Consider the following 57,671-nt stretch of genomic DNA (forward strand, 5'->3'; position numbering starts at 1 on the left):
GGCGTCGCTCGGCGCTGGGCCCGCCCTTCGGCGGGTGGTGGGGGGGGGGGGGCGGGGGCGGGCGCGGGGGGGGGGGGGGGCGGCGGCCGGGGGGCCGGCCCCCCCCCCCCCCCCCCCCCCCCCCCCCTCCACGAAGTCCCGCAGGATCAGCTCTCGACGCTCTCCGGCTCGCGCTTCTCCGCCCTCTCGTGCACCGGGTGGTTGCTCTTCGGCTGACCCATGCCCATCATCCGCATGATCCAGCCGACCACGCCACCGAGGACCACGATCACCAAACCGCCCCAGAAGCCCGCCGGCTCGGCCAGCACCATGAAGGCGCCGGAGACGGTGAAACCGATGAAGGCGATGATGACACCGGTCCAGGCGGCCGGGGTGTGACCGTGGCTGCTGCCCGCCATGACTTGCTCCTCGTTGCTGTGTACGTGTCTGAGCCGGACGCTCTGGGTCCCATTGTTCCGCACGCGCACGTGCCGGGTGCCCGGGGGTCGCCCCTCGCGCGTCGAGGGCCGATGGGACGGAGGGCCGAAGGACCGGCACCTGACAAAGGGGCGTCGGCCGCACCCCCCAGGGGCGCGGGGAACTGCGCGAGCAGCCCCCACCCACCCGCACCCGGCACATCACCGAAACCCCATCCCCATAGCCGCCTTGACCGCGCGACCGCCGGAGGCCTACGCGCCGGTCGGGTCCTCGCCGCGGTCGAGGGCCTTCCAGATGTCCTCGGGACGGTCGGGGTCGACGGCGGGCGCCTGGCGGCGGGGACGGGGGGCGCCGGTGCGCTCGTAGCGGCCGGACATCGCGGGCCACAGGCGGCCGTAGCGCAGGGCGAGCAGTCCGGCCAGGAGGAGCAGGACGCCGCCGGCGGCCGCGACGTACGGCCAGGCGGTGTGGGAGAGCGTGTCGACGGTGGCCGAGGTGTCGCCGGAGGCCCTCGCGGCCTGCTCGTCGAGCGCGGAGCTGTCGTTGACGCCGAGAAGGGCCGCCGCGACGGTGCCGGCGCCGGACAGCGCGAGCACGGCGGCGACCAGCAAGCGGCCGGCCCGGCGGACGGCGAAGACGGCGACGAGCGCGGCGAGGCCGACTATGGCCAGGGATGCGGGCACGCCCGTGACGTCGCTCCCTTTGGCGGTCAGCGGGAAGCTGCCGCCGGCCACCGTCGCGGTGCCCTCCGACCACTGCTGCCGGGTGGCGAGCAACGCCACGGCCGCGCCGAGCGCCCCGCTGAGCAGGGCCACGGCAAGACTCCGGCGGCCGGCCCGGGCGGGTCCTGCGGCTTCGGAACGGGGGTCAGGTACGGCAGTCACGTACCCCACTATCGCCCCAACCCCGGGCGAACCGTCACCCGGGGCTGCGTGACACCCGTCCTATTTTCCGAGCCGGTTGGCCGTGTGGACCGCGCGCAGGACCGCCGCCGCCTTGTTGCGGCACTCCTGGTCCTCGGCGACCGGGTCGGAGTCGGCGACGATGCCGGCGCCCGCCTGGACGTACGCCGTGCCGCCCCGCAGCAGGGCCGTACGGATGGCGATGGCGGTGTCGGAGTCGCCGGCGAAGTCCAGGTAGCCCACGCAGCCGCCGTACAGGCCGCGTCGGGAGGGTTCCAGTTCGTCGATGATCTGCATGGCACGGGGCTTGGGGGCACCGGAGAGGGTGCCCGCCGGGAAGCAGGCCGTCAGGACGTCGAAGGCCGAACGGCCCGCGGCGATCTTGCCGGTGACGGTCGAGACGATGTGCATGACGTGCGAGTAGCGCTCGACGGACATGAAGTCGACGACCTCGACCGAGCCCGGCTCGCAGACGCGTCCGAGGTCGTTGCGGCCCAGGTCGACCAGCATGAGGTGCTCGGCGCGCTCCTTGGGGTCGGCGAGCAGCTCGTCGGCGAGGGCCTGGTCCTCCTGCGGGGTGGCCCCGCGGTGCCGGGTGCCGGCGATGGGGTGGACCATGGCCTGCCCGTCCTCGACCTTGACCAGGGCCTCGGGGGAGGAGCCGACGACGTCGAAGCCGTCGAAACGGAACAGGTACATGTACGGGGAGGGGTTGGTGGCCCGCAGCACCCGGTACACGTCCAACGCGCTTGCCGTGCACGGCGTTTCGAAGCGCTGCGAGGGCACGACCTGGAAGGCCTCGCCGGCGCGGATGCGCTCCTTGATGTCCTCGACGGCCTCCTGGAAGTCGGGGCCGCCCCACAGGGCGGTGTACTCGGGGAGTTCGGAGGGGGGCAGGACGGCCGGGGGCTGGGCGACCGGCCGCGACAGGTCCGCCTCCATGGCGTCCAGGCGGGCCACCGCGTCCGCGTAGGCCTCGTCGACGCCCGTGTCGAGGTCGTTGTGGTTGATCGCGTTGGCGATCAGCAGGACGGAGCCCTGCCAGTGGTCCATCACGGCGAGGTCGCTGGTGAGGAGCATGGTCAGCTCGGGCAGCTTCAGGTCGTCGCGCTCGCCGGGGCCGATCTTCTCCAGGCGGCGCACGATGTCGTAGCCGAGGTAGCCGACCATGCCGCCGGTGAAGGGCGGCATGCCCTCCTGGTGGGGGGTGTGCAGGGCCTCGATGGTGGCGCGCAGGGCGGCGAGGGGGTCGCCGTCGACGGGGACGCCGACGGGCGGTGTGCCCAGCCAGTGGGCCTGCCCGTCGCGCGCGGTGAGGGTGGCCGCGGACCGGACGCCGACGAAGGAGTACCGGGACCACGAGCGGCCGTTCTCGGCGGACTCCAGCAGGAAGGTGCCGGGGCGCTCGGCGGCGAGCTTGCGGTAGAGCCCGACCGGCGTGTCGCCGTCGGCGAGGAGCTTGCGGGTGACCGGGATGACACGGCGGTCCGTGGCCAGCTTGCGGAACGTCTCGAGGTCCATGGCGGCTGACCTTACTGATCCAGGGCGGCCACGCCGGAATCGGCGCCGCCCTCGACGGCCTTGAGGACATCCTCGTCGAAGCAGGTGCGCGCGCCGGTGTGGCAGGCGGCGCCGACCTGGTCGACCTTGACGAGCACGGTGTCCGCGTCGCAGTCCAGGGCGACGGACTTGACCCATTGGAAGTGGCCGGAGGTGTCGCCCTTGACCCAGTACTCCCGGCGGCTGCGCGACCAGTAGGTGCAGCGGCCGGTGGTGAGCGTGCGGTGCAGCGCCTCGTCGTCCATCCAGCCGAGCATCAGCACCTCCCCGGTGTCGTACTGCTGGGCGATGGCGGGCAGGAGCCCGTCGGCGCTGCGCTTGAGACGCGCGGCGATCTCGGGGTCGAGTTGGCTGGGCCGGCGGGGCGTGCTGCTGCTCATGGATGCCATTGTGCCGCCCGCCACTGACAGTCACCGTGGGGTGTCCACTGTGCGGACCGCGGGCACAGCCGTAGGCTGACTGTCATGTCGACTTTCGCCAAGCGTGAACGACTTCTCCTCGCCGACCTGTTGGAGGCCGCGGGCCCGGAGGCCCCGACCCTGTGCGAGGGCTGGCTCACCCGTGACCTGGCCGCGCACGTGGTGGTGCGCGAGCGCCGCCCCGACGCCGCCGGCGGCATACTGATCAAGCAGCTCGGGCCCCGCCTGGAGAAGGTGATGGACGAGTTCGCGGCGAAGCCGTACGAGGAGCTGATCCAGCTGATCCGGACCGGCCCGCCACGGTTCTCGCCCTTCTCCCTCAAGCAGATCGACGAGGCTTCGAACACCATCGAGTTCTACGTCCACACCGAGGACGTCCGCCGCGCCCAGCCGGACTGGTCGCCGCGCGAGCTCGACCCGGTCTTCCAGGACGCCCTGTGGTCGCGCCTGGAGCGCACCGCCCGTCTGATGGGCCGCACCGTTCCGACGGGCCTGGTGCTGCGCCGCCCGGACGGCCAGACGGCGGTCGCCCACCGGGGCACGCCGGTCGTCACGGTGACCGGCGAGCCGTCGGAGCTGCTGCTGTTCCTCTACGGCCGCCAGAACGAGGCCAAGGTCGACCTGGACGGCGACAAGGAGGCCATCGACAAGCTGCACGGGTCGAAGCAGCTCGGCATCTGAGCAGGGGCGGACGGGGCCTCAGCGGGGCAGTTCCGCGCGCCGCAGGTCCCGAACGGACAGGGCGACAACCCCGCCGAGCCCGCAGACCACGGCGCTGACGACGAAGACCGGACCGGTCCCCCAGGCGCCGATGGCCGCGGCGGACAGCGGCATGCTCAGCGGGGCGAAGCCGAGGCTCACCAGGCCGGAGACGGCGGTGACCCGGCCCAGATAGGCGGGGGCGGCCTGGGTCTGCAGCAGGGCGCCGCACATGGCGCCGCTGAGTCCGGCGAGCAGCCCGATCAGCAGGGCCACCCCGACGGCCGCGAGGACGCCCGGGACGAAGGCGAGGGCGCCGATCGCGACCGAGCCCGCGAGGATGGTGTACGCCGCGACCTGCCCGGCGTGCGGCAGGCGCCCGCGCACGGTCAGCAGCAGGGAGGCGGCGCCCGCGCCGGTGCCGAACCCGGCGAGCACCCAGCCCATGCCGGAGGCGCCCCAGCCGCGCTCGTCGGCGAGCAGGGTCAGGCCGACGTTGAGCGGGCCGACGAAGCCGAGGTCGCCGAGGGCGATGGCCAGCATCAGCGGGGCGAGCACGCGGTGCCGGCATATGTAGCGCAGTCCGGCCACCAGGTCGCGCCAGGCGGTGTCACCGCGGGCGGCCGCCTGGTCGTCCGGGGGCAGTTCCCGCAGCCGTACGGAGACCAGCAGCGGCACCGACACCGCGATCAGCAGGCCCGCCAGCCCGAAGGCCGCCGCCGCGCCGCCGACCGCCACCGCGAGACCGCCGAGCGGGGCGCCGACGACGCTCGCGACGCGGATCCCGAGGCCCCGCATACCCTGCACGCGCGCGAGTTGGTCGCGGCTCGTCACGCGCGCGGGGAGGGCACCCACGGCCGGCATGAACACGGCGTCGACGGTGCCGAAGACCAGGGCGAGCAGGGCCAGCGGCCACAGTCCGGGGTTGGTGAGGAACAGCAGCGCCGCCACCGCGAGCGCGGCCGCGCAGCGCACCGCGTCACTGCCGATGACGACCCTGCGCGGCCCGAACCGGTCGGCGATCACTCCCCCGCCCAGCATCAGCAGGGCCCGCGGCACGGCACTCACCGCCATGACCACACCGGCCTGCGAGGGTGTTCCGGCCTGTACGGCCGCCCAGGACAGGGCGATGTAGTAGACGCTGTCGCCGATCATCGAGGCGGTGTAGGCGGCGAGCCAGCGCAGCACGTTGGCGTCGCGGTGGGCGGGGGGCGCGGGGGCGAGCCGCTCGGGTATGCCGGGCGCGGTGGTGGTCACGGGGGTGGCCTCTCTCAGACGCGGAACGGGAACCCGTACACGTGCAGCGCGACGTTCTCGCGTCCTTCGGTGTCGCCGGCGGCCTCGGCGGCCCGGCCCTTCTCGTCGTACTTCTTGGCGAGGGCGAGCAACTCCTCGCCGAGCTCGGCGAGTTCGGCGGGCGTCAGCCGCAGCAGGGACTCGTTGTCGGGAGCGGCGGAGTTCCATTCGGGGCCCCAGGTGGGGCGTTCGTCGAGGTATCGCCGGTACATGTCGGTGCGCTGCTCGTGGAAGAGGCGGGTGGCCGACAGATGGGCGGCCGCCTTCTCGGGGGCGTCCCGGAAGTCCTTGTCGCGGATCATGAGACCTTCCGAGGCGGGCTGCCACCATCGCTCCCGGCCGTCCCCGCTCTGCGGCTCGGCCTCCTCGATCAGCCCGCGCTCAGCGAGCTTGCGCAGGTGGTAGCTGACCAGCGAGACGGCCTCGTCGACCTGGTCGGCGAGCTGGGAAGCGGTCGCCGTGCGGGCCACGTAGAGCGCTCGGTACAGCTTCATGCGCAGCGGATGAGCCAGCGCCTTGAGCGTGTCCATGTCCGTGATGGGGCGGTTCCCCTTGGCCGTCATGCAGGTCACCGTAAACACGAAAGGAAAGTTGCGCAATTAATATTGCGCAACTTTCCTTTCGCGAGCGTCGGGGATCAGCGCGGAGCCGTCAAGGGACCAGCGCGGAGCCGTCAGGGGCCCGACCGCCTTCACCGCGACCCTGATCGGACGCCGACCGCCGTAGCCGAGCGGGACTTCCCGGATGCGCACGACAGTCGTGCGGGCGGGATCCGCGCCTGCCGCGACGGCTCGGGCGGCCGCGGTCTCCCGTCGCCCCGCACGATCCCGACGCCCTGGCCCGGCAGCTGCTCACGGCGCTGGACGGCGTCATCGTCCACTCCTCGCTCGGAGTGAACCGGGGCATCGTGGACGTCCGCCGGACCGTCGCCCGCTTCGCCGAGAGCGCACTCGGCCTCGAACGGGACGCCCTGGCCTCGGCGTTCGACGACTGACCACGCGACCTAGCGGACCGGGTGCCCCGCCCCCCGCAGCGTCTCCTTCACCTCGCCGATCCGCAGATCCCCGAAGTGGAAGACGGACGCGGCGAGTACGGCGTCCGCGCCCGCGGCGATGGCCGGCGGGAAGTCGGCGAGCCGCCCCGCTCCCCCGCTGGCGATGAGCGGCACGGTCACGTGCTTGCGGACAGCCTCGATCATCTCGATGTCGTAGCCGTCCTTCGTGCCGTCCGCGTCCATCGAGTTGAGCAGGATTTCGCCCGCGCCCAACTCGGCGGCCTGGTGCGCCCATTCGACGGCGTCGATGCCGGTGCCCTTGCGGCCGCCGTGGGTCGTCACCTCGAAGGACCCGCTCTCGGTCCGGCGCGCGTCGACCGACAGCACCAGCACCTGCCGGCCGAAGCGCTCGGCGATCTCGCGGATGAGGTCGGGACGGGCGATGGCCGCCGTGTTGACGCCCACCTTGTCGGCGCCCGCGCGCAGCAGCTTGTCCACGTCCTCGGCCGCACGGACGCCGCCGCCGACCGTCAGCGGGATGAAGACCTGCTCGGCGGTGCGGCGCACCACGTCGTACGTCGTCTCGCGGTTGCCCGACGAGGCGGTGATGTCCAGGAACGTCAGCTCGTCGGCGCCCTCGGCGTCGTACACCTTGGCCATCTCGACGGGGTCGCCCGCGTCGCGCAGGTTCTGGAAGTTGACGCCCTTGACGACCCGGCCGTTGTCCACGTCCAGGCAGGGGATGACTCGGACCGCCAGGGTCATGACGTGTCTGCTCCTCGGTACGCCTCCACCTCGACCTCGACGACCAGGCTGGGGTCCACGAAGCCGGAGACGATGATCATGGATGCTGCGGGCCGGACATCGTCGAACAGCTCCTTGTGAGCGCGTCCGACGTCGTCCACGTCCCGGGCATGGGTGATGTACATGCGCGTCCGCACGACGTCCTCGCGGCCGAGACCCAGCTGCCCGAGCGCCGCGAACGCGACGTTGAAGGCGTTGACCGTCTGCTCGTGGGGGTCGCCCCCGGCGATCTGGCCGTCCACTATCGACGTGCAGCCGGAGACGAGCACCAGGCCGTTCGGCAGTTCCACCGCCCGGGAGTACCCGAAGGTCTCCTCCCATGGCGCGCCGGTCGTGACGCGTCGCAGATCGCTCACCGGTCTACCGCCTCCAGAGCCTCTTCGAGAGTGAACGCCTTCGCGTACAGGGCCTTCCCGACGATGGCGCCCTCGACACCGAGGGGGACCAGTTCGGCGATGGCCCGCAGGTCGTCCAGCGACGACACGCCACCGGAGGCCACGACCGGCCGGTCGGTCGCCGCGCAGACGTTCTTCAACAGCTCCAGGTTCGGGCCCTGCAGCGTGCCGTCCTTGGCGATGTCCGTCACCACGTACCGCGCGCAGCCCTCCTTGTCGAGGCGCTCCAGGGTCTCGTAGAGGTCGCCCCCGTCGCTGGTCCAGCCGCGCCCGCGCAGGGTCGTGCCGCGTACGTCGAGCCCGACCGCGATCCTGTCGCCGTACTCGGAGATGACCTTGGCGACCCACTCCGGGGTCTCCAGGGCAGCCGTGCCGAGGTTCACCCGGGTGCAGCCGGTGGCCAGGGCGGCGGCGAGCGTGGCGTCGTCGCGGATGCCGCCGGAGAGCTCGACCTTGACCTCCATCGCCTTGGCGATCTCGCCGATCACGGCCCGGTTGTCGCCGGTGCCGAACGCGGCGTCCAGGTCGACCAGGTGCAGCCACTCGGCGCCCGAGCGCTGCCAGGCGAGGGCGGCATCGAGGGGGGAGCCGTACGAGGTCTCCGAGCCGGACTCGCCGTGGACGAGCCGGACCGCCTGGCCGTCACGGACGTCCACGGCGGGCAGGAGTTCGAGCCGTCCTGAGGGGTGGGAAGACATCAGAGGGTTCCGATCCAGTTGTTCAGCAGCTGCGCTCCGGCGTCGCCGGACTTCTCGGGGTGGAACTGCGTGGCCCACAGGGCGCCGTTCTCCACGGCGGCCACGAACGGCTTGCCGTGGGTCGACCAGGTGACCTTGGGGGCCCGGATCGCCGCGTTGTGCGTCTGCAGGCTCCAGTCGTGGACGGCGTAGGAGTGCACGAAGTAGAAGCGCGCGTCCGCGTCCAGCCCGGCGAAGAGCTGCGAGTCGGCGGGCGCGTCGACGGTGTTCCAGCCCATGTGGGGCACGATCTCGGCCTGCAGCGGCTCGACCGAGCCGGGCCACTCGTCCAGGCCCTCGGTCTCCACTCCGTGCTCGATGCCGCGCGCGAAGAGGATCTGCATGCCGACGCAGATGCCCATCACCGGGCGCCCGCCGGACAGGCGACGGTCGACGATCCAGTCGCCGCGCGCCTCCTTCAGGCCCTGCATGCAGGCGGCGAAGGCGCCGACGCCCGGCACCAGCAGGCCGTCCGCGTTCATGGCCCGGTCGAAGTCACGCGTTATCTCCACGTCGGCTCCCGCGCGCGCGAGGGCGCGCTCGGCGGAGCGGACGTTGCCGAAGCCGTAGTCGAAGACGACGACGCTTTTCGAACCTGCGCTCAATTCCAGACCTCCAGCCTCATGACACCGGCGACGAGACACATCGCGGCGGCGATCGAGAGCAGCACGATGAGGTTCTTCGGCATCTGCTGCTTGACGAAGGAGTAGATCCCTCCGAGCAGGAAGAGGCCGACGACGATGAGGATGCTCGAGAGCCCGGTCACAGCGCGCCCTTCGTGGACGGGAGAATGCCGGCCGCGCGCGGGTCGCGCTCGGACGCGTACCGCAGCGCCCGGGCCAGCGCCTTGAACTGGCACTCCACGATGTGGTGGGCGTTGCGGCCGTAGGGCACGTGCACGTGCAGGGCGATCTGCGCCTGGGCGACGAAGGACTCCAGAATGTGCCGGGTCATCGTGGTGTCGTACTCGCCGATCATCGGCGCCATCTTCTCGGGCTCGGTGTGCACGAGGTAGGGGCGGCCGGACAGGTCGACGGTGACCTGGGCGAGCGACTCGTCCAGCGGGACCGTGCAGTTGCCGAAGCGGTAGATGCCCACCTTGTCGCCGAGCGCCTGCTTGAAGGCGGCGCCCAGCGCGAGGGCGCTGTCCTCGATGGTGTGGTGCGAGTCGATGTGCAGGTCGCCCTCGGTCTTCACGGTCAGGTCGAACAGACCGTGGCGGCCGAGCTGGTCGAGCATGTGGTCGTAGAAACCGACCCCTGTCGACACATCGACCTTGCCGGACCCGTCGAGATCGATCTCGACGAGGACAGAGGTCTCCTTGGTCACCCGTTCCACACGTCCAACGCGGCTCATGCGCTCTGCTCCTTCTTCAACTCACGGACCGCGTCGAGGAACGCGTCGTTCTCTTCGGGGGTTCCGGCGGTCACCCGCAGCCAGCCGGGTACGCCGTTGTCCCGGACCAGGACGCCCCGGTCGAGGATCTGCTGCCACACCACATGGGCGTCGTCGAACCGCCCGAACTGTACGAAGTTGGCATCCGAGGCTGTCACCTCGTAGCCGATCGCCAGCAGTTCGGAGACCAGCCGGTCCCGCTCGGCCTTCAGCTGCTCGACATAGCCGAGCAGCGTCTCGGTGTGCTCCAGGGCGGCCAGCGCGGTCGCCTGCGTGACCGCAGACAGGTGGTACGGCAGCCGTACGAGCTGGACGGCGTCCACGACCGCCGGGTGGGCGGCGAGGTAGCCGAGGCGCAGGCCCGCCGCGCCGAACGCCTTGGACATCGTCCGCGAGACGACGAGGTTCGGCCGGCCCTCGATGAGCGGCAGCAGCGAGGCGCCGTGGCTGAACTCGATGTACGCCTCGTCGACCACGACCATCGACGGCCCCGCGGCCTGCGCGGCCTCGTACAGTGCGAGGACCGTCTCCGGCGGGACGGCGGTGCCCGTGGGGTTGTTGGGGGTGGTGACGAAGACGACGTCCGGCCGGTGCTCGGCGATCGCCTTCTCGGCGGCGGCGAGGTCGATCGTGAAGTCCTCGCCCCGCGGACCGGAGATCCAGCCCGTGCCCGTCCCGCGCGCGATGAGGCCGTGCATCGAGTACGACGGCTCGAAGCCGATCGCCGTACGGCCCGGTCCGCCGAAGGTCTGCAGCAGCTGCTGGATGACCTCGTTGGAGCCGTTGGCCGCCCAGACGTTGGCCAGGCCGACCTCGTGACCGGACGTGTCCGTCAGGTACTTGGCGAGCTGCGTGCGCAGCTCCACCGCGTCCCGGTCCGGGTAGCGGTTGAGGTTCCGGGCGGCCTCGCGGACGCGCTCGGCGATCCGCTCGACCAGCGGCTCGGGCAGCGGGTAGGGGTTCTCGTTGGTGTTCAGCCGTACAGGGACGTCCAACTGGGGCGCGCCATAAGGGGACTTGCCGCGCAGTTCGTCCCGTACGGGGAGGTCGTCGATGTGGAAGCTCACTTGTTCTCAGGCACCTTCCACCCGAACCTCGCCTTGATCGCCGCCCCGTGTGCCGGCAGGTCCTCGGCCTCCGCCAGCGTCACCACGTGGTGTGCCACGTCGGCCAGCGCGTCCTTCGTGTAGTCGACGATGTGGATGCCGCGCAGGAAGGACTGGACGGACAGGCCGGAGGAGTGGCAGGCGCAGCCGCCGGTCGGGAGCACGTGGTTGGACCCGGCCGCGTAGTCGCCGAGCGACACGGGCGCCCAGGGGCCGACGAAGATCGCGCCCGCGTTTCGGACCCGGTCGGCCACCGCGACGGCATCGGCCGTCTGGATCTCCAGGTGTTCCGCGCCGTACGCGTCGACCACCCTGAGGCCCTCATCGACGCCGTCGACCAGCACGATCGCGGACTGCCTGCCCTTGAGGGCCGGCACGATCCGGTCCTCGACGTGCTTGCTGGCCGCGACCTGCGGCTCCAGTTCCTTCTCCACCGCGTCCGCGAGCTCGACGGAGTCGGTGACCAGGACGGCGGCCGCCAGCGGGTCGTGCTCGGCCTGGCTGATCAGGTCGGCGGCGACGTGCACCGGGTCGGCCGTCTCGTCCGCGAGGATCGCGATCTCCGTCGGCCCAGCCTCGGCGTCGATGCCGATCTTGCCGGTGAAGTAGCGCTTGGCGGCGGCGACCCAGATGTTGCCGGGGCCGGTGACCATGCTGGCGGGCGGGCAGGACTCGGTGCCGTACGCGAACATCGCGACGGCGGTCGCCCCGCCGGCCGCGTACACCTCGTCGACGCCGAGCAGCGCGCACGCGGCGAGGATCGTCGGGTGCGGCAGGCCGCCGGCTGGGTCATTTTCAAAAGCGGGGGCCTGCGCCGGGGAGGCAAGGGCGATCGACTCGACGCCGGCCTCCTGCGCGGGCACCACGTTCATGATCACGGAGGAGGGGTAGACGGACCGCCCGCCGGGCGCGTACAGCCCGACCCGATCGACCGGCACCCACTTCTCGGTGACGGAACCGCCGGACACGACCTGGGTCGTGTGCGTCGTACGGCGCTGCTCTCGGTGGACGAGACGGGCGCGGCGGATGGACTCCTCCAGGGCCGCGCGCACGGCCGGATCGAGTTCCTCCAGAGCCCGGGTGAGTGCCGCGGCGGGCACCCGCACCTGGTCGAGCCTGACCCCGTCGAACTTCTCGGCGAAGTCGATCAGCGCCGCGTCTCCCCGATGATGCACGGCCTCGCAGATCGGACGCACCTTCTCGAGGGCGGCCGAGACGTCGAAGTCGGCTCGGGGCAGCAGGTCGCGCAGAGCGGGGCCCTCGGGAAGGGCGTCGCCGCGCAGATCGATTCGGGAGATCACGTCGTCAATTCTCTCAGACCGGGATCGGGCGTCGTTCGCGTGTATCAATGGCTGATACAGAGCGTGGTCGGAACCCGGAAGATCCGCTTCACGTGCGGTGTTCCGGGCGTCACCCAGCGGGCATGAACAGTCGGACGAACCTACGAGTAGATGAGGGGGATGGAAGACACGTGACCGAAGGGGCCGGCATCCGGGACGGAGACGTGCCGGACGATCTGACCGCCGCCGAGGCCGGAATGTGGCAGGCCTTCCGCAACGGCAGCGTGTACGACCTGAGCACCGGCGACACCGTCGTCGACGATCCGCACGGCGGGCATCCCTGGGGTCCCGAGCGGACCGTGCGGGCGCGCATCGTGTGCTGGCTGCTCCTGGACGGACCGCCCGCCCTCGCGGGCCGCGTGTCGTCCCTGAAGCTCGTCGGGGTGCAGATCGGCGGCATCCTGGACCTCGCGGGCGGCACGGTGGTGCCGTACGTCGAGATGCGCGGCTGCCGCTTCGAGCGGGAGGTCCTGCTGCCGGAGGCCCACTTCACGACCGTACGGATGGTGGACTGCTCGGTGCCGCGCCTGGAGGCGGCCCGGGTGCACACCGAGGGCGACCTGCATCTGCCGCGTTGCCGCTTCCAGAACGGCATACGACTCACCGACGCGCAGATCGGCACGGATCTGCTGCTCAACCAGGCGATCGTGTACCGCGACCGCAGCGGACGCTCGATCGCCGCGGACGGCATGACCGTCGGCCAGGACCTGCAGGCCGAGATGCTGGAGTCGCACGGCGAGTTCAGCCTGCGCAGCGCCAAGATCGGCGTTTCGCTGAGTCTGCGCGGCGCCCGTCTGGTCAATCCCTACTCGCGGCTCGCCCTGAACGCCCCGCAGCTGACCGTGGAGCGCTCGCTGTATCTGACGCCGGCGGGCGTCGGCAGCGCCCTGCTCAGCGGCACGACACCCGCGCGCGGGACGCGCATCCAGCGGTTCGAGTGCCAAGGCGGGCTGCGCCTCGACGACGGGCGGTTCGGGGACGCGGTCGACCTGGAGCGGGCCCGGTTCACCTTCACCGACGAGCAGGAGCTGTCGCTGCGCCGCGTGCAGACGTCCGAGCTGCGTTTCCTCGGGGAGCGGCCGGCGCGCGGCACGGTCGTGCTGTCGGGGGCGCGGGTCGTCAACCTGATGGACCGGGCGGACGCCTGGCCGGGCCCGGGCCGGCTGCACATGGGCGGCTTCAGCTACGAGAACCTGGTGCCGCGGGGTCCGTTTCCGCTGATCGAGCGGCTGGATTGGGTGGCGGCGGCGACCGCCGAGTACAACCCGGAGCCGTACGAGCGGCTGGCCACCGTGCTGCGGACCGGCGGCGAGGACGAGGACGCCCGCGAGGTGCTGCTCGCCAAGCAGCGCCGCCGCCGCGAGAGCCTGCCCATCGCCGCCAAGCTCTGGGGATACGTGCAGGACTGGACGGTCGCCTACGGATACCGGCCGGGCCGGGCCGCCGTATGGATGGCGGTGCTGTGGGCGGCGAGCTCGGTCGCCTTCACGCACGCCGCCCATCCACCGCTCAAGAGCGGCGAGCACCCGCCGTGGAACCCCGCCCTGTTCGCCCTCGACCTGCTCCTGCCGGTCATCGACCTGGGGCAGGTCGGGTTCTGGCAGCTGAGCGGCGGCTGGCAGTGGCTGGCCGCCGCGATCATCCTGCTGGGCTGGATCCTGGCGACGACGGTGGCGGCGGGGGCCACCCGGCTGCTGCGGCGCAGCTAGAGGGGGTTGTGGGGCTGGTGGTGCACGAGTTGTTGAACGGTCAGCTTTTTGCGTTCCCTTGACCGTGCCGCATACAACTTTCCATGAGTTGCCCGTTCACGCTGGCGCTCCATTGACCAGCGGTCTTTCAATGGTCGACACCATGGCTCTGCTGCCCCCCTTCATCCGCTCGTCCCGGATGCCCCGGAAGCCCTCACGCCCCGTCGGTGAACTCCCCGCCGACGACGAGGTATTTCTCGACGCGCCCGACGACCGCCTCGGCCCCGCACTGGTCGCCGCCGCGCACGGCGCGTACCGGCCCGCCGCCGATCTGCTCGCCGCCACCCGCACCGGCGCCGCCTGGGAGAACCGCGATCGCTACGCGCGAAGACTCGCGGCCTTCGCCCGCTCGCGCGACGAGTGGTACGAGGAGTGGCGTACGGCCGCCCCGCACGACCCCGACGCACTGCTGATCGGAGCCCAGCTGGTGCTGGAGCGCGCCTGGCAGTCACCGGCACGGGCGGAGCTGCTGCGTCAGGCGACCCCCTTGATCACGGCTGCCGCACACGGCGACGACCGCGACCCGGTGCCGTGGCGGATCGCGCTGGACCACGCGCGCGGCGCGGGGGCCGGGCACAAGTACTTCCAGGAGCTGTGGGCGGCGGCGGTCCGCCGCGCCCCGCACCACTACGGCTGCCATGTGGCGGCCCTGCGCTACCTCGCCGCCTCCTGGCACGGCTCCCACCACGCGTGCTTCGACTTCGCCGACCGGGCCGCGCAGGACGCTCCGGCCGGCTCCCTCGTCCAGGCGCTCCCGGCACGGGCGGCCTTCTCCTACCTGACCGACGGCTGCGGTCCCGAGGTGCCGCGCGAGCGGCTGGACGCGGCGGCCGACCGGGCGGCCGCGCTCTCCGCCCGATTCCCCGCGGCCGATCCGTGGCCCGCCGAGATCCGCAACAAGTTGATGTACGTGCTGGTACGGCTGGAGCGCTGGACGGACGCCGCGGAGCAACTGCGCCTCATCGGCCCGTACGCCACCTCCTTCCCCTGGGCCCGGTTCTCGGACGACCCGCTCGGCCGGTTCCTGGAGATCCGCGACGAGATCCGCAACGAGGTCGGTGGCGAGGTCGGCCCGAACCCGGCTCCCCGCCATCCACGGAGTGAGCACGGCGAACGCGCCCACTCCGGCGACCATTAGGCTTTTGCGTCGTGACCACCGTCCGGCTCCCGCTCTTCCCCCTGAACTCCGTGCTGCTACCGGGGCTCGTGCTTCCGCTGAACATCTTCGAGGAGCGGTATCGCGCCATGATGCGCGAGTTGCTGAAGACACCCGAGGACGAACCGCGCCGGTTCGCCGTCGTGGCGATCCGCGACGGCCACGAGGTGGCACCGAGCTCACCCGGCCTGCCGGACCAGACCGCCGTACCCGAGCACGGCCCCGCGGCCGGCTTCGGCGACGACCCGGTCAAGGCGTTCCACGGGGTCGGCTGCATCGCGGACGCCGCGACGGTCCGAGAACGGGCCGACGGCACCTTCGAGGTACTGGCGACGGGTACGTCCCGGGTGCGGCTGCTGTCGGTCGACGCCTCGGGTCCGTTCCTGACGGCGGAACTGGAGGAGCTGCCGGAGGATCAGGGCGAGGAGGCGGGGGCGCTGGCGGAGGGCGTGCTGCGGGCGTTCCGCCAGTACCAGAAGCGACTGGCGGGCGCGCGTGAGCGCTCCCTGTCCACGGGGGCGGACCTGCCGGACGAACCGTCGGTGGTCTCGTATCTCGTGGCCGCCGCGATGATGCTGGACATCCCGACCAAGCAACGCCTGCTGCAGGCCCCGGACACCGCGTCCCGGCTGCGCGACGAACTGGAACTCCTTCGCAGGGAGACGGCGATCATCCGTAATCTGCCGTCGTTGCCCGCGGCGGAACTGACGCGCGGCCCGACGAGTCTCAACTGACGTATTCACCACTGGGGAACAGGCGGGATCAGGCCTCGATGGCGAAGAAGGCGAAGAAGCAGCAGCAGTCCGGGGGCACTCCCGCGACGGTGGCCCTGACCGCCGCGGGAGTGCCGTACACGGTCCACTCCTACGACCATGACCCCGCCCACCCCTCCTACGGCGAGGAGGCGGCCGAGGCGATGGGCGTCTCGCCGGAGCGGGTCTTCAAGACGCTGGTCGCGGATGTCGACGGCGCCCTGACCGTCGCGGTCGTCCCGGTGGCCGGCCAGCTGGACCTCAAGGCGCTCGCGGCGGCGGTCGGCGGCAAGCGCGCCGCGATGGCCGACCCGGCGCTCGCCGAACGCACCACGGGCTATGTCCGCGGCGGCATCTCCCCGCTCGGCCAGCGCAAGAGGCTGCCCACGGTCCTGGACGAGTCGGCCTCCGCCCACCCGACGATCTGCGTCTCGGCGGGTCGCCGCGGCCTGGAGGTCGAACTGGCCCCCGGCGACCTGGCGGGGCTCACGGAAGCCGTGGTGGCCCCCATCGGGCGGGCCTGACCTCTCGACGCGGGTCTGTTCCCCGGTCAAGCACGAGAGACATGTCGAAGAAGACCCGCACACACACGCGGCACACCAAGAAGGGCCGCTCCAACCACGGAACCATGCCCGCCCAGGACGGCCTGGTTCCGCCGAACCGGGCCCAGCCGATCGTCACGCCTGCGGGGCCCCGTACCCGTCCTTCGGTACCGGATCCTGCGGGTGGGCGTACGGGTCCGGATCGCGGGGTCCGAACAGGGCCGTCAGCCCCAGATGCACCACCAGCGCGGCCAGCGACCACGCCAGCAACGCCCCCTTCGCCCCGAGCTTCAACGGCGCCGAGAACGTGACGCCCTTGCCCACGTCCTTGGCGTGCGCGAGCACGTCCTGCGCCGGCCCCAGCCACACCCCGAGCCGCCATGCCAGCACCGATCCGAGCAGCCCGCCGACGGTGAGCGCCACGACCAGCGGCACTCCGCCGCGCCTGCGCACGAGGAACACGGCGAGCGCGCTCACCACGCCGAAGGCCAACGCGAGCAGAGTGAACGTTCCGTCGACACCGACCGCCTGCTCGCCCTCGGTGTCCTTGAGGAAGACGACCCAGCTGCCCTGCTCGTCCACGCCGCCGACCAGCGGCACGTGCGGCGCCAGCCACCACCACAGCAGTCCGAGCAGCACCCCGCAGAGCGCCACCGCGACCGTGACGACGGCGGCCTCCCGCACTTCGGTCTTCATCCCGGGACCGTCCTGTCCGTACGAACCGTGCGCACCGTACTCGGCATCGGGCGCGGCAGCCGCGTACCCGGGAGGCGCGGACTGCCACACGTTGTGCGAGGAGTGTTCGTGCGGCGGCGGAGGAGGAGTCAACGGTGCGGTCACCCTGACATCGTGCCAGGCCCGCCTGAGCGACGCGTCATCGGACGGCCGCCCGGCGGTAGGCCCAGGTGGCGACGGCCAGCGAGACGACGCCGACGCCGGCGCACACGGCGAGGTCACCGAGCACGAACGCCCAGTCGGGGTGCGGCCCGAAGGTCCGCGCGAAGGCCTCGACGCCGTACGTCGACGGCAGCAGGTCCCGGGCGAACCGTACGGCTTCCGGCATCCGGTCCGCCGGCAGCACCCCGAGCAGCAGCGCCGCGGACATGCCCAGCTGCCCGAGCAGCGTGGCCAGTTCCGGCCGCGGCGCGAGCAGTCCGAGAGCGGCCCCGAGCCCGGCGAGCGCGGCACCCGCGAGCGGGATCACGGCGACGAGGATCCACAGGTGCGTCAGGGGAAGCCCGAACAGCACGGACCCGAACACCGCGGTCACCACGGTCCCCGGCACGGTGAAGGACGCGTACGCGCCCGCCGCCCCCAGCACCACGGCCGCCGGCGGCACGGGCAGCGTCGCGTAGTGGTCGAGACCGCCGCCGGCGCGCAGCTGGCCGAAGTACTGGGCGAGCAGATTGAGCGCGACGAAGGCCACGACGAGCACCGACGAGCCGGCGACGACCGCCTGCGCCTCGCCCCCGCCGTCCACGACCCCGCGCATCAGGATCATGATGCCGATCGACTGGAAGGTCGCCACGAACAGCAGCGGGATACGCGCCACCCGCGCACGGGACAGCTGCGCCCGGTACACGGCCCCGAGCGCCGGCCACAGCCGGGCACGCGGCCCGAGCTCGGCCGCTTCCCGGACCGTCTCCTGCACGGCCAGGACGCTGCCCGGCAGAGCCTCGGCGGGTACGACACTCACGTCGCGCGGCTCCCCTCTCTCGGTTTCACTCCGGCAGTCGTCGTGTTCCGTACGGATGCGGCGGTCACGGTGCTCAAGCCCGCGGTCGGTCGGCTCACGCCTTCACCAGCCCCTGTCGTGCGGCGCCGCCCAGCGCCAGGTACACGTCCTCCAGGCTCGGCGTGGTCAGCGTGAAGTCGTCGAGCGCGGCGAACGCGGACCCGCCGGTGACGGTGGCGACCACCGTACGGGCCTCCTCCGGGGCGAGCCGCAGCGTCCAGCGGCGTCCGGACTCCACGGCCCGGTCGCGCAGCGCGGCCACCTCGGGGACGTGCAGCGGGGCGGACTCGCGCCACACCAGGTCGACCCGCACCTCGCCGGCGACCTGCTCCTTGAGACCGGTGGGGGTGTCGCAGGCGATCACCCGTCCCCGGTCGAGCACGGCGACCCGGTCGAGGACGGTCTCGGCCTCGATGACGTTGTGGGTGACGAGCAGGACGGTCGTGCCGTACTCGGCCCGGCGCCGGTCCACGGCGCCCCACACGGCGCGCCGCGCCACGGGGTCCATGCCGCTGGTCGGCTCGTCGAGGACGAGGAACGGCCGCTCCCCCACCAGCGCGGCGGCGAAGCAGGCGAGGCGGCGCTGCCCACCGGACAGCTTCCTGAGCGGCCGCCCGGCGATGGGTGTCAGGCCCAGCTCGTCGAGTACGGCGTCGCGCTCGGCGCGTGCCTGTGCCGCCTCCAGCCCGCGCAGCCGTCCGGTGGTCTCGGCGGCGAGCGACACGGTCAGATCGTCGAGGGCGGTGGACTCCTGCCCGAGGTAGGCGAGGATCCGCGAGGCCCGCTCCGGATGGCGCACGATGTCGTGCCCGAGGATCTCGACGCTGCCGCGGTCGGGCCGCATCAGCCCGGTCAGCTGTCGTACGAGGGTGGTCTTCCCTGCCCCGTTCGGCCCCAGGAGGCCGAAGATCTCACCCCGCCGGATGTCCAGCCGTACGTCCTCGGTGGCCCTCACCTCGGGCGTCGCCGGAACGCCGCGCCGTCCGCGTACCGCCGGATAGGTCTTGCTCAGCTCGCGCACCGCGCACACGACATCGTCACCGTGCCGAAGTGCCTGTGCCGCGCGCGTACTCACAAGGGACGAGACTACGGGGTCCACCGCCCCGCTCCGCTCCCGGGTCGCCCCAAAACGGCACATCCGATGGTAAGGATCTCATTCACCCGCGGGCGCGTGCTCGGCGGCCGTCCGCACATCGATCTCCCGCCAGAACCCGGCCCGGATGGCATAGCGGTCGTGCTCGTCGATCTGGTCGTCCTTGTGGGCGAGCAGCCCGAACCGGGCGGCGTAGCGCAGCAGCTCCCCGTCGATCCGGTGCGGGATCCGCGGGTACATCCCGGACAGCTTCTGCAGATGGCCCGGGTCCCCGAGCCGCTCCATCCAACGCCGCGCGAACACCTGCCCGACCTCGAAGGGGTCGCCGCCGACGGTCGTGATGTCCTCCTCCCGGTCGGCCCACCGCTGCTCCGCGGTGGTCAGCTGGGCCAGCGTCGGCATCGAGGCGACCTCGGGGGGCTCGGCCGCGCCGCCGGGCCGGTCGACCCACCCCTTGTCGGAGGACCAGCGCAAGGTCGCGGTCGGCGGGGGCTGTGGGGGCTGGACGCCGGGGGCACGCAGCGCGGCCAGGTCCTTCGGCGTGGGTACCCCTGCCTTGGGCGCGGTCGCGGGCACCCGCTCCTGCGTGCCGTTCTCCGAGACGGTGGCCGCCGGAGCGCGCTCCTCCTCTGCCTGCCGCTCGGCCGCCGCGGCGTGCGAGGACTCGGGCAGCGGAGCGGAGAGGATCGCGGCGATCTCGGGCCGCGGCACGGGCGGCGGCGCGCAGATCCCGCCGAGATCCTTGGCGCGCACGGCCTTGGTGATCCACGTCCGGTCGAGCACACGGCGCTCGTCGGCCTCGGCGACCAGGTCCTCGGACTGGTTGTAGTCCCCGTCGGCGGCCTGCACGGCCCACAGGTGTACGGCGACGCCGTGCTCCTTGGCCGCCATCATGCCCGGCAGCAGATCGCCGTCGCCGGTCACCAGGACGATGTCGGAACAGGCGCGGTTGCGGGCCAGCTCGGTCAGCTCGGCGTGCATCGCGGCGTCCACGCCCTTCTGGGCCCAGCGTCCGTCGCTGCGGGTCAGGGCGCCGAGCCGGACGGTGACCCGGGGCATCACGCGCAGTCTGCGGTGCTCGGGCTGCGGGACGCGGTCGGGGGCGCCGTCGAACCAGTAGATGCGCAGCAGGGGCCGTTCCGTGTCGGACTCGGCGCGTTCGCGCAGGCCCTGGATGAGGGCGGTGTGGTCGACGGTGATGCGGGACCGCGAGGGCTCCCCGGCGAGGAGACTGGCGGCGGCCCCCAGCAGATACCCGGCGTCCACCAGGACGATGCAGCGGTCCACGCGATCCACCCTCTTTCCGGGAGGTTTGCTTCGGGCTTCCTTCGAGTCTGCCCGACCGTGCGGGGGTTAACGGCCCGAACTCGATCTTCGGCGTGGCGTTTCGGGGCCCCGCTCCCCGACAAGCCCTGTCACAGACGGTAATTATCCGACATGCGCTCTTCGTCAGCCTATGTGAATCTGATCCCGGCCCTGGCCCCTAGATCCCCCACAGGAGGCAGATCACCATGGCCAAGAACAAGAATCGTGAACGCAAGCAGTCACAGTCCGAGCGCGGTCAGCAGACGGCCGAGCAGCCGTCGATGGAGACGCCCAGCGAGCACCGCACCACGCAGGTGACTCCCGGCGACATGGCCCACAAAGGGCGCCAGAAGCGCTTCGGTCACAACTGACATCTTCACAACGGGCTGTTGAAGCCCAGGCACACACCGAGGGGCGCACCCGATTGCGGGCGCGCCCCTCGCGTACGTCAGTTGCCCGGCCGGTCGGCCGCTCGGGCGGGCGGTCAGCCGGCCAGGCAGGACGGGCCGAGCAGCACCTTCAGATCACCGAAGAGCGCCGGGTCCGGCTTCACGCGATGCCGGTCGAGGCGCAGCACGGTCGTCTTGCGCGGGCCCTGGAGCTTGATCCGGACCTCGCTCTCGCCCTTGTGGTGGCTGAGGATCTCACCGAGGCGGCTCACCATCGGCGGGGTGACCCGGGTGGCCGGGATGGTGAGGATCACGGGCGCGTTGGCGCCCGCGTTCGACAGGTCCGGCACCTGGAGCTCCATCGCGACGAGGCGGGGCACGTCCTCCCGCTTGTCCAGGCGTCCCTTGACGAACACCACGGCGTCCTCGACGAGTTGGGTCGAGACGAGTTGGTAGGTCGCCGGGAAGAACATGCACTCGATGGAGCCGGCCAGGTCCTCGACGGTGGCGATCGCCCAGGCGTTGCCCTGCTTGGTCATCTTGCGCTGGAGGCCGGAGATGATGCCGCCGATGGTGACGATCGAGCCGTCCGAGTAGTCACCTCCGGTGAGCTGTCCGATGCCGGCGTCGGCCTTGTCGGACAGGACGTGCTCCAGGCCGAAGAGGGGGTGGTCGGAGACGTACAGGCCGAGCATCTCCCGCTCCTGCGCGAGGAGATAGGTCTTCTCCCACTCGTCGGTCGTGAACTCGACGTCGAGCCCGAAGCCCGGCTCGCTGCTGTCCTCCTCGCCCATCCCGCCGAAGAGGTCGAACTGGCCCTCGGCCTCCTTGCGCTTGACCGCGACCACGTTGTCGATCATCGGCTCGTACTGCGCGGTGAGGCCCTTGCGGGTGTGCCCCATGGTGTCGAACGCGCCCGCCTTGATCAGCGATTCGGTGGTGCGCTTGTTGCAGGCGGCGGCCTCGACCTTGTCGAGGTAGTCGGGGAAGGAGGCGAACTTCCCCTTGGCCTTGCGGCTGCGGATGATCGACTCGACGACGTTCGTGCCGACGTTGCGGACGGCGGACAGGCCGAAGAGGATCACGTCGTCGCCCTGCGCGGCGAAGTTCTGCTCGGACTCGTTGACGTTGGGCGGCAGCACCCTGATGCCCATGCGCCGGCACTCGTTCAGGTAGACCGCCGACTTGTCCTTGTCGTCCTTCACCGAGGTGAGCAGCGCCGCCATGTACTCGGCCGGGTAGTTCGCCTTGAGATACGCAGTCCAGTAGGTGACCAGGCCGTACGCCGATGAGTGCGCCTTGTTGAAGGCGTATCCGGCGAACGGGACCAGGACGTCCCACAGGGCCTGGATGGCTTCGTCGCTGTAGCCGTTCTTCTTGGCGCCGGCCTGGAAGATGGTGAAGTTCTTCGCCAGTTCCTCGGGCTTCTTCTTGCCCATCACGCGGCGCAGGATGTCGGCCTCGCCGAGCGAGTAACCGGCGATGATCTGCGCGGCCTTCTGCACCTGCTCCTGGTACACGATCAGGCCGTAGGTCAGGCCGAGCGTCTCCTTCAGGGGCGCTTCGAGCTCCGGGTGGATCGGCGTGATCTCCTGGCGGCCGTTCTTGCGCTCCGCGTAGTTGATGTGCGAGTTCATGCCCATCGGGCCCGGCCGGTACAGGGCCGAGACGGCGGAAATGTCCTCGAAGTTGTCGGGCTGCATCTGGCGGAGCAGCGAGCGCATCGGGCCGCCGTCGAACTGGAAGACACCGAGCGTGTCACCGCGGCAGAGCAGTTCGAAGGTCTTCGGGTCGTCCAGCGGGAGCGAGAGCATCTCCAGGTCGACGCCCTTGTTGGCCTTCACCATCTTGATGGCGTCGTCCATGATCGTCAGGTTGCGCAGGCCCAGGAAGTCCATCTTCAGCAGGCCCAGCGACTCGCACTGGGGGTAGTCCCACTGTGTGATGGTCACGCCGTCCGTGTGCCGCACCCAGATCGGGGCGTGGTCGACGATGGGCTCGCTGGACATGATCACGCCGGCCGCGTGCACACCCATCTGCCGGACCAGGCCCTCGACGCCCTTGGCGGTGTCGATGACCTTCTTCACATCCGGCTCGTTCTCGTACATCGACCGGATCTCGCCCGCCTCGCTGTAGCGCGGGTGCGAGGGGTCGGTGATGCCGTTGAGATCGATGCCCTTGCCCAGGACGTCGGCGGGCATCGCCTTGGTGAGGCGGTCGCCCATCGCGTACGGGTAGCCCAGCACGCGCGCGGAGTCCTTGATGGCGTTCTTCGCCTTGATCTTGCCGTACGTGCCGATCATGGCGACCTTGTCGGCGCCGTACTTCTCGGTCACGTACCTGATCACCTCGACGCGCCGACGCTCGTCGAAGTCGATGTCGACATCGGGCATGGAGACACGCTCGGGGTTGAGGAACCGCTCGAAGATCAGCCCGTGCTCGATCGGGTCGAGGTCGGTGATGCCCATCGCGTACGCGACGATCGAGCCGGCCGCGGAGCCTCGGCCGGGGCCGACCGCGATGCCGTTGTTCTTGGCCCACATGATGAAGTCGGCGACGACGAGGAAGTAGCCCGGGAACCCCATCTGGATGATGACGTCCATCTCGTACTCGGCCTGCTTCTGCCGGTCATCGGGGACGCCGCCCGGGTAGCGGCGCTCCATGCCGCGGCGGACCTCCTCCTGGAACCAGGTGACCTCGGTGTAACCCTCGGGGATGTCGAACTTGGGCATGAGGTCGCGCTTCTCGAACATGCCCGTGGTGTCGATCTGCTCGGCCACCAGCAGCGTGTTGCGGCAGCCCTCCTGCCAGGCGTCCGAGGAGTCGATGGCGTACATCTCGTCCGTCGACTTCAGGTAGTAGCCGGTGCCGTCGAAGCGGAAGCGGTCCGGGTCGGAGAGGTTCTTGCCGGTCTGGATGCACAGCAGCGCGTCGTGCGCGGTCGCCTCGTGCGCGTACGTGTAGTGCGAGTCGTTCGTCACCAGCGGCGGGATGCCGAGCTTCTTGCCGATCTCCAACAGGCCGTCGCGGACCCGGCGCTCGATCTCGATGCCGTGGTCCATCAGCTCCAGGAAGTACCGGTCCTTGCCGAAGATGTCCTGGTACTCGGCGGCAGCCTTGAGGGCCTCTTCCTCCTGCCCGAGGCGGAGGCGGGTCTGCAGCTCCCCGGAGGGACACCCGGTGGAGGCGATCAGCCCCTCCGACCACTGGGAGATGGTCTCCTTGTCCATCCGGGGCCACTTCTGCAGCCAGCCCTCCGCGTACGCGTCCGAGGACAGCTTGAAGAGGTTGTGCAGGCCGGTCGCGTTCGCCGCCCAGATAGTCTTGTGGGTGTACCCACCCGAACCGGACACGTCGTCCCGCTTCTGGTGCGGCTGACCCCACTGGATCTTGCGCTTGTTGCGCCGCGACTCGGGCGCCACATACGCCTCGATCCCGATGATCGGCGTGACCCCGGCCTTCTGCGCGGTGTGGAAGAAGTCGTACGCCCCGTGCAGGTTGCCGTGGTCGGACATGGCGATGTGCGTCATGCCCATCTCGTTGCACGCGTTGAACATGTCCTTCAGCCGCGCGGCACCGTCCAGCAGCGAGTACTGGGTGTGGACGTGCAGGTGCGTGAACGGCGGCTTTGACACGGTTTCGGCCTCCAAGTGAACGGGTGCGGCGCGTAGCGCCTCGTTGAGGGGCGGTGGTCGGGTGACGGGCGGGCGGGCGTCGACGGATGTCCGACCGGCTGCGAACAGTCTGGGGGACAGCGTCGAAGTCTATGCCTGGGCACTGACACTCGGTGGGCTGCCCCGCGTACCTTCATGTGAGGAACACGGGCACTCCCGAACGCCGCCGGCCGTTGGTGTGAGGGGATGATCCGGCCCCGATGATCCGGCCCACTTGTCACGCACCACCTGCACCAGGAGGCACCCAGCGATGTCGGTCCCGCAGCTCAACGACGAGCACCGCGGCGAGGAGATCCTCGCCGTCTTCGACACCGCCTTCGGCGAGCTCCTGGCCGCCGACCCGGCCGCGTTCCGCGTGAAGTTCCGGAAGATGGCGGCCTCGGCCTTCGCGTTCTACCGCGGCACGGCGTGCCTCTTCTACCACGACCTGGACGCGGAGAAGCGGGGCGGCCCGTACCTGGACGAGCGCACCTCCCGCGTGTGGATCCACGGCGACCTGCACGCCGAGAACTTCGGCACGTACATGGACTCCACGGGCCGGCTGATCTTCAACGTCAACGACTTCGACGAGGCGTACGTCGGCCCCTTCACCTGGGACCTCAAGCGCTTCTCCGCGTCCATCGCCCTGATCGGGTACGCGAAGGCGCTCAGCGACGAGCAGATCACCGACCTGGTACAGGTGTACGCGGGCGCGTACCGCGAGCGGATCCACGCCCTGGCCACCGGCGCCAAGCGCGACGAGGTGCCGCCCTTCACCCTGGACACCGCCCAGGGCCCGCTGCTGGACGCGCTGCGCGACGCCCGCTCGCTGACCCGCTTCGGCCTGCTCGACTCGATGACGGAGATTCGTGACTTCGAGCGCCGCTTCGCCCCGGGCGGCGGCTCCATCGAGCTGGACGCGGCCACGCGGTACAAGGTCCTCGCGGCCTTCGACGGCTACCTGGAGACGCTGCCGGAGACCTCGCTGGCCCGCCCGGACTCGTACCGCGTGAAGGACGTCGTCGGCCGCCGCGGCATCGGCATCGGCTCGGCCGGTCTGCCGTCGTACAACATCCTCCTGGAGGGCCACAGCGACGCCCTGGAGAACGATGTCGTGATCTACATCAAGCAGGCCCAGACCCCGGCCGTCTCCCGGCACATCACGGACTCGGCGATCCGGGACTACTTCCAGCACGAGGGCCACCGCACGGTGATCTCGCAGCGCGCCCTCCAGGCGCACGCCGACCCGTGGCTCGGCTGGACCGAGCTCGGCGGCACGGGTCAGCTGGTCGCCGAGGTCTCGCCGTACGCCGTGGACCTCGACTGGGGGGACATCGACGACCCGGAGGAGATCGCCGCGGTCGTCGCCGACCTGGGCCGGGCCACCGCCACCATGCACGGGGCGGCGGACGACCAGTCCGGCGAGTCCCTGGTGCCCTTCTCCACCGAGCGGGCCATCGACGCGGCACTCGCGGCCGACGAGGACGGCTTCGAGGACCTCCTGGTCGACTTCGCCCACGACTACGGCGCACGCGCGCGTGCCGACCATCAGATCTTCGTGGACCTGTTCCGCAACGGCCGGATTCCGGGTCTGTGACGGAACGGCCCGCACAGGAACCCTTTAGGGGTCCCTTACAGGCCCGCGTGACAGACTCTCCTCCGCTATGGACATATCCGGGACCCAGCTCAGAGCCGTACGCGCGGCGCTGTTCACGGCACTCGTCGTGACGCTCAGCACCGCGTCGCACGTCCTGCTGTCCCGGGCCCCCCTGCCGCTGAACACGGTGGCGGTGATCGCCGCCGCCGTGTTCGCCGTCACCTACGCCCTGGCCGGCCGCGAGCGCGGCTTCGGCCGGATCGCCGCCCTGCTGATCCCGCTGGAACTCGCCGCCGACACCGTCTTCACCACCGGCCAGCACGTCTGCTACGGCGCCGCCGGCGGCCCGGTCGCCGGCCCGCTGCGCTCCGTCGGCCTCGACGTGCTGTGCGGCGACGGCACCAGTGTCGGCGCCCCGCTGGCCCGGGTGACCGGGGCCGACCCCGACCGCCTCGGCGGTCTGCTCGCCCACGCCGACCCGGCGACCGCCTGGCTGCTGCTCGGCGCGCACATCGGCGTCGGTCTGCTCGCCGCCGCCTGGCTGCGCCGCGGCGAGCGCGCGCTGGCCCAGCTGCTGCGCGCGGTGGGCGCGACCACCTTCCGGCCGCTGCTGCTGGCGGTGGCGGCGGTGACGGTACGGCCGACGCCCTCCGTGCGCCGCCCGCAGCACCCCGGCCGCCGTACGGCCACCGCGCGCGAGCGGATCCTCGTGCACTCCCTGGGACGGCGTGGACCGCCGTGCTCGGTCGCATTCGGCTGAGCACCACCAGTCCCCCATTCGTATTCCGCACACGAACGTGTGCGCGTCCCCCTTACGGAGATCACCCATGGCAAAGCGGAACAGCCAGGCCGCGAAGACCGCAGCCCGCGAGCGCCTGCGCCAGGAGCGAGAGCGCCAGGCCAAGCGCGCCAAGGTCAAGCGGCAGGTCATCGTGGCCTGCTCCATAGTCGGCGTCCTGGCGATAGCCGGCGGCATCGGCTACGCGGTCGTCCAGGGCAACAAGCCCGGTTACTGGGAGGCCGCGAAGGACGACAAGCTCGTCAAGCCGGCCAACACCACGGGCACCAACGGCACGACGGTTGTCGTCGGCAAGAGCAGCGCCAAGAAGACCCTGGTCATGTACGAGGACCCGCGCTGCCCGGTCTGCGCCCAGTTCGAGCAGACCGTCGGCACCACCGTGAAGAAGGACCTGGACGCCGGCAAGTTCAAGATCCAGTACGTCGGCGCCACCTTCCTCGACAACGGCCTGGGCGGCGAGGGCTCCAAGAACGCGCTCAGCGCCCTGGGCGCCGCGCTCAACGTCAGCCCCGAGGCATTCCTCGAGTACAAGACCGCGATGTACTCGGCGACGTGGCACCCGGAGGAGTCCGACGACAAGTTCAAGGACGACGACTACCTCATCAAGATCGCGCAGACCGTCCCCGCGCTCAAGGACAACACGAAGTTCCAGAACGCCGTGAAGGACGGCACCTACGACAAGTGGGCGCTGGAGGAGTCCAAGGTCTTCGACAAGGACGGCGTGCAGGGCACACCGACCCTGAAGATGGACGGCAAGACGCTGACCGGCTCGGACGGCAAGAACGCGCCGATGACGGTCGCCGACTTCACCACGGCGATCGAGGCGGCCCTCAAGGCCTGATCTCGATCGCCGCTCACAGAGCGAGCGTCGTCACAGAGCGAGCGTCGTCATAGAGCGAGCGTCGTCATAGAGCGAGCGTCGGTCAAAGAGCGGGCGAACTTTTGGTAGTTCGCCCGCTCTCGTTCATACCGATCAGTAACCTGATCGGCCGTGACCAGTCGATACAGAACATCCGAGAATCCCAACTCCCTGCCGCCGCGCCGCCGTACGGTCGTCAAGGCCGCGGCCGCCACCGCCGTCCTGGCCGGCCCGCTGGCCGCCGCCCTGCCCGCCCGGGCCGCCACGGACGCCCCCGCCTTCCTGCACGGTGTCGCCTCCGGCGACCCGCTCCCCGACGGCATCCTGCTGTGGACCCGGGTGACGCCCACCGCGGAGGCGATACCCGGCTCCGGGCTCGGCCCGGACACCTCAGTCGACTGGGTCATCGCCAGGGACAAGGCGCTGACGAACATCGTCGCCAAGGGCACCGTCACCGCGACCGCCGACTCCGACCACACCGTCAAGGCGGACGTACGCGGCCTTGAACCCGCCACCGACTACTGGTTCCGCTTCTCCGCCGGCGGCACCGACTCCCCCGTCGCCCGCACCCGCACCGCCCCCGCCGCCGACGCGACCGTGCCGAACCTCCGCTTCGGCGTGGTCTCCTGCGCCAACTGGGAGGCCGGCTACTTCTCCTCGTACCGCCATCTCGCCACCCGCGGCGACCTGGACGCCTGGCTGCACCTGGGCGACTACATCTACGAGTACGGCACCGGCCAGTACGGGACGCGCGACACCGTCGTACGGCCGCACGCGCCCACGCACGAGATCCTCACCCTGGCCGACTACCGCATCCGGCACGGGCGTTACAAGACCGACGCCGACCTCCAGGCCCTGCACACCGTCGCTCCGGTCATCGCCATCTGGGACGACCACGAGTTCGCCAACGACGCCTGGTCGGGCGGGGCCGAGAACCACACCGAGGGTGCCGAGGGCGCCTGGAGCGCGCGTCAGGCCGCTGCCAAGCAGGCCTACTTCGAGTGGATGCCGGTGCGCACGGCGATCGCGGGCACCACCTACCGGCGGCTGCGCTTCGGCAAGCTCGTCGACCTCTCGCTGCTGGACCTGCGCTCCTTCCGCTCGCAGCAGGTCGCCGTGGGCAACGGCTCGGTCGACGACCCGGACCGTACGCTCACCGGCCGCGCCCAACTCGACTGGCTGAAGGCCGGCCTGAAGGCGTCCGACACCACCTGGCGGCTGGTCGGCAACTCGGTGATGATCTCGCCGTTCGCGATCGGCTCCCTCACCGCCGATCTGCTCAAGCCGCTCGCCGAGCTGCTCGGCCTGCCGAAGGAGGGCCTCGCCCTCAACACCGACCAGTGGGACGGCTACACGGACGACCGCCGCGAGCTTCTCGCGCACCTGCGCGCGAACGCCATCCGCAACACCGTCTTCCTCACCGGCGACATCCACATGGCGTGGGCCAACGACGTGCCGGTGGACGCCGGTACGTACCCGCTGTCCGCCTCGGCGGCCACGGAATTCGTGGTCACCTCGGTCACCTCCGACAACCTCGACGACATCGTGAAGGCACCCGAGGGCACGATCTCCGCGGTCGCCGCACCGATCATCAGGGCCGCCAACCGGCACGTCCACTGGGTCGACACCGACCGCCACGGCTACGGCGTCCTGGACATCACGGCCGCCCGCGCGCAGATGGACTACTACGTCCTGTCCGACCGCACCAAGCCGGACGCCACCTCGTCGTGGGCCCGTTCGTACCGCACCCGCACCGGCACGCAGAAGGTCGAGCGGACGTACGACCCCGTGTAGCCGCGGGTTACAGGCTCTACAGGCCGGCTCTACAGACTGTCGAGGAAGCCGAGCGCCACCCGCCAGGTGGCCTCGGCGGCCTCCTCGTCGTAGTCGGGCAGGTCGGGGTCGGTGTACAGGTGGCCGGCCCCGGGGTATCGGTACACCTCCACATCCGCACCCGCTCTGCCCATCTGGAGATACCAGGCGCTCAGCCAGTCGTCGGTCTCGAAGGGGTCCGGTTCGGCCACGTGCAGCTGGACGGGCAGTTCGTCCACGGCCGCGTTCGGTGCGATGTCCGACGTGCCGTGCAGGAGCAGCAGTCCGCGCGCCTTGTCATCGCCGAGCGCGAGGGTCTGCGCGACGGAGGCGCCGAGCGAGAACCCGGCGTAGACCAGCCCGCGTTCCGAGTAGGGCGCGGCGGCCAGGACGGCGCGCTTGAGCAACTCGTCCTTGCCGATCCCGTCGTTGAAGGCCATGCCCTCCTCGACCGTCTCGAACGTACGCCCCTCGAAGAGGTCCGGCGTCCACACCTCGTGTCCGGCCGCGCGCAGCCGGTCCGCCGCCGCGCGCACCGCGGGCCTGAGACCGAAGGTCGAGTGAAAGAGCACGATGTTCATGAACCCATGGTGCCAGCCGGGTACGACAACGCAGGTCACGGCGGCGTCCTCCGCCCGCTGCCGCGGCCGTACCCACCTTGAGCGCGAAGTCACATGTTCATGAGCGCCCGGGGCCGGTTACGTTCGTGGGCATGGAGAATCTACTCCGCCCACTGATCGTGGTCGGCGGGTCGGTCGCGCTCACGCTGCTCATCGGCTGGGCCACCGACCTGCTGCTGCGCAAGGCCGACGCACGGCATCACGAGACCCCCATGTGGGGTCTGCTGCGCCGCGGCCGCATCCCCTACCAGCTCGTGCTCTGCGCGGCCATGCTCAGAGGGTCGTACGACGAGGCGCAGCTCCTGGAGCAGCACAGGGTGGGCATCGGCCGCACCCTCACCCTGGTGCTGATCGGGGCGACGGCGTGGCTGGTGATCCGGATCGCCGCCGCGATAGTGGAGACGTCGTACACCCGCTACGCGCGCGCCCACCGAGACCCGGCCCGGGTCCGGCGCGTGCGGACGCAGGTGACGCTGATCATGCGGGTGGTCTCCGCGACCGTCGGCGTGGTGGCCGTGGCCACGATGCTCCTGACGTTCCCGGCGTTCCGCGCGGCGGGTGCCTCGCTGCTGGCCTCGGCCGGAATCCTCGGCATCGTCGCCGGTGTCGCCGCCCAGTCGACGCTCAGCAACATGTTCGCGGGGCTGCAGATCGCCTTCGGCGACATGGTGCGCATCGGCGACACGGTCGTGGTGGACGGCGAGTGGGGCACGGTCGAGGAGATCACCCTGACGTTCCTGACCGTCCGCACCTGGGACGAGCGCCGGATCACCATGCCCGTCTCGTACTTCACGTCCAAGCCCTTCGAGAACTGGTCGCGCGGCACCCCGCAGATGACGGGCATCGTCTTCTGGCACGTCGACCACGCGGCGCCGGTGGACGCGATGCGCGACAAGCTCCGCGACCTCCTGCGCGAGTGCCCGTCCTGGGACGGCCGCGCCTACGGCCTGGACGTCACCGACACCACGCCGAACACCATGCAGGTACGGGCCCTGATGACGGCCAAGGACGCCGACGACATCTGGACGGTACGCGTCGCGGTCCGCGAGGGCATGATCCGCTGGCTGGCCGCGGAACACCCGTACGCCCTTCCCCGAGTCAACACGGCGGACGCGTCCCTGCCCCCGAACCGCACGAACGGCCACCGTCCCTCCCGGGACGACGTCGCACGCGACGGTGTGGCTGCCAGTCGCGGACACCAGCCACCACGGACGGGCGGCTGACACACCGGAGCACGCCCCCGCAACCGCCGAAGACGATCACCGCCACAGGAGAGCCCGACCCTCGACCAACTGGAAACGGGTGGTGCGCGGGTGGGAAAGCAACACAGCAACCCCCACCCGCCCGCACCGCACAACTCACCGCAAGCTCCGCACGTCAAGATGGCGCAGCACCCGATCCACCACCTCCGGATCGGCCCCCGACTCACCTCGCGCCGCCAACACCTCATGCCGAGCCGCGCTCAACATCTCCCCCTGGATCCGCCGCACCCGCTTCAGCCTCCGCACCCGATGCTCGTGCGCCTCCCGCCGCTCGTCCTCCACGATCTCCGGACTGATCCGCAGGCCGATGTCGTACGCCCGTCGCACCATCTGCTCGGACAACTCCTCCGGCAACTCCTCCACGGCCTCGATCTCCCGGAGCCTCCGCTTCGCCGCCTTCGCCGCACGGACGGCCAGCGCCTTCTCGAACTCCTTCTCCCGATCCGTGTCCGCCTGCACCCCCAGCCGTTTGACCAGCCACGGCAGGGTCAGCCCCTGAAGCACCAGCGTCGCCATGATCACCCCGAACGCGATGAACACGATCTCGTCCCGGTCGGGAAAAGCCGAACCGTCATCGGTCTTCAGGGGAATCGCCAACACCAGCGCGACAGACGCCACCCCTCGCATCCCCGACCACCACATGACGACGGTCTCCCGCAGGCTCATCGGAATGTCCTCGTCGTGGTCCCGCCTCGCATGCAGCCGCTTGGTGAGCCAGGTGGCCGGCAGCAGCCACAACAGCCGTACGAACACGACCACACCCACGATCGCCGCCGCCCATCCGAGCATCTCGCCCCACCGTCCGGACGCCGTCCGGATCGCGTTGTGCAGCTCGAGGCCGATCAGCCCGAACGCGACCCCCGTGACCAGCGTGTCGACGATGGACCAGAAGGTGTGTCCCGCGAGCCGCGTCATCACGTCGTCGGGATCGGTGGCGTACTCGGCGAGGAACAGCGCGGTGGTGAGCACGGCGAGCACCCCGGACCCGCGGAACTCCTCGGCCAGCACGTACGAGGCGAACGGCACCAGCAGCGTCATCCCGATCTGCAGAGTCGCGTCCCCGAGCAGATCCATCAGCTTGTTGGCGCCCCACCCCAGCACGATCCCCACGGCCACCGCCACCACGGCGGACAGCACCAGGTCCAGCCCCGCCCGCCACGGCGAGAAGCTCCCGCTCACGGCGGCGGCGATCGCCACGTGGTACAGCACGATGGCCGTCACGTCGTTGAAGAGCCCCTCGCCCTCCAGGATGGACACCAGCCGCCGCGGCAACCCGAGTTGACCGGCGACGGCGGTCGCCGCGACCGGGTCGGGCGGGGCGACCAGCGCGCCGAGCGCCACCGCGGCGGCGACCGGCAGACCCGGGACGATCGCGCTCGCGACGGCGGCCACACACACCATGGTGACGAACACCAGCGCCACGGCCAGCAGGAAGATCGGCCGGATGTTGGCGGTGAACTGCCGCCAGGACGTGCGCCGTACGGCCGCGTACAGCAGCGGCGGCAACAGCAGGGGCAGGATGAGATCCGGCGGGATGTTGACGTTCGGCACGAAGTCGAGCAGCGCGAGGACGATCCCCAGGAGCGTCATCAGCACCGGCGCCGGCAGTCCCAGCCGGTCCCCGACCGGAACGCTCACCACGGCCCCGAGCAACAGCAGGAACAACAGGGCCAACTGATCCACGGTCACCGCTCCGGGGTCGTCTCGGCGTTCACACAGCAGACCTCAAGCCTGCCACGCCCCTGTGGTCACCGGCCCGTCCAACGCCCCACCACGGCATCCGCCTCCCGCCACCGCACCCGCCTGCGGCTACAGCACCCGGCGCATCGCCCGGTGCGGGATGCCGGCGTCCGGGAACTCCGGGCCGTACGCCACGTACCCCAGCCGCTCGTAGAACCCCAGCGCGTGCGTCTGCGCGTGCAGGTCCACCGCCGCGAGCCCACGCGCGCGTGCCGCGTGCTCCACGGCCCGTACGAGGGCGGCCCCGACGCCGAGCCCCCGCGCGTCCTTCGTCACGGCGAGCCTCCCCAGCGATCCCACCGCCGGGTCGCCGTCGGTCTTCACCGCGGCGACCTCGCCGTACAGCAGCCGCCCGGTGCCGAGCGGTGTCCCGTCCTCCCGGACCGCCAGCACATGCACGGCGTCGGCGTCGTACGCGTCGTACTCCAGGTCCGCGGGGACCCCCTGCTCGCCGACGAAGACCTCCTTGCGCACCGCGAAGCACGCCTCCCGGTCGGCGAGGTCCTCGGCGACCCGCACGACGAACGACGACGAAGTCACGCGTAGGTCTCCTCGCGAACCTGGTCCAGGGCCCGCTGCAGGTCCTCCGGGTAGCCGCACTCGAACTCCACCCACTGCCCGTCCCCGGGGTGCTCGAAGCCCAGCCGGACGGCGTGCAGCCACTGGCGGGTCAGATGGAGCCGCTTGGCGAGCGTGGGGTCGGCGCCGTACGTCAGGTCGCCGACGCACGGGTGCCGGTGGGCGGCCATGTGGACGCGGATCTGGTGGGTGCGGCCGGTCTCCAACTTCACATCGAGCAGGGAGGCCGCACGGAACGCCTCGATGAGGTCGTAGTGCGTCACCGAGGCCTTGCCCTCGGCCGTGACCGCCCACTTGTAGTCGTGGATCGGGTGGCGGCCGATGGGGGCGTCGATGGTGCCGCTGGTCGGGTCCGGATGGCCTTGGACGAGCGTGTGGTACCGCTTGTCGACCGTGCGCTCCTTGAACTGGCGCTTGAGCGAGGTGTACGCGTACTCCGACTTCGCCACGGCCATCAGGCCGGAGGTGCCCACGTCGAGGCGGTGCACGATGCCCTGGCGCTCCGCGGCACCCGAGGTCGAGATGCGGTAACCGGCGGCGGCGAGCCCGCCGATCACGGTCGGCCCGGTCCAGCCGGGACTGGGGTGCGCCGCGACGCCGACCGGTTTGACGATCACGACCACGTCATCGTCGTCGTGCACGATCTCCATGCCCTCGACCGGCTCGGCGACGATCTGCACGGGCGCGGGCGCCTGCGGCATCTCGACCTCCAGCCAGGCTCCGCCGTGCACCCGCTCGGACTTCCCTACCACCGACCCGTCGACCGTGACCTTCCCCGAGGCGGCGAGCTCCGCGGCCTTGGTACGGGAGAAGCCGAACATGCGGGAGATGGCGGCGTCGACGCGCTCGCCCTCCAGGCCGTCGGGCACGGGCAGGGATCGGATATCGGGAATGGTGCTCACCCGTCGAGTATGCCGGACAGGCGGGACAGACCCGTACGGAGCCTGTGGACAACCCCGGCGGGCTCAGTCCTTGTGGACGGTGCCGTCGGGGTCGAGCCCCTTGAACGACAGCAGCACGATCAGGATGCCGCCGCACACGATCGCCGAGTCGGCGAGGTTGAAGACCGCGAAGTGCTTGGGCGCGATGAAGTCGACGACCGCGCCCTCGAACACGCCCGGCGACCGGAAGATCCGGTCGGTGAGGTTGCCGAGCGCACCGCCGAGCAGCAGGCCGAGCGCGATCGCCCAGGGCAGGCTGTAGAGCTTGCGGGCGAGGCGGGCGATGACCACGATCACGGCCGCCGCGATCACCGTGAAGATCACGGTGAAGGCCTCGCCGAAGCCGAAGGCCGCGCCCGCGTTGCGGATGGCCTCGAACTTCAGCCAGTCCCCGACGATCTCGATCGGCTCGTGGTGCTCCAGCTTGGCGACCACGATCATCTTGCTGATCAGGTCGAGGGCATACGCGAAGGCGGCGACGGCGAACAGCACGGCGATCCGCCGCCTGCCCCGGGGCCGCTCTGCCTCGGCGGCGCTCTCCGACGCGTCCGCTGGGGTTTCCGGCGTACCGATGATGCGCTCCGCCTCTGCCACGTGAGTCCCTCAACCTAGATACCTGACTGAGGACGAGGGTACGTCACGACCCTCGGCACCCTGCTGATCAGTACCGCCGTTCCTGCTTCTGCTTGCACTCCACGCACAGGGTGGCCCGCGGGAAGGCCTGCATGCGGGCCTTGCCGATGGGATTGCCGCAGTTCTCGCACAGGCCGTAGGTGCCCGCGTCGAGCCGTTCCAGGGCGCGCTCGAACTGGATGAGCATCTCGCGCGCGTTGGCCGCCAGGGCCATCTCGTGCTCCCGCGTGATGTTCTTGGTGCCGGTGTCCGCCTGGTCGTCGCCGGCGCCGTCCCCGGAGTCCCGCATCAGACCCACGAGGGACGCCTCGGACGAGGCGATCTCGTCACGCAGCCGCGTCGCCTCGGACGTCAGCTCGGCACGCGCCTCTTCCACCTCTCCCGGCGTCCAGGGGTCCTCACCGGGGCGCACCGCGAGGTCGCCGGGCTCCGCCGCGGCGATCCGCGCCTTGGGAACCGCGGTCTTCGCCGCCGCGGCCGTGCCAGGAGTCTTCTTCGCAACCACTGTCGTGGCTCCCGTCTGCTCCGCGGCCTGCGCCGCGCCCGCCTTCTTGGCCGTGCTCTTCTTGGCCGTGCTCTTGGTAGCCGCAGTCGTCTTGGCTGCGCTCTTCGTGGGGGTGGTGCGCTTCTTGGGGGCGCCCTTCATGGAGCCGCTCTCCGTGGAAGCGCCCTTCGAAGACGCGCCCTTCTTGGAGTCGCTCTCCGTGTAGGCGCGCTTCGTGGTGCCGCTCTCCGTAGCGGCCCTCTTCGTAGAGCCACCCTTCGTGGAGCTGCGCTTCTGGGCGGTCTTCTTCGCAGCCGCCGCCGTCGCGCCCGCCTCCTTCCTCGCCGCCGACCTTGCACCCGCCGCCTTCGCACCCGTCTCCTTGGCGGCCGCGGCCTTCTTCGCCGGCACCTTCTTGCCGGCCGCCGCCTTCTTGCCCGCCGCGGGCTTCCCACCGGCCGGTCTCTCCGCGCCCTCCCCCGCGACCGCGGTCCTGGCAGGAGCCGCCTTGGAAGCGGCGACCTTCTTGGCGGCGGCCTTCTTCACCGACGCCGATCTCTTCGTCGCAGTCTTCTTCCCCACGGCCTTCTTGGCACCCGCACCCGCACCCGCACCAACCCCCTTGCCGGCCGCCTTCTTCGCCGCCGTACCCACCGTTTTCACGGCCTTGGCCACCCGCTCGGCCGCGCCCCCCTGCGTGCTCTTCTTCCCTCCGACGTCCTTGGCCGCACCGCCGGAGGCACCCGTGGACCCGGACGCCGGCTGCTGTACGGCGGTCTTCTTCGCCACCATGGCCGCGGCCCCTTCACATATTGTGATCTTGCACGCGAATCGTGCTGGGACGATAAATCGACTCGAGTCCCGCGGCAACGGGGCGCACCGCCCGATTCGCCCCCTTCGCGGATGCCGCGCGGCAAACCTGCATCCGTTGTGCCCAGCTCCCCGCCGGGTAATCCGCCGAGCCGCGCCTCCCCGGATTCGAACACGCGCGCTTCGCCATTCGGGTCACCCCCGCCCCCGCCGTGCCCCGGCCCCGGCCGCCGAGAAACCGGTCGGCCGCTGTCCCCGCGGCGCCGTACACTGGGCGGAGCGAAAAGCGTGGATGGGGACGAGTAGCGACGTACGCAGCCCAGAGCGACCCGGGGACGGTGGAAGCCCGGGGGCGAGCGCGACGTGAAGATCACCCCGGAGCCGCCGGAAGAAAGCCGCAGCCGAAAGAAGGCGGCCAGTAGACCCGGCATCGCGACCCCAATGAGGGGGCTCACCGGCGCGTAGAGCGCACCGGAGAGCCAAGGAGGGTGGTACCGCGGGAGCGCGCCGAAGGCGGCGCAGGGAATGACACAGCTCTCGTCCCTCCGGACGGAAGGCAGCAAGTCCGCCGGAGGAAGCTCGCTGATGACAAAGCCGACGTACCGCCAGGTGCCCGCCCAGGTCGACCTGCCCGCGCTCGAGCACGCGGTGCTCGACTTCTGGCGCGAGCAGAAGATCTTCGCCAAGTCCCTGGAGCAGTCCGAGGGCCGCCCCGAGTGGGTGTTCTACGAGGGCCCGCCCACGGCCAACGGCATGCCGGGCGCCCACCACATCGAGGCACGCGTCTTCAAGGACGTCTTCCCGCGCTTCCGCACCATGCGCGGGTACCACGTGGCCCGCAAGGCAGGCTGGGACTGCCACGGCCTCCCGGTCGAGATCGCCGTGGAGAAGGAACTCGGCTTCAACGGCAAGAAGGACATCGAGACCTACGGCATCGCCGAGTTCAACGCCAAGTGCCGCGAGTCCGTGACCCGCCACACCGACGCCTTCACCGAGCTCACGAACCGCATGGGCTACTGGGTCGACCTGGACGACGCGTACCGCACGATGGACCCCGAGTACGTGGAGTCCGTCTGGTGGTCGCTGAAGGAGATCTTCAACAAGGGCCTGCTGGTCCAGGACTACCGCGTCGCCCCGTGGTGCCCGCGCGACGAGACGGGTCTGTCGGACCACGAGCTGGCGCAGGGCTACGAAACGATCGTCGACCCGTCCGTGTACGTCCGTTTCCCGCTCACCTCCGGTCCGCTCGCCGGCCAGGCAGCGCTCCTGGTGTGGACGACGACCCCCTGGACGCTGGTGTCCAACACGGCCGTCGCCGCGCACCCCGATGTCACCTACGTCGTCGCGACGGACGGCGAGGAGAAGCTCGTCGTCGCCCAGCCGCTCGTCGACAAGGCCCTCGGCGAGGGCTGGGAGGTCACGGGCGAGACCTTCACCGGCGCCGAGATGGAGCGCTGGACGTATCAACGTCCGTTCGAGCTCGTCGAGTTCCCGGAACCGGCCCACTACGTGGTCAACGCCGAGTACGTGACGACCGAGGACGGCACGGGTCTGGTCCACCAGTCCCCCGCTTTCGGTGAGGACGACCTCAAGGTCTGCCGCGCGTACGGCCTGCCCGTCGTGAACCCCGTCCGCCGGGACGGCACCTTCGAGGCGGACGTCCCCCTCGTGGGCGGCGTCTTCTTCAAGAAGGCGGACGAAAAGCTCACCGAGGACCTCCACAACCGCGGTCTCCTCTTCAAGCACATCCCGTACGAGCACAGCTACCCGCACTGCTGGCGCTGCCACACCGCGCTCCTCTACTACGCGCAGCCGTCCTGGTACATCCGCACCACGGCCGTCAAGGACCGCCTTCTCCAGGAGAACGAGAAGACCAACTGGTTCCCGGACACCGTCAAGCACGGCCGCTTCGGCGACTGGCTGAACAACAACATCGACTGGGCGCTCTCCCGCAGCCGCTACTGGGGCACGCCGCTGCCGATCTGGCACTGCGAGGACGGCCACCTCACCTGCGTCGGCTCCCGCGCCGAACTGACCGAGCTGACCGGCACCGACCAGTCGGAGCTCGACCCGCACCGCCCGTTCATCGACGACGTCACCTTCGCCTGTCCGAAGTGCCAGAAGACGGCCACGCGCGTGCCGGAGGTCATCGACGCCTGGTACGACTCGGGTTCGATGCCGTTCGCGCAGTGGGGCTACCCGTACAAGAACAAGGAGCTCTTCGAGAGCCGCTACCCGGCGCAGTTCATCTCCGAGGCCATCGACCAGACCCGCGGCTGGTTCTACACGCTGATGGCGATCGGCACGCTGGTCTTCGACAAGTCGTCGTACGAGAACGTCGTGTGCCTCGGCCACATCCTCGCCGAGGACGGCCGCAAGATGTCCAAGCACCTGGGCAACATCCTGCAGCCGATCCCGCTGATGGACCAGCACGGCGCGGACGCGGTCCGCTGGTTCATGGCGGCGGGCGGCTCACCGTGGGCGGCCCGCCGCGTAGGCCACGGCACCATCCAGGAGGTCGTCCGCAAGACGCTCCTCACGTACTGGAACACGGTCGCCTTCCAGGCCCTGTACGCCCGCACCTCCGACTGGGCACCCAGCGAGGCCGACCCGGCCCCGGAGGACCGGCCGGTCCTGGACCGCTGGCTGCTGTCCGAACTGCACGCGCTCACCGACCAGGTGACTCAGGCGCTTGAGGCTTACGACACCCAGCGCGCCGGAAAGCTGCTCTCGGCGTTCGTCGACGACCTGTCCAACTGGTACGTACGCCGCTCCCGGCGCCGCTTCTGGCAGGGCGACAAGGCGGCGCTGCGCACCCTGCACGAGGTCGTCGAGACGGTCACGAAGCTGATGGCCCCGCTGACGCCGTTCATCACTGAGCGGGTCTGGCAGGACCTGATCGCGCCCGTCACGCCCGGCGCCCCCGAGTCGGTGCACCTGGCGTCCTGGCCTGAGGCGGACCTGTCCGTCATCGACCCGGCGCTGTCGAAGCAGATGGTCCTGGTCCGACGACTGGTGGAGCTGGGCCGTGCCACGCGCGCGGAGTCGGGCGTGAAGACGCGTCAGCCGCTGCGGCGCGCGCTGGTCGCCGCGACGGGCTTCGACTCTCTCGACCCCGAGCTGCACGCGCAGATCACGGAGGAGCTGAACGTCGAGTCGCTGGCGTCGCTGTCCGAGGTGGGCGGCTCGCTCGTCGACACGACGGCGAAGGCCAACTTCCGTGCGCTCGGCAAGCGGTTCGGGAAGCGGGTCCAGGATGTGGCGAAGGCCATCGCGAACACGGACGCCGCCGGTCTTTCCCTCGCCCTTCGCGAGGGCACGGCGTCGGTGGAGGTCGACGGCGAGACGGTCACGCTCGCGCCGGACGAGGTCATCATCACGGAGACCCCTCGGGAGGGCTGGTCGGTGGCGTCCGACTCGGGCGCCACGGTCGCCCTCGACCTGGAGATCACGCAGGAGCTGCGTCAGGCGGGCCTGGCCCGTGACGCGATCCGCCTGATCCAAGAGGCCCGCAAGAACAGCGGCCTGGACGTGGCCGACCGCATCGCGCTGCGTTGGGCGGCCACGGACCCGGCGGTGATCGCGGCGCTCGACGAGCACGCGGCCCTGATCGCCGACGAGGTCCTCGCCACCGACTTCGCCCAGGACGAGGCGGACGACACGTACGGCTCGCCGTTCACCGACGAGGGACTGTCCCTGACGTTCCGCCTGCGCAAGGCGTAACCACGGACGCCGAAGGCCCGGGCTCGCCAAGAAGATCTTGGTGACCCCGGGCCTTCGGCGTTGCGTACACACGGACAACTGCGCGTACTCCCGAACACTCACGGCAAAACCTCGAATGCGCGCGGCGAAAGGGCCGGCAAAAGGGCGGGGCCCCGGATCAATATCCGGGGCCCCGCCCTGAACGCTGCCGACGCCTACGGCGTACTCATAACCGTCAGTTGTCGTCCTCGTCGATGAGGAAGCCGCGCATCGGCGAGGGAGCCTGGCCCATGGGCGACGGGCCCTGCGGCCGTACCGGCGCCATCGGCTGGGTCATCGCCGGGGACATCTGCTGCTGGCCGCCGTAGGACGGACCGGCAGGAGACGGGCCGCCACCCATGCCCTGGTTGCCACCGCCGTACGACGGGGCGCTCGCGCCGGCCGGAGCCATGGAAGGCGCCGGGGACGGCGGCAGCGACGCGGCCGCCGGAGTGCGCGGCGGAGCCAGCGAGTCGTCGGCCTGGGTCTCCAGCTGACGCAGCTGCGATTCCAGGTAGGACTTCAGACGCGTGCGGTACTCGCGCTCGAAGCCGCGCAGGTCCTCGACCTTGCGCTCCAGCGTGGCGCGGGCGGACTCCAGGGAGCCCATCGCGACGCGGTGCTTCTCCTGCGCGTCCCGCTCCAGGGCGTCGGCCTTGGCACGGGCGTCACGCTCGAGACCCTCGGCACGCGAACGCGCCTCGCCGACGATCTTGTTGGCCTCGGAACGAGCCTCTGCGATCGCCTGGTCGGCGGTCTGCTGGGCCAGCGAGAGGACACGGGCGGCGCTGTCGCCACCGGGGCCCTGACCGTGGCCGCCCATCGGGTTGCCCATGGGGCCACCCATCGGGCCGCCCATCTGCTGCTGCATGGGGGGCTGGCCGCCCATGGGGCCCTGACCCATCGGACCCTGGCCCATCCCACCGGGACCCTGCGGGCCGTTCTGGCCACCGCCGGGACCGGCGGGCAGCTGCGGTGCACCGCTCGGCAGCTGGGGCGGGCCACCCATGGGGCCACCCATCTGCTGCTGCGGCGGGCCAGATATGCCGGCCGGCACCGGAGCACCCGGCCCGCGCATGCCCTGCTGCGGCATGCCCTGCTGCATACCGCCCTGCTGCATGCCGCCCTGCTGCTGCATACCGCCCTGCTGGGGCATACCACCCTGCTGGGGCATACCCTGCTGCTGATCCTGCTGCTCCGGGGGCTTGCGCATGTTCTGCTGGTTCTGGGCAGCAGCGCGCGTGGCCGCGGCCAGCTTGGCACGCAGGTCCTCGTTCTCGCGGAGCAGGCGCGTCAGTTCGGCTTCGACCTCGTCGAGGAAGGCATCGACCTCGTCCTCGTCATAGCCTTCTCGGAGGCGGACGGTCGTGAACTGCTTGTTCCGCACGTCCTCGGGGGTCAACGGCATCTCTTCACCTCAACGTAGTCGTCGGCATTCGGCAAGACCGTATCGTTCACAGCCGGCTCACGACGGAGATCAGGATGTAGACGATGATCATCAGTACGAAGAAGGACAGGTCGAGCGCCACGCCCCCGAGACGCAGCGGCGGAATGAACCGCCGCAGAAGCTTGAGCGGTGGATCAGTGACCGTGTAGGTGGCCTCCAGAACGACCACCATCGCCTTACCGGGTTGCCACGAGCGGGCGAACTGGAAGACGTAGTCCATGACCAACCGGAAGATCAGCACGATGAGGAAGCACATCAGCGCGATGTAGATGACATCCAGAACCACGCTCATTACCTGTGCTTCCCTCTCCCCTGTTCCGTGCTGCCGGGTACTACTTGTACTGCTGTTTCCGGTCGTGTGTCTCAGCTCTGGTTGAAGAACCCGCCCTCTGCGATACGGGCCTTGTCCTCCGCCGTGACATCGACGTTAGCAGGCGACAACAGGAACACCTTCTGCGTCACCCGCTCGATGCTGCCGTGAAGACCAAACACCAAACCGGCAGCAAAGTCGACAAGTCGCTTGGCGTCTGTGTCATCCATCTCAGTCAGATTCATGATCACCGGGGTGCCCTCACGGAAGTGTTCCCCGATGGTACGGGCCTCGTTGTAGGTCCGGGGGTGAAGTGTGGTGATCCGGTAAGGCTCTCGTTCTGACACGACCTTGGGCATGATCACCGGTGCGTTCTTCTCCAGGCTTGCGCGTTCTTGTGTGATGGATGCCACGGGCGCGATGCGCGCCGGGCGCCCGGATTCCGCGCCTAGCGAAGCGGATCGGGGCAAGGGGTCGCGCGGCGCCGGAGGCTGCACCACTCGTACCGATTCATCCCTTTCGGGCTGATGTGCCTGATGGGACTGGTGAGAACCATGCGGCGACAGCTCGTGCCGCCGACGGTCCCGCTCGGGCTCCGGGTCCAGTTCGGGTTCGAAGTCGTCATCAGGGTCGAAACCGCGGCCGTCGTACCCATCGTCCTCCACGAGGCCGAGGTAGACCGCCATCTTGCGCATCGCGCCGGCCATTCTCTGAGTCCTCCGCTCTGTGGTGGATCGGCTGACTGCCAAGTGCCCGCGATCCACTAGGTCGTTATGCCCGCTTTGCTGCGGTAATGACCATATTTTCTGCTGTGGTCCGACTTCCTGGCGACGTTACCCGAGCCTGGGGCGTACTCCGAGTACCGCGGTGCCGACGCGTACATGTGTCGCTCCGGCCGCCACGGCCTGTTCGAGGTCCGCACTCATCCCTGCCGAGACCATGTTCGCAGCCGGATGCGCTCGGCGCAGGTCGGTCGACAAATCCATCAACCGCTCGAACGCCGCCTGTTGGCGCCCCGTGTACTCCCCGGTGAGCGGAGCGACGGTCATCAGTCCGTCGAGTCGCAGCCCCGGAGCGTCGGCGACGAGGTCGGCCAACTCTTCGATTCCGCCAGGTGCTACGCCACCCCGCTCCCCTCTTCCGCTCTCGTCCGCGTCGAGCGCGACCTGTAGGAGGCATCCCACCTCACGCCCGACCCGCACGACCTCTTTGGACAGAGCCGTGACGAGCTTGGAACGATCGACGGACTGCACGATATCCGCGTAACCGGCCACAGATCGCACCTTGTTGGTCTGCAATTGACCGACGAAGTGCCAAGCAAGGGGAAGATCCGCACATTCCGCGGCCTTGGGCGCCGCGTCCTGGTCGCGGTTCTCGGCGACGTGCCGCACGCCGAGCTCCGACAGCATCCGCACATCGCTCGCGGGATAGGTCTTGGTGACCACGATGAGCGTGACGTCCTCACGCCCCCGTCCCGCGGCCGCGCACGCGGCGGCGATGCGCTCCTCCACTTTCGCCAGGTTCCTGGCGAGTACGTCCTTGCGGTCGGTCATGTCCATCAGTCCAGCCAGACATATCCCGCGAGTCGCCCCGTGGCGCTGTCGCGGCGGTATGAGAAGTGGTCCCCCGACTCGAGTGTGCACACCGGCGACTGCTCCCGGTCGTGCACCCCCAGCCGCTCGAGCTGCGCGTGCACCCCCGCGGTCACGTCGACCGCGGGCGTGCCCCAGCTCGTCTCGGCGTGCGCCGCCGGTTCGACGGCGGCGACCTCGGCGCGCATGGCTTCCGGCACCTCGTAGCACCGGCCGCAGACGGCGGGTCCGGTGCGGGCGACGATCCGGGACGGCTCGGCGCCGAGCTTGAGCATGGCCCGTACGGCGGCGGGGACGACGCCGGCGATCATGCCCGGCCGGCCCGCGTGGGCCGCGGCGGCGATCCCCGCGACCGGGTCGGCCAGCAGGACCGGCGTGCAGTCGGCGGTCAGGACGGCGAGGGCGAGTCCGCGCCGGGCGGTGGCGACCGCGTCGACCGAGGGGAGCTCCGAAGCGGAATCCCACGGTCCGTCCACCACCGCCACGTCGGCCCCGTGCACCTGGTTCATCCAGACCACCTGAGCGGGGTCGAGTCCCAGGGACTTGGCGGCCAGTTCACGATTGGTCCGTACGACCTCGGGGTCGTCGCCGACCGCCCCACCGAGGTTGAGCTCCTCATACGGAGCGGCGCTCACCCCACCCCACCGATCGGTGAATGCGAAGTGCGCGCCGCTCACGCTCTCGCGCTGTCTTATCACTTCAGGAAGTCCGGCACATCCAGCTCCTCGGCCGCACTGTCCGAGTAGGCCCGCGACGGCGGGACCGGCGGGGCGACCGGGAGGTCGGCCACCGGCTCGGACGCCTCCGGCTCCTCCTTCGGCGTGACGCTGCCGAGCGAGCCGAAGGACGGGCGGCTCTCGGTCTGCCGTACCGGGGTGGGCTCCTCACGGCGGCCCGAGGACGAGGACGACGAGGCCGAACCGAGGACGTTGTCCCGGCGGGCCGGCGGCTGGCCCCCGTCGAAGCCGGCCGCGATCACGGTGACCCGGACCTCGTCGCCGAGGGCGTCGTCGATGACCGCGCCGAAGATGATGTTGGCCTCGGGGTGCGCGGCCTCGCTCACCAGCTGGGCGGCCTCGTTGATCTCGAACAGACCGAGGTCGGAGCCGCCGGAGATGGAGAGCAGCACGCCCCGGGCACCGTCGATGGACGCCTCAAGGAGTGGCGAGGAGATCGCCATCTCGGCCGCGGCCACCGCGCGGTCGTCGCCGCGGGCCGAGCCGATGCCCATGAGGGCCGAACCGGCCTCGGACATGACCGACTTGACGTCGGCGAAGTCGAGGTTGATCAGGCCGGGCGTGGTGATGAGGTCGGTGATGCCCTGAACACCGGAGAGCAGGACCTGGTCGGCCGACTTGAAGGCGTCGAGGACCGAGACCTGGCGGTCCGAGATGGACAGCAGCCGGTCGTTCGGGATGACGATGAGGGTGTCGACCTCTTCGCGGAGTTCCGCGATGCCGTCCTCGGCCTGGTTGGCGCGGCGGCGTCCCTCGAAGGTGAACGGGCGCGTGACCACGCCGATGGTGAGGGCGCCCAGGGTGCGTGCGATGTTGGCCACGACGGGCGCGCCGCCGGTGCCGGTGCCGCCGCCTTCACCGGCCGTCACGAAGACCATGTCGGCCCCCTTGAGGACCTCCTCGATCTCCTCGCGGTGGTCCTCGGCGGCCTTGCGGCCCACGGCCGGGTTGGCTCCGGCGCCGAGTCCGCGGGTGAGTTCGCGGCCGACGTCGAGTTTGACGTCGGCATCGCTCATCAACAGCGCCTGCGCGTCGGTGTTGATGGCGATGAACTCGACGCCCTTGAGACCGACCTCGATCATCCGGTTGATGGCATTGACACCACCGCCGCCGACACCGATGACTTTGATGACTGCGAGGTAGTTCTGCGGTGCTGCCACGTCGAAGGCCTCTCGCCTCGAGTTACGTGTCGCCGCCTCGCGGCCTTGCCGCGGTCCGACGACTGATGCCGATTGGGACGGTCCGTATCGCCGACCCGAACCCTAACGTTGAAGTTTAGGGTTACCAGTGTGTCTGTTCCCTGGAGTCTTCTGAACAGGACACTAAGTCGACAAGTGGCGCACGTTCAACGAACACGCCGAACCTCCCGTTTTTCTTTTCACCCTATGTGATCAGGCGTAGCGCTGCCCAACCAGGGTGCTGGCCTGCGCGGATGTGCGTCAACTCCCTGATGACGCGGGCGCGGTGGGAACGCTGACGTCGAAGTGCCGCGCATCGGCGGAGGCTTTCATGAGAGCCGTGAGCGTACGGGCCTTCGCGGCGCCCTTCTCGCTGCTCCCCCATGCGATGGTCCGGCCGTCGCTCAACTCGAGCGAGATGTCGTCGTACGAACGCACCTTGACGGCCTGGGTCCGATGCGCGACGGCGGCCGGAACGGCACGGGCGACGCGGACCGCCTCCCGAACCAATCGGTCCTCGCCGAAACGACGCAGGCTCGCGGCGCGCGAGCCCGGCTGGGACAGCGTCAATTCCAGTGCCGGCACGCCTTTCGGAGCCTCGGAAACCGTGGCGAAACGGACACCCCCATCGTCCACTTCGACAAAGTTACCGCCCTTGTGGACAAGAAGAACCGGAGTACGCTCAGTCACTTTCAGCCCGATTCCATGAGGCCAGGAACGCACTACGTCAACCACGTCAATTCGGGGCAATTTCCGGCGCAGTCGTGCCTCAATCACCTCGGTGTCGACGGAAATCAGCGGCGCTCCGACCGGAACGTCGGCGGCCTCGCGCACCTGCGCGGGCGTCAGGATCTTTGTCCCGGAGACCGATACGCGCTCCACGCGCAGCCAGTTCGAGCCGTACAGGACCCAGACGGATCCGGCGCCGCCGAGCACCAGCGCGACAGCGAGGATGATGATCGTACGAAGCCGGGGTGGTGTGAACCTCCGGGCGGGCGGCGGGCCGGACGACTCCTGCTGGCGTTCACCGCGCTCGGCGGTAGTCGATCCGGCCACGCGCACTCCTTTCCTGGCTCGGTTCGCCTCCGGGGCGCCTCAGCCGGTGTCGAGAGCCCGACCGCGCTCGACCCTTCGGGCCTCCGCGCGCTCGAGCTCTCGACACCGGCGCGCCCCTTCGGCTCACTCGCCGATGCGTCTCCTAATGGCGTGCACGGTTGGCGGCGATCGCCTCGTACACCATGCCGACGAGCAGTTCGTCGGCATCCCGGCGGCCGAACTCACCCGCGGCGCGGGACATCTGGAACAGCCGGTGCGGATCGGCGAGCACGGGCAGGACGTTCTGCTGCACCCACTCGGGGGTCAGGTCCGCGTCGTCGACCAGGAGTCCGCCGCCGGCCTTCACGACCGGCTGGGCGTTCAGCCGCTGTTCGCCGTTGCCGATGGGCAGCGGGACGTAGGCGGCCGGGAGCCCGACGGCGGAGAGTTCGGCGACGGTCATCGCGCCCGCGCGGCAGAGCATCATGTCGGCCGCGGCGTACGCGAGGTCCATCCGGTCCACGTACGGTACCGGGATGTACGGGGGCATCCCCGGCATCTGGTGCACCTGTGGCAGTTCGTTCTTCGGGCCGACCGCGTGCAGGATCTGGATCCCGGCCTGCTGGAGGTACGGCGCGACCTGCTGGACCACCTCGTTGAGTCGGCGCGCGCCCTGCGAGCCGCCGGAGACCAGCAGCGTCGGCAGGTTCGGGTCGAGCCCGAAGGCGGCGCGGGCCTCGGGGCGTACGGCAGCCCGGTCGAGGACGGCGATGGAGCGGCGCAGCGGGATGCCGATGTAGCGGGCGTCACGCAGCTTGCTGTCCGGTGTGGAGACGGCGACCTTGGCGGCGTACCGCGAGCCGATCTTGTTGGCGAGGCCGGGCCGGGCGTTGGCCTCGTGGATGATGATCGGCACGCCGAGGCGCTTGGCGGCCAGGTAGCCGGGCAGGGCCACGTACCCACCGAAGCCGACGACGGCGTCCGCCTTGGTGCGCTCCAGGATCTGCTCGGCGGCCTTGATCGTGCCCCGCAGCCGGCCCGGGACGGTGATCAGCTCGGGGGTCGGCCTACGTGGCAGCGGTACCGCGGGGATCAGTGCGAGATCGTAGCCCCGCTCCGGTACGAGCCGGGTCTCAAGGCCGCGCTCCGTGCCCAGGGCCGTGATCCCCACGGTCGGGTCCTGCCTGCGCAGGGCGTCCGCGAGGGCGAGCGCGGGCTCGATGTGGCCGGCGGTCCCCCCACCGGCGAGTACGACATGCACCGAAATTCACCGCTCTCCGGACGAGCGCGCCACCGGGGCACGCCGTCGCATCGTGTTCCATCTCCGAGGCCCCCGCACAGGGCCTCCCGCCCGCTTTCTACCAAAGCGGGGTTGCCGCATCGAAAGCGCCATCCGCGCAGCGGGGTCCTCACGCGCGAAGGCGATCAGCAACCCGATGGCGAACATGGTCGGCAGCAGGGCGGACCCCCCGTAGGAGAACAGCGGGAGGGGGACACCGGCGATCGGCAGCAGGCCGAGCACCGCACCCATGTTGATCACCGCCTGCGCGGTGATCCAGGTGGTCACGCCTCCCGCGGCATACCTCACGAAGGGGTCCTCCGTGCGTCCGGCCACGCGGATACCCGCATAGCCTAGAGCCGCGAAGAGGGCGAGCACGGACAGCGTCCCCGCCAGACCCAGTTCCTCACCGGTCACGGCGAAGATGAAATCCGTGTGCGCTTCCGGGAGTTGGCCCCATTTTTCCACACTCGCACCAAGCCCGGAACCGAAGAGTCCACCGGAGGCGAGGGCGTAGATGCCGTGCACGGCCTGCCAGCAGTCTGCCACCCCTGACTTCGGCTCGGTGGCGCCGATGCACTGGAGTCGGGCCATGCGGTTGGGGCTGGTCTTGATGAGGATCAGACCGAGCGTGGCGGCGATGGACAGCACCCCGACGAACAGCCGGGTCGGGGCGCCCGCCAGCCACAGCAGGCCGAACAGGATCGCCGTCAGGATGATCGCCGTGCCCATGTCGCCGCCGAGCATGATCAGCCCGAGCAGCATGAAGGAGACCGGTACGAGGGGCACCAGCATGTGCTTCCACTGGCTCAGCAGCTTCTTGTCCTGCTTGCGGGCGAGCAGGTCGGCGCCCCACAGCACGAGCGCCAGCTTGCCGAACTCGCTGGGCTGGATCTGGAAGGAGCCGCCGAGGGCGATCCAGTTCTGGTTGCCGTTGACCGACATCCCTATCCCCGGGATCTGCACCAGGGCCATCAGGAAGACCGCGCCCGCGAGGATCGGGTAGGCGAGCGCCCGGTGCAGCTTCACCGGCATCCGGGAGGCGATCAGTAGCAGTACGCCGCCGATGACGGCCGCGAGGAGCTGTTTGCGGAAGAAGTACGACCCCGGCAGGGACATCTGCAGGGCCGTGATCTGGGAGGCGGAGTAGACCATCACCAGGCCGAGCACGGTGATCAGGAGGCTGCCACCAAGGATCAGGTAGTACGCGGTCAGCGGCCGGTCCCAGGCGCGGCGGGCACGCAGATACAGGCCGAGGAGCAGGTTCTCGCGCGGTGCCCGGGGGGCGGCGGGCCGTCTGACGGCCCGCCGCACGGGCGGCCGCCCGGTACGGCTACCGGGCATCGGCCTCTCCTGCCCTGTCGAACCCTGGCCACATCCGAGTCACGCGTCCCTCCAAGGGTCCCGATGCACCCGCCATGGCCAAGACCCGCTGTCAGGTGCCCGCGCCGAGTTCGCGAACCGCCTCCGCGAACGCGTCACCGCGCTTGTTGTAGTTGGTGAACATGTCCATGGAGGCACAGGCCGGGGCCAGCAGAACGGTGTCGCCTGGGGCAGCGAGCCGCTGCGCTTCCTGGACTGCCTGGAGCATCGCCCCAGTGTCGGTCCGGTCGAGGTCGACGACGGGTACTTCCGGGGCGTGTCGCGCCAGGGCTTCGCGGATGAGCGCGCGGTCCGCGCCGATGAGGACGACACCGCGCAGCCGCTTCGCCGCCCCCGTCACCAGCTCGTCGAAGGTCGCGCCCTTCGCGAGACCCCCCGCGATCCACACGATCGACTCGTACGCCGCCAATGAGGCTTGTGCGGCATGGGTGTTGGTCGCCTTGGAGTCGTCGACATAGGCGACCTGGTCGATGTCGGCCACGTGCGCGATGCGGTGGGCGTCCGGTGTGAAGGCCCTCAGACCGTCCCGTACAGCCGCCGCGGGCACCCCGAAGGCACGCGCCAGGGCGGCCGCCGCAAGGGCGTTGGCGATGTTGTGCGGGGCCGGCGGATTGACGTCGGAGACCTCGGCGAGCTCCTGGGCGTTCTTCTGCCGGTTCTCCACGAAGGCGCGGTCGACCAGGATGCCGTCCACCACGCCGAGTTGGGAGGGGGCGGGCGCCCCGAGGGTGAAGCCGACGGCGCGGCAGCCCTCCTCGACGTCCGCCGCGCGCACCAGGTCCTCGGTGGCCTTGTCGGCGACGTTGTAGACGCAGGCGACGCGATTGCCTTCGTAGATACGGCCCTTGTCGGCCGCGTACGCCTCCATGGAGCCGTGCCAGTCGAGGTGGTCGGGCGCCAGGTTCAGTACGGCGGCGGAGTGGGCGCGCAGCGAGGGCGCCCAGTGGAGCTGGTAGCTGGAGAGCTCCACCGCCAGGACGTCGTACCGCTCCTCGCCGAGGACCGCGTCCAGCAGCGAGACGCCGATGTTGCCGACGGCGGCCGTGCGCAGGCCCGCCGCCTTCAGGATGCAGGCGAGCATCTGGACGGTCGTGGTCTTGCCGTTGGTGCCGGTGACGGCGAGCCAGGGCGCGGCGTCGGGTCCGCGCAGCCGCCAGGCGAGCTCGACGTCGCCCCAGACCGGCACGCCGGCTACGCGTGCCGCCTCGAACAGCGGCTTGTCCGGCTTCCAGCCGGGGGCCGTGACGATGAGTTCGGTGCCCTCCGGCAGGGTCGCGCCGTCACCGAGGCGCACGGTGATGCCCAGCGCCTCCAGTTCGGCCGCCTGGGCACGGGCCCGCTCGTCGTCCCCGTCGTTGACGACCGTGACGAGAGCCCCGCGTTCGTGCAGCACCTTGGCCGCCGGGACCCCGGAGACGCCGAGCCCCGCGACGGTGACGCGCTTGCCCTGCCAGTCGGTCACTTGTCCGCCGCCCATCCCGCGTAGAAGAGACCCAGGCCGACGATCACACAGATGCCCTGGATGATCCAGAAGCGGACCACCACGAGGACTTCGGACCACCCCTTGAGTTCGAAATGGTGCTGGAGTGGCGCCATGCGGAAGACGCGCTTGCCGGTCATGCGGAAGGAGCCGACCTGGATGACGACCGACATGGTGATGAGGACGAACAGGCCGCCGAGGAGGGCGATCAGCAGCTCGGTGCGCGAGCAGATCGCGAGACCGGCGAGCACACCGCCGAGGGCCAGCGAACCGGTGTCGCCCATGAAGATCTTGGCAGGAGAGGTGTTCCACCACAGGAAGCCGAGGCAGGCACCCATCAGCGCGGAGGCGATGACCGCGAGGTCGAGCGGGTCGCGCACTTCATAACAGGCGCCGGGGTTGGTCAGGCTCTCGCCGTTGGCGCAGGACTCCTGGAACTGCCAGACGCCGATGAAGGTGTACGCGCCGAAGACGAGGACGGAGGCGCCGGTGGCCAGGCCGTCCAGACCGTCCGTCAGGTTCACGCCGTTCGACATCGCGAGGATCATGAACAGCGCCCAGACGACGAACAGCACCGGGCCGATCGTCCAGCCGAAGTCCGTGATGAACGACAGCTTCGTGGAGGCGGGGGTGTTGCCGCGGGCGTCCGAGAACTGCAGCGAGAGCACCGCGAAGCTGATGCCGACGATCAGCTGGCCGGCCATCTTCGCCTTGGCCCTGAGGCCCAGCGAACGCCGCTTGACGATCTTGATGTAGTCGTCGAGGAAGCCGACCAGGCCCATGCCGACCATCAGGCCGAGCACCAGCAGACCGGAGTACGTGGGGGTGTAGCCGGTGATGACCTTCGACAGGAAGTACGCGGCGACCGTCGCGAAGATGAAGGCGATTCCGCCCATGGTCGGCGTACCGCGCTTGCTGCCGTGCGTGCGCGGGCCGTCGTCGCGGATGTACTGGCCGTACCCCTTGCGGGCCAGGAGTTTGATCAGCAGCGGGGTGCCGACCAGGGTCAGGAAGAGGCCAATGACTCCTGCGAACAGGATCTGCTTCATCATCGGGCTGCGACCTCACCCTCGGCACCGGTTGCCAGCAGAGCCTCGGCGATGCTCTCCAGGCCGACCGAACGGGACGCCTTCACGAGGACGACGTCTCCCGGGCGCAACTCGCTGCGCAACAGGTCGATCGCCGCCTGTGCGTCGGACACGTGCACCGACTCCTCACCCCACGAACCCTCGTTATATGCGCCCAGTTGCAGCCAGGACGCTTCCCTGCCCCCGACCGCGACGAGCTTGCCGACATTGAGCCGGACGGCGAGCCGTCCGACCGCGTCGTGCTCGGCGAGCGCCTCGTCCCCGAGCTCGGCCATCTTGCCGAGCACCGCCCAGGTCCGCCGCCCCCTGCCCATGGCCGCGAGCGCGCGCAGGGCGGCTCGCATGGACTCGGGGTTCGCGTTGTAGGCGTCGTTGACGACCGTCACGCCGTCCGGGCGCTCGGTGACCTCCATACGCCAGCGGGAGAGGGAGCCCGCCTCGGAGAGCGCGGTGGCGATCTCTTCCGCGGACATGCCCAGCTCGTGGGCGACGGCGGCCGCGGCGAGCGCGTTCGACACGTGGTGCTCACCGTACAGGCGCATGGTCACTTCGCTTGCACCGGAGGGTGTGTGAAGCATGAAGGCGGGCTGTCCGCTGTCCGTGAGTCGCACGTTCTCGGCGCGTACGTCCGCTTCGCCGGACTCTCCGAAAAGGATCACTTTCGCCTTCGTACGGGATGCCATGGCCCGTACGAGAGGATCGTCGGCGTTGAGGATCGCGGCGCCGCCCTCGTCCGCTGAGGGAAGGGCCTCCACGAGCTCGCCCTTGGCCTGCGCGATCTGCTCCCGGCCGCCGAACTCGCCGATGTGGGCGGTCCCGACGTTGAGCACGAGACCGATCTTCGGCGGGGTCAGGTCGGCGAGGTAGCGAATGTGGCCGATGCCGCGGGCGCCCATCTCCAGGACGAGGAACCGGGTTTCCTCGGTGGCGCTGAGCGCGGTCAGGGGAAGCCCGATCTCGTTGTTGAGCGAGCCGGGCGTGAACACGGTCGGCGCCTTGTGCCGGAGCACCTGGGCGATCAGGTCCTTGGTGCTGGTCTTGCCGGCGGAGCCGGTGAGGGCGACGAGGGTCGCGCCGAGCCGTCGTACGACATGACGCGCGAGGGCGCCGAGAGCCGCCTGGACGTCCTCGACGACGATCGCGGGCACGCCGACGGGGCGCGACGCCAGTACGGCGACCGCGCCCGCTTCCACGACCGCCTGGGCGAAGTCGTGGCCGTCCACGCGCTCACCGACGAAGGCGACGAAGAGGGTGCCGGGCCCGGCCTCGCGGGAGTCCCGGACGACCGGTCCGGTGACCTGGACGGACGGATCCGGTATGTCGTGCGTCTGCCCGCCGACGACGGAGGCGATCTCGGCGAGAGAGAGGGCGATCACAAGTTCATCCCTGGGTCTTCTGGATAGCTTCGCGAAGCACCTGGCGGTCGTCGAAGGGACGTACCACCCCGGCGATGTCCTGGCCCTGCTCGTGGCCCTTGCCCGCGACCAGCACGGTGTCTCCGGGCCGTGCGCGGGACACGGCGGCGGCGATCGCGGCGGCCCGGTCCTCGAAGACCTGGACCTCGCCGCGCTCGTGCGCCGGTACGGACGCCGCGCCCTGGAGCATGGTGGCGAGGATCGCGAGGGGGTCCTCGGAGCGGGGGTTGTCGGAGGTCAGTACGGCCGTGTCGGCGAGCCGGGCCACGGCGGCACCCATCGGCATGCGTTTGGTCCTGTCGCGGTCGCCGCCGCAGCCGAGCACGACGTGCAGCCGGCCCTCGGTGACCTTGCGCAGCGCGCGCAGGACCGATTCGACGGCGTCCGTCTTGTGGGCGTAGTCGACGACCGCGAGGTACGGCTGTCCCGCGTCCACCCGCTCCAGACGGCCCGGCACGCCCTGCACGGCGGCGATGCCGTCGGCGGCCGTCTGCGGGTCGAGGCCGGCGGCGGCGAGGGCGACGATCGCGGTGAGGGTGTTGGCCACGTTGAAGGTCCCGGGGAGCGGTGCCCTGGCGGTGATCCGCTCCTCCTTGGGGCCGATCACCGTGAACGTCGAGTCCGTGGGGCCGACCTGGACGTCCTCGGCGCGCCAGTCGGCGTCCGGGTGACCCTCGGCGGAGAAGGTGACGACCGGGACGGTGGCCTCCTTGACCAGCCTGCGCCCGTACTCGTCGTCGAAGTTGACGACGCCGAGCCTGCTGCGTTTCGGCGTGAACAGCTGCGTCTTGGCCCGGAAGTAGTCCTCCATGTCGGAGTGGAACTCCATGTGTTCCGGGCTGAGGTTGGTGAAGACGCCGATGTCGAAGACGCAGCCGTCGACCCGGCCGAGAACCAGCGCGTGGCTGGAGACCTCCATGGCGACCGCCTCGACGCCGCGCTCACGCATGACGGCGAACAGGGCCTGGAGGTCGGTGGCTTCGGGGGTGGTGCGCTCGGACTTGATGCGCTCGTCGCCGATGCGCGTCTCCACCGTGCCGATCAGTCCGGTGGACCTGGCCGTCTTCAGGCCGCCTTCGACGAGGTAGGCGGTGGTGGTCTTTCCGGAGGTGCCGGTGATGCCGATCTGGAGCAGATCGGGGCCCGGGTGGCCGTAGATCGTGGCCGCCAGTTCGCCCATCTCCGCGCGCGGGTCGTCGACGACCAGGACCGGAAGACCGGCCGCCGCGGCGCGCTCGGCGCCGGTCGGGTCGGTCAGCACGGCGACCGCGCCGAGGCCCGTGGCCTGGGTGACGAAGTCCGCGCCGTGCAGGCGGGCGCCCGGGAGGGCGGCGTACAGGTCACCGGGGCGGACGGCACGCGAGTCGTGGGTGATGCCGGTGATCTCGGCGGCGCTCTCCGGTGCGGTGACACCCAGCTGATCGGCGAGCTCCGCGAGGGGTGTGGCGGAGACCTGGACCGGCCTGGGCGGCCCGGGATATGTCACGGGTGCACCCTTCTGGGTGGTTTGGGACTGATCAGCGTGTGGCACGGCGGTGAGCGTACCGGGCTCACCCGCCTCGGGGCGAAGGGAGGGGCCGGGGGCGCCCTGGTTGCCGGAATCGGGGGTGATCGTTGTCACGAGTTGGTTCCTGAGGGTTCCGTGCTGAACAGAGCTGGTCAGGGTTTGAAGGTGACCGGAAGGTTCGCGGCCTTGGCCCCGGTGGGCGGTACCTGGAGGGTCTTCAGGGCGAACTCCATCACCTGCTTGTAGACGGGGCCGCAGATCTGGCCACCGAAGTAGCTGCCCTCGGTGGCGTTCTGGATCGCGCAGTAGACGGTGACGCGGGGCTTGTCGGCGGGCGCGAATCCGGCGAACGACGAGGTGTAGCCCTTGTACTTGCCAGTGGCCGGATCCACACGGTTGGCCGTGCCCGTCTTGCCCGCGACCCGGTAGCCGGGGATGCGCGCCTTGGCACCGGTACCCTCCACGTCGTCCACGACGGACTCCAGCATCCGAGCGACGGTCCTGGCGGTCCGGGCGCTGACCACCCTTGTCTCCTTCGGCTGCGCTGCGGGAGTGAAGCGTCCGTCAGGGCCCTTCGTGCCGCGCACGAGCGTGGGTTCGACGCGTACGCCGCCGTTGGCGATGGTCGAGTAGACGGACGCCGCCTGCATCGCGTTGATGGACACGCCCTGGCCGAAAGGAATCGTGTACTGCTGCGAGGTCGACCACTTGTCGGGCGCGGCCAGAATGCCCGGCGTCTCGCCGGGGAAGCCGAGCCCGGTGTAGCCGCCGAGGCCGAACTTGCGCAGGTAGGAGTAGAGGACCTGGTTGGCCTCTGGCTGCGTCTTGCCGAGCTGGCCGGTGGCCAGGATGGTGCCGATGTTGCTGGACTTGGCGAGCACGCCGTTGAGCGTGAGGTACCAAGTGGGGTGGTCGATGTCGTCCTTGAAGAGCCGGTCGCCGCGGTGCAGCCGGTTGGGGACGACGACCTGCGTGGCGGGTGTGGCGACCTTCTCCTCCAGTACGGCGGCCATCGACATGACCTTCGCGGTGGAGCCGGGCTCGTACGCGTCCTGGAGTGCCGCGTTGCCCATGTTGAGCGAGCTGGCCGTGGACAGGTCGTTCGGGTCGAAGCCGGGCGAGTTGGCCATGGCGAGGATCTCGCCGGTCCGGGTGTCCTGCACGATCACATAGCCGCGGTCGGCCTTGGACTTCTCGACCTGCTCGGTGATCGCGTTCTGCGCGGCCCACTGGATGTCGCGGTCGATGGTGAGCTCGACGTCGCTGCCTGGCACCGCAGGGGTCTCGGTGGACCCCGCGGTCGGTACCTGGCGGCCCCCGGACTGTGCGTAGCGGATCTTGCCGTCCTTGCCGGCGAGCAGGCCGTTGAGCTGCTGCTCGACCCCGCCGCCGCCCTTGCCCTCGGCGTTGACCCAGCCCAGTATCCCGGCGGCGAGGTCGCCGTTCGGGTACACGCGCTTGCTGGTGGGCACGGCGAGGACGCCCGCGAGGACGTTGACCGTGCTCGGATCGGTGTCGGCCTTGGTGGCCAGCGCCGTCTTCAGGTCCTTGATCTGCTTCCAGACCTGCGGGGTCTGGCGGTTGGCGAGCACGGCATAACGGAGGTTCTTGTCGGCGGGCCTGAGCTTCTTGACGATCGCGTCCTGGTCCTGGCCGAGGATCGGGGCCAGCAGGGCGGCCGCCTGCTCGGGCCCGTCGTCGATCTTCAGCTGCTCGCGGCTGAACAGCGTGGGGTCCGCGGTGATGTTGTACGCGTCCACGCTGGTCGCCAGGGCCACGCCGTCGCGGTCGGTGATTCCGCCGCGCTCGGCGGCCAGGGTGTAGCCGACGTACCGGTTCTGCTCGGCCTTGGCGGCGTACGTGCTCGCGTCGACGGCCTGCACCTGGAGCAGTCGTACGACGAAGGCGATCAGTACGAGGGTCAGCGCGAGGCCGACCATGCGCAGCCGGGGTCTGGCGCTGCCCAGCCGGATCACTTTGGGCGCGGCGGGGCGGGGTGCCACCGGGCGGCGGGCCGGGCGAGCGCCGGGACCCGGGCGCCGCCGGGCGGCGGGCCGGGCGGGGCGCGCGGGGTGGGCGGGCCCGGGTACGCGGCGGCGCGGCGGTTCCCTGTCGGACACTTCCGTCACCTGCCGGGGGTCGGGGTCGGGGTCGTGAGCGCTTCGGTCGGCTGGGCGGGGTCGGCCGGCTGGACGGGTTCCGGTGCGGTGGGGGTGGCCGTGGGAGCCGTCGGGACCGTGGTGTCGGTCGCCGGGGGCGGGGCGGTCGCGGTGTCCATCGCCTCGGGGGCGAGGACGAGGGGGAGGTCCACGGAGGCCTGCTCCGCACCGGAGGCGGGGCTCGGTACGCCCTTGACGGTGCCGTCGGGGTCGAGGAAGGCCGGGTCGCCGCCAGGCACCATGCCGAGCTCGCGGGCGCGGCGCTGGAGGGCTTCGGGGGCGGAGTAGGCGTCGATGTCCCGCTGGAGCGACTGTTCCTCGTCGGTGAGGCTCTTGGTCTCCTTCTGGAGGTCGTCGAGCTTGAAGGACCCTTCGCTGAGCGCCGAGTTCAGCACCAGCAGCCCGATGAGACCGCCGCCGAGGAGCAGAACGACCAGGAGGACGAAGGGGGTGCGGGCCGCCTGACCGGAGCCCGCCGATACCGGGAAGAGCCGCGCGAGACGGGCAGCCCTGCCCTTCAGCTGGGGTTTCCTGCCCACTCGCCCTCCCCCGGAGTCCGGTTCCCCCACTCGCTCACAGCCGTCACGCCCCTCACTCGATGGACTCCCTGATGCGCTCGGCCCCCCGCAGTCGCGCCGGTGCCGCCCGCCGGTTCTCGGCGACCTCTTCCTCGGTGGGAAGTTCGGCACCGCGCGTGAGCAGCTTGAGCCGGGGCTGGTAGCGCTCGGGGACGATGGGCAATCCGGG

Annotated in this window: 53 protein-coding genes (1 of these 53 running past the window's edge); 12 read left to right on the forward strand and 41 right to left on the reverse strand. The window is 70.4% G+C overall.

From position 1 onward, the window contains the following. Positions 1-146 precede the first annotated feature (146 nt). The 4 genes from ACFYO2_RS01670 to hisI form a co-directional block, all read right to left on the reverse strand. On the reverse strand, positions 147-398 hold the full coding sequence (locus tag ACFYO2_RS01670; RefSeq protein WP_388342555.1) for an HGxxPAAW family protein: 252 nt from the start codon (positions 396-398) through the stop codon (positions 147-149). 270 nt (positions 399-668) lie between these two features. Next, positions 669-1,310 carry a TIGR02234 family membrane protein gene (locus tag ACFYO2_RS01675; RefSeq protein ID WP_388342557.1) on the reverse strand — a complete coding sequence of 214 codons (642 nt, stop codon included), beginning with the start codon at positions 1,308-1,310 and terminating at the stop codon, positions 669-671. Between the two features lie 51 nt (positions 1,311-1,361). Beyond that, on the reverse strand, positions 1,362-2,840 hold the full coding sequence (locus tag ACFYO2_RS01680) for an anthranilate synthase component I (protein WP_388342560.1): 1,479 nt from the start codon (positions 2,838-2,840) through the stop codon (positions 1,362-1,364). Between the two features lie 11 nt (positions 2,841-2,851). Then, positions 2,852-3,268, reverse strand: coding sequence for a phosphoribosyl-AMP cyclohydrolase (gene hisI / locus ACFYO2_RS01685; RefSeq protein ID WP_388342563.1), 417 nt, complete (start codon positions 3,266-3,268; stop codon positions 2,852-2,854). Positions 3,269-3,343: 75 nt separating this feature from the next. Here hisI and ACFYO2_RS01690 point away from each other — a divergent pair, with 75 nt between their 5' ends. Continuing rightward, on the forward strand, positions 3,344-3,979 hold the full coding sequence (locus ACFYO2_RS01690) for a TIGR03085 family metal-binding protein (RefSeq protein WP_388342565.1): 636 nt from the start codon (positions 3,344-3,346) through the stop codon (positions 3,977-3,979). Positions 3,980-3,997: 18 nt separating this feature from the next. Here the strand turns inward: ACFYO2_RS01690 and ACFYO2_RS01695 are convergent, their stop codons facing one another. The 10 genes from ACFYO2_RS01695 to hisD form a co-directional block, all read right to left on the reverse strand. Further along, the gene (locus tag ACFYO2_RS01695; RefSeq protein ID WP_388342568.1) at positions 3,998-5,254 is read right to left on the reverse strand and encodes an MFS transporter; all 1,257 of its coding nucleotides are present in this window, start codon (positions 5,252-5,254) and stop codon (positions 3,998-4,000) included. Positions 5,255-5,268: 14 nt separating this feature from the next. After that, positions 5,269-5,856, reverse strand: a complete 588-nt coding sequence (locus tag ACFYO2_RS01700) for an ArsR/SmtB family transcription factor (RefSeq protein WP_388342571.1) — start codon at positions 5,854-5,856, stop codon at positions 5,269-5,271. A gap of 440 nt (positions 5,857-6,296) precedes the next feature. Continuing rightward, entirely contained in the window at positions 6,297-7,052 is a 756-nt protein-coding gene (gene hisF / locus ACFYO2_RS01705) for an imidazole glycerol phosphate synthase subunit HisF (protein WP_388342574.1), read from the reverse strand. After that, positions 7,049-7,447: a RidA family protein gene (locus ACFYO2_RS01710; protein WP_388342577.1), complete on the reverse strand. Its 399-nt coding sequence runs from the start codon at positions 7,445-7,447 to the stop codon at positions 7,049-7,051. The genes hisF and ACFYO2_RS01710 overlap by 4 nt, the downstream gene beginning before the upstream one ends. Further along, positions 7,444-8,184: a bifunctional 1-(5-phosphoribosyl)-5-((5-phosphoribosylamino)methylideneamino)imidazole-4-carboxamide isomerase/phosphoribosylanthranilate isomerase PriA gene (gene priA / locus ACFYO2_RS01715; protein ID WP_388342580.1), complete on the reverse strand. Its 741-nt coding sequence runs from the start codon at positions 8,182-8,184 to the stop codon at positions 7,444-7,446. Before priA ends, ACFYO2_RS01710 begins: the two co-directional genes overlap by 4 nt. Beyond that, positions 8,184-8,834 (reverse strand): imidazole glycerol phosphate synthase subunit HisH, encoded by a 651-nt coding sequence (gene hisH / locus ACFYO2_RS01720; protein ID WP_388343929.1) that lies wholly within the window; start codon positions 8,832-8,834, stop codon positions 8,184-8,186. Before hisH ends, priA begins: the two co-directional genes overlap by 1 nt. After that, a complete protein-coding gene (locus ACFYO2_RS01725) occupies positions 8,825-8,989 on the reverse strand; it encodes a hypothetical protein (protein WP_363286482.1) in 165 nt (54 codons plus the stop codon). Before ACFYO2_RS01725 ends, hisH begins: the two co-directional genes overlap by 10 nt. Continuing rightward, positions 8,986-9,579 (reverse strand): imidazoleglycerol-phosphate dehydratase HisB, encoded by a 594-nt coding sequence (gene hisB / locus ACFYO2_RS01730; protein WP_046261880.1) that lies wholly within the window; start codon positions 9,577-9,579, stop codon positions 8,986-8,988. Before hisB ends, ACFYO2_RS01725 begins: the two co-directional genes overlap by 4 nt. Continuing rightward, positions 9,576-10,685 (reverse strand): histidinol-phosphate transaminase, encoded by a 1,110-nt coding sequence (locus tag ACFYO2_RS01735; protein ID WP_388342584.1) that lies wholly within the window; start codon positions 10,683-10,685, stop codon positions 9,576-9,578. The genes hisB and ACFYO2_RS01735 overlap by 4 nt, the downstream gene beginning before the upstream one ends. Next, the gene (gene hisD, locus ACFYO2_RS01740) at positions 10,682-12,025 is read right to left on the reverse strand and encodes a histidinol dehydrogenase (RefSeq protein ID WP_388342587.1); all 1,344 of its coding nucleotides are present in this window, start codon (positions 12,023-12,025) and stop codon (positions 10,682-10,684) included. The genes ACFYO2_RS01735 and hisD overlap by 4 nt, the downstream gene beginning before the upstream one ends. Before the next feature lie 170 nt (positions 12,026-12,195). Between hisD and ACFYO2_RS01745 the strand changes: the two genes are divergently transcribed. From ACFYO2_RS01745 to ybaK, 4 genes are all read left to right on the forward strand, one after another. After that, complete coding sequence (locus tag ACFYO2_RS01745; protein WP_388342590.1) at positions 12,196-13,773, forward strand: oxidoreductase; 1,578 nt, start codon at positions 12,196-12,198, stop codon at positions 13,771-13,773. A 130-nt stretch (positions 13,774-13,903) separates the two neighbouring features. Next, positions 13,904-14,950: a hypothetical protein gene (locus ACFYO2_RS01750; protein WP_388342593.1), complete on the forward strand. Its 1,047-nt coding sequence runs from the start codon at positions 13,904-13,906 to the stop codon at positions 14,948-14,950. Between the two features lie 11 nt (positions 14,951-14,961). Next, entirely contained in the window at positions 14,962-15,702 is a 741-nt protein-coding gene (locus ACFYO2_RS01755) for an LON peptidase substrate-binding domain-containing protein (RefSeq protein WP_388342596.1), read from the forward strand. Between the two features lie 38 nt (positions 15,703-15,740). Continuing rightward, complete coding sequence (gene ybaK / locus ACFYO2_RS01760; protein ID WP_388342599.1) at positions 15,741-16,244, forward strand: Cys-tRNA(Pro) deacylase; 504 nt, start codon at positions 15,741-15,743, stop codon at positions 16,242-16,244. Positions 16,245-16,397: 153 nt separating this feature from the next. On the opposite strand, the gene ACFYO2_RS01765 is transcribed toward ybaK, so the two are convergent. The 4 genes from ACFYO2_RS01765 to ACFYO2_RS01780 form a co-directional block, all read right to left on the reverse strand. Next, positions 16,398-17,102: an AAA family ATPase gene (locus ACFYO2_RS01765; RefSeq protein WP_388342601.1), complete on the reverse strand. Its 705-nt coding sequence runs from the start codon at positions 17,100-17,102 to the stop codon at positions 16,398-16,400. Between the two features lie 34 nt (positions 17,103-17,136). Continuing rightward, positions 17,137-17,958: an ABC transporter permease gene (locus ACFYO2_RS01770; RefSeq protein ID WP_388342603.1), complete on the reverse strand. Its 822-nt coding sequence runs from the start codon at positions 17,956-17,958 to the stop codon at positions 17,137-17,139. Positions 17,959-18,052: 94 nt separating this feature from the next. Continuing rightward, positions 18,053-19,027, reverse strand: coding sequence for an ABC transporter ATP-binding protein (locus ACFYO2_RS01775; protein WP_388343932.1), 975 nt, complete (start codon positions 19,025-19,027; stop codon positions 18,053-18,055). Between the two features lie 123 nt (positions 19,028-19,150). Further along, complete coding sequence (locus ACFYO2_RS01780; protein WP_388342606.1) at positions 19,151-20,377, reverse strand: NYN domain-containing protein; 1,227 nt, start codon at positions 20,375-20,377, stop codon at positions 19,151-19,153. A 224-nt stretch (positions 20,378-20,601) separates the two neighbouring features. Here ACFYO2_RS01780 and ACFYO2_RS01785 point away from each other — a divergent pair, with 224 nt between their 5' ends. Further along, positions 20,602-20,766, forward strand: a complete 165-nt coding sequence (locus ACFYO2_RS01785) for a hypothetical protein (protein WP_388342608.1) — start codon at positions 20,602-20,604, stop codon at positions 20,764-20,766. 113 nt (positions 20,767-20,879) lie between these two features. Here ACFYO2_RS01785 and dnaE read toward each other — a convergent pair whose 3' ends face one another. After that, entirely contained in the window at positions 20,880-24,419 is a 3,540-nt protein-coding gene (dnaE, locus tag ACFYO2_RS01790) for a DNA polymerase III subunit alpha (protein WP_388342610.1), read from the reverse strand. A gap of 289 nt (positions 24,420-24,708) precedes the next feature. Between dnaE and ACFYO2_RS01795 the strand changes: the two genes are divergently transcribed. The 4 genes from ACFYO2_RS01795 to ACFYO2_RS01810 all read left to right on the forward strand — a co-directional run bounded on the left by ACFYO2_RS01795 (position 24,709) and on the right by ACFYO2_RS01810 (position 29,486). Next, entirely contained in the window at positions 24,709-26,034 is a 1,326-nt protein-coding gene (locus ACFYO2_RS01795) for a DUF2252 domain-containing protein (RefSeq protein WP_388342612.1), read from the forward strand. 67 nt (positions 26,035-26,101) lie between these two features. Continuing rightward, positions 26,102-26,794, forward strand: coding sequence for a hypothetical protein (locus tag ACFYO2_RS01800; RefSeq protein WP_388342615.1), 693 nt, complete (start codon positions 26,102-26,104; stop codon positions 26,792-26,794). Between the two features lie 67 nt (positions 26,795-26,861). After that, positions 26,862-27,674 carry a thioredoxin domain-containing protein gene (locus ACFYO2_RS01805; RefSeq protein ID WP_388342617.1) on the forward strand — a complete coding sequence of 271 codons (813 nt, stop codon included), beginning with the start codon at positions 26,862-26,864 and terminating at the stop codon, positions 27,672-27,674. A gap of 150 nt (positions 27,675-27,824) precedes the next feature. Then, complete coding sequence (locus tag ACFYO2_RS01810; protein WP_388342620.1) at positions 27,825-29,486, forward strand: alkaline phosphatase D family protein; 1,662 nt, start codon at positions 27,825-27,827, stop codon at positions 29,484-29,486. A gap of 29 nt (positions 29,487-29,515) precedes the next feature. Here ACFYO2_RS01810 and ACFYO2_RS01815 read toward each other — a convergent pair whose 3' ends face one another. Continuing rightward, complete coding sequence (locus tag ACFYO2_RS01815) at positions 29,516-30,085, reverse strand: dienelactone hydrolase family protein (protein WP_388342623.1); 570 nt, start codon at positions 30,083-30,085, stop codon at positions 29,516-29,518. A 131-nt stretch (positions 30,086-30,216) separates the two neighbouring features. Between ACFYO2_RS01815 and ACFYO2_RS01820 the strand changes: the two genes are divergently transcribed. Further along, on the forward strand, positions 30,217-31,347 hold the full coding sequence (locus ACFYO2_RS01820) for a mechanosensitive ion channel family protein (RefSeq protein WP_388342626.1): 1,131 nt from the start codon (positions 30,217-30,219) through the stop codon (positions 31,345-31,347). 135 nt (positions 31,348-31,482) lie between these two features. Here the strand turns inward: ACFYO2_RS01820 and ACFYO2_RS01825 are convergent, their stop codons facing one another. The 5 genes from ACFYO2_RS01825 to ACFYO2_RS01845 form a co-directional block, all read right to left on the reverse strand. Further along, complete coding sequence (locus ACFYO2_RS01825; RefSeq protein ID WP_388342628.1) at positions 31,483-33,069, reverse strand: Na+/H+ antiporter; 1,587 nt, start codon at positions 33,067-33,069, stop codon at positions 31,483-31,485. Between the two features lie 126 nt (positions 33,070-33,195). Continuing rightward, entirely contained in the window at positions 33,196-33,666 is a 471-nt protein-coding gene (locus ACFYO2_RS01830) for a GNAT family N-acetyltransferase (protein WP_388342631.1), read from the reverse strand. Beyond that, positions 33,663-34,607: an RluA family pseudouridine synthase gene (locus ACFYO2_RS01835; protein WP_388342634.1), complete on the reverse strand. Its 945-nt coding sequence runs from the start codon at positions 34,605-34,607 to the stop codon at positions 33,663-33,665. Before ACFYO2_RS01835 ends, ACFYO2_RS01830 begins: the two co-directional genes overlap by 4 nt. Positions 34,608-34,670: 63 nt before the next feature. Next, entirely contained in the window at positions 34,671-35,240 is a 570-nt protein-coding gene (gene lspA / locus ACFYO2_RS01840) for a signal peptidase II (protein WP_388342637.1), read from the reverse strand. 67 nt (positions 35,241-35,307) lie between these two features. Next, positions 35,308-36,555, reverse strand: coding sequence for a TraR/DksA C4-type zinc finger protein (locus ACFYO2_RS01845; RefSeq protein WP_388342640.1), 1,248 nt, complete (start codon positions 36,553-36,555; stop codon positions 35,308-35,310). Between the two features lie 603 nt (positions 36,556-37,158). On the opposite strand from ACFYO2_RS01845, the gene ileS reads away from it, so the two are divergent. Further along, positions 37,159-40,296: an isoleucine--tRNA ligase gene (gene ileS / locus ACFYO2_RS01850; RefSeq protein ID WP_388342643.1), complete on the forward strand. Its 3,138-nt coding sequence runs from the start codon at positions 37,159-37,161 to the stop codon at positions 40,294-40,296. A gap of 214 nt (positions 40,297-40,510) precedes the next feature. Here ileS and ACFYO2_RS01855 read toward each other — a convergent pair whose 3' ends face one another. The 16 genes from ACFYO2_RS01855 to rsmH form a co-directional block, all read right to left on the reverse strand. Then, positions 40,511-41,722 (reverse strand): DivIVA domain-containing protein, encoded by a 1,212-nt coding sequence (locus tag ACFYO2_RS01855; RefSeq protein WP_388342645.1) that lies wholly within the window; start codon positions 41,720-41,722, stop codon positions 40,511-40,513. A 46-nt stretch (positions 41,723-41,768) separates the two neighbouring features. Beyond that, positions 41,769-42,053 (reverse strand): YggT family protein, encoded by a 285-nt coding sequence (locus ACFYO2_RS01860; RefSeq protein ID WP_030596379.1) that lies wholly within the window; start codon positions 42,051-42,053, stop codon positions 41,769-41,771. A 71-nt stretch (positions 42,054-42,124) separates the two neighbouring features. Then, positions 42,125-42,778, reverse strand: coding sequence for a cell division protein SepF (locus ACFYO2_RS01865; RefSeq protein ID WP_388342648.1), 654 nt, complete (start codon positions 42,776-42,778; stop codon positions 42,125-42,127). Positions 42,779-42,904: 126 nt separating this feature from the next. Further along, positions 42,905-43,624 (reverse strand): YggS family pyridoxal phosphate-dependent enzyme, encoded by a 720-nt coding sequence (locus ACFYO2_RS01870; protein WP_388342651.1) that lies wholly within the window; start codon positions 43,622-43,624, stop codon positions 42,905-42,907. A 5-nt stretch (positions 43,625-43,629) separates the two neighbouring features. Beyond that, positions 43,630-44,340, reverse strand: a complete 711-nt coding sequence (pgeF, locus tag ACFYO2_RS01875; protein WP_388342653.1) for a peptidoglycan editing factor PgeF — start codon at positions 44,338-44,340, stop codon at positions 43,630-43,632. Between the two features lie 17 nt (positions 44,341-44,357). Then, on the reverse strand, positions 44,358-45,560 hold the full coding sequence (gene ftsZ, locus ACFYO2_RS01880) for a cell division protein FtsZ (RefSeq protein WP_388342655.1): 1,203 nt from the start codon (positions 45,558-45,560) through the stop codon (positions 44,358-44,360). Between the two features lie 279 nt (positions 45,561-45,839). Beyond that, entirely contained in the window at positions 45,840-46,634 is a 795-nt protein-coding gene (locus ACFYO2_RS01885; protein WP_388342657.1) for a cell division protein FtsQ/DivIB, read from the reverse strand. A 142-nt stretch (positions 46,635-46,776) separates the two neighbouring features. Continuing rightward, complete coding sequence (gene murG / locus ACFYO2_RS01890; protein WP_388342659.1) at positions 46,777-47,874, reverse strand: undecaprenyldiphospho-muramoylpentapeptide beta-N-acetylglucosaminyltransferase; 1,098 nt, start codon at positions 47,872-47,874, stop codon at positions 46,777-46,779. Positions 47,875-47,880: 6 nt separating this feature from the next. Next, positions 47,881-49,236, reverse strand: coding sequence for a putative lipid II flippase FtsW (gene ftsW / locus ACFYO2_RS01895; protein ID WP_388342662.1), 1,356 nt, complete (start codon positions 49,234-49,236; stop codon positions 47,881-47,883). A gap of 91 nt (positions 49,237-49,327) precedes the next feature. After that, positions 49,328-50,752, reverse strand: a complete 1,425-nt coding sequence (gene murD, locus ACFYO2_RS01900) for a UDP-N-acetylmuramoyl-L-alanine--D-glutamate ligase (protein WP_388342664.1) — start codon at positions 50,750-50,752, stop codon at positions 49,328-49,330. After that, positions 50,734-51,804 carry a phospho-N-acetylmuramoyl-pentapeptide-transferase gene (mraY, locus tag ACFYO2_RS01905; protein WP_388343934.1) on the reverse strand — a complete coding sequence of 357 codons (1,071 nt, stop codon included), beginning with the start codon at positions 51,802-51,804 and terminating at the stop codon, positions 50,734-50,736. The genes murD and mraY overlap by 19 nt, the downstream gene beginning before the upstream one ends. Next, a complete protein-coding gene (murF, locus tag ACFYO2_RS01910) occupies positions 51,804-53,219 on the reverse strand; it encodes a UDP-N-acetylmuramoyl-tripeptide--D-alanyl-D-alanine ligase (RefSeq protein WP_388342667.1) in 1,416 nt (471 codons plus the stop codon). Before murF ends, mraY begins: the two co-directional genes overlap by 1 nt. Before the next feature lie 4 nt (positions 53,220-53,223). Further along, positions 53,224-54,744 carry a UDP-N-acetylmuramoyl-L-alanyl-D-glutamate--2,6-diaminopimelate ligase gene (locus ACFYO2_RS01915; protein ID WP_388342669.1) on the reverse strand — a complete coding sequence of 507 codons (1,521 nt, stop codon included), beginning with the start codon at positions 54,742-54,744 and terminating at the stop codon, positions 53,224-53,226. A 173-nt stretch (positions 54,745-54,917) separates the two neighbouring features. Beyond that, the gene (locus tag ACFYO2_RS01920; protein ID WP_388342672.1) at positions 54,918-56,885 is read right to left on the reverse strand and encodes a peptidoglycan D,D-transpeptidase FtsI family protein; all 1,968 of its coding nucleotides are present in this window, start codon (positions 56,883-56,885) and stop codon (positions 54,918-54,920) included. Positions 56,886-56,890: 5 nt separating this feature from the next. Further along, positions 56,891-57,463, reverse strand: a complete 573-nt coding sequence (locus ACFYO2_RS01925) for a septum formation initiator family protein (protein WP_388342674.1) — start codon at positions 57,461-57,463, stop codon at positions 56,891-56,893. Between the two features lie 52 nt (positions 57,464-57,515). Next, positions 57,516-57,671 carry the 3' portion of a 16S rRNA (cytosine(1402)-N(4))-methyltransferase RsmH gene (gene rsmH, locus ACFYO2_RS01930; RefSeq protein WP_388342676.1) on the reverse strand. 804 nt of this gene lie beyond the right edge of the window, so only the last 156 of its 960 coding nucleotides appear in the window; its start codon lies beyond the right edge, outside the window; the stop codon is at positions 57,516-57,518.

The sequence above is a fragment of the Streptomyces sp. NPDC006602 genome (assembly GCF_042870385.1).
Classification (GTDB): Bacteria; Actinomycetota; Actinomycetes; order Streptomycetales; family Streptomycetaceae; genus Streptomyces.

Excerpts from the sequence above, each read along its gene's own strand:
- ACFYO2_RS01855 (WP_388342645.1), bottom strand. The coding sequence starts at position 41,722 with ATGCCGTTGACCCCCGAGGACGTGCGGAACAAGCAGTTCACGACCGTC.
- ACFYO2_RS01820 (WP_388342626.1), top strand. The coding sequence starts at position 30,217 with ATGGAGAATCTACTCCGCCCACTGATCGTGGTCGGCGGGTCGGTCGCG.
- ACFYO2_RS01845 (WP_388342640.1), bottom strand. The coding sequence starts at position 36,555 with ATGGTGGCGAAGAAGACCGCCGTACAGCAGCCGGCGTCCGGGTCCACG.
- ACFYO2_RS01785 (WP_388342608.1), top strand. The coding sequence starts at position 20,602 with ATGGCCAAGAACAAGAATCGTGAACGCAAGCAGTCACAGTCCGAGCGC.
- ACFYO2_RS01800 (WP_388342615.1), top strand. The coding sequence starts at position 26,102 with ATGGACATATCCGGGACCCAGCTCAGAGCCGTACGCGCGGCGCTGTTC.
- ACFYO2_RS01805 (WP_388342617.1), top strand. The coding sequence starts at position 26,862 with ATGGCAAAGCGGAACAGCCAGGCCGCGAAGACCGCAGCCCGCGAGCGC.
- ACFYO2_RS01750 (WP_388342593.1), top strand. The coding sequence starts at position 13,904 with ATGGTCGACACCATGGCTCTGCTGCCCCCCTTCATCCGCTCGTCCCGG.
- ACFYO2_RS01870 (WP_388342651.1), bottom strand. The coding sequence starts at position 43,624 with ATGACCGACCGCAAGGACGTACTCGCCAGGAACCTGGCGAAAGTGGAG.
- ACFYO2_RS01795 (WP_388342612.1), top strand. The coding sequence starts at position 24,709 with ATGTCGGTCCCGCAGCTCAACGACGAGCACCGCGGCGAGGAGATCCTC.
- ACFYO2_RS01815 (WP_388342623.1), bottom strand. The coding sequence starts at position 30,085 with ATGAACATCGTGCTCTTTCACTCGACCTTCGGTCTCAGGCCCGCGGTG.
- ACFYO2_RS01700 (WP_388342571.1), bottom strand. The coding sequence starts at position 5,856 with ATGACGGCCAAGGGGAACCGCCCCATCACGGACATGGACACGCTCAAG.
- ACFYO2_RS01670 (WP_388342555.1), bottom strand. The coding sequence starts at position 398 with ATGGCGGGCAGCAGCCACGGTCACACCCCGGCCGCCTGGACCGGTGTC.
- priA (WP_388342580.1), bottom strand. The coding sequence starts at position 8,184 with ATGTCTTCCCACCCCTCAGGACGGCTCGAACTCCTGCCCGCCGTGGAC.
- hisB (WP_046261880.1), bottom strand. The coding sequence starts at position 9,579 with ATGAGCCGCGTTGGACGTGTGGAACGGGTGACCAAGGAGACCTCTGTC.
- ftsW (WP_388342662.1), bottom strand. The coding sequence starts at position 49,236 with ATGCCCGGTAGCCGTACCGGGCGGCCGCCCGTGCGGCGGGCCGTCAGA.
- mraY (WP_388343934.1), bottom strand. The coding sequence starts at position 51,804 with ATGAAGCAGATCCTGTTCGCAGGAGTCATTGGCCTCTTCCTGACCCTG.
- ACFYO2_RS01680 (WP_388342560.1), bottom strand. The coding sequence starts at position 2,840 with ATGGACCTCGAGACGTTCCGCAAGCTGGCCACGGACCGCCGTGTCATC.
- ACFYO2_RS01865 (WP_388342648.1), bottom strand. The coding sequence starts at position 42,778 with ATGGCCGGCGCGATGCGCAAGATGGCGGTCTACCTCGGCCTCGTGGAG.
- hisF (WP_388342574.1), bottom strand. The coding sequence starts at position 7,052 with ATGACCCTGGCGGTCCGAGTCATCCCCTGCCTGGACGTGGACAACGGC.
- ileS (WP_388342643.1), top strand. The coding sequence starts at position 37,159 with ATGACAAAGCCGACGTACCGCCAGGTGCCCGCCCAGGTCGACCTGCCC.
- ACFYO2_RS01860 (WP_030596379.1), bottom strand. The coding sequence starts at position 42,053 with ATGAGCGTGGTTCTGGATGTCATCTACATCGCGCTGATGTGCTTCCTC.
- murD (WP_388342664.1), bottom strand. The coding sequence starts at position 50,752 with ATGGGCGGCGGACAAGTGACCGACTGGCAGGGCAAGCGCGTCACCGTC.
- ybaK (WP_388342599.1), top strand. The coding sequence starts at position 15,741 with ATGGCGAAGAAGGCGAAGAAGCAGCAGCAGTCCGGGGGCACTCCCGCG.
- hisI (WP_388342563.1), bottom strand. The coding sequence starts at position 3,268 with ATGGCATCCATGAGCAGCAGCACGCCCCGCCGGCCCAGCCAACTCGAC.
- ACFYO2_RS01690 (WP_388342565.1), top strand. The coding sequence starts at position 3,344 with ATGTCGACTTTCGCCAAGCGTGAACGACTTCTCCTCGCCGACCTGTTG.